This is a genomic window from Dysgonomonas reticulitermitis (assembly GCF_054601275.1).
Genome location: NZ_BAAHWU010000010.1, coordinates 1 through 57,671 on the forward strand (window position 1 = coordinate 1; position 57,671 = coordinate 57,671).

At 40.1% G+C, this 57,671-nt stretch carries 37 protein-coding genes, 1 tRNA gene and 1 pseudogene (1 of these 39 running past the window's edge); 19 read left to right on the forward strand and 20 right to left on the reverse strand.

Going from position 1 to position 57,671, the window contains the following annotated elements:
- Positions 1-255: 255 nt before the first annotated feature.
- Positions 256-329, forward strand: a tRNA-Ile gene (locus tag ACYPZI_RS06295).
- A 25-nt stretch (positions 330-354) separates the two neighbouring features.
- Entirely contained in the window at positions 355-921 is a 567-nt protein-coding gene (locus ACYPZI_RS06300) for a phage integrase SAM-like domain-containing protein (RefSeq protein WP_459599831.1), read from the forward strand.
- Here the strand turns inward: ACYPZI_RS06300 and ACYPZI_RS06305 are convergent.
- Positions 900-1,625 (reverse strand): annotated as a pseudogene (locus ACYPZI_RS06305) (IS1595 family transposase); the annotation flags it as partial. The gene ACYPZI_RS06300 and the pseudogene ACYPZI_RS06305 overlap by 22 nt on opposite strands.
- Before the next feature lie 1,128 nt (positions 1,626-2,753).
- Here ACYPZI_RS06305 and ACYPZI_RS06310 point away from each other — a divergent pair.
- The gene (locus ACYPZI_RS06310; RefSeq protein WP_459599731.1) at positions 2,754-3,521 is read left to right on the forward strand and encodes a cation transporter; all 768 of its coding nucleotides are present in this window, start codon (positions 2,754-2,756) and stop codon (positions 3,519-3,521) included.
- Here ACYPZI_RS06310 and ACYPZI_RS06315 read toward each other — a convergent pair.
- The 4 genes from ACYPZI_RS06315 to ACYPZI_RS06330 all read right to left on the reverse strand — a co-directional run bounded on the left by ACYPZI_RS06315 (position 3,518) and on the right by ACYPZI_RS06330 (position 9,435).
- Positions 3,518-4,201, reverse strand: coding sequence for a DUF2625 domain-containing protein (locus tag ACYPZI_RS06315; protein ID WP_459599733.1), 684 nt, complete (start codon positions 4,199-4,201; stop codon positions 3,518-3,520). The two genes, ACYPZI_RS06310 and ACYPZI_RS06315, sit on opposite strands and share 4 nt — an antisense overlap.
- Positions 4,202-4,371: 170 nt before the next feature.
- Positions 4,372-5,613: a glycoside hydrolase family 5 protein gene (locus ACYPZI_RS06320; RefSeq protein ID WP_459599735.1), complete on the reverse strand. Its 1,242-nt coding sequence runs from the start codon at positions 5,611-5,613 to the stop codon at positions 4,372-4,374.
- A gap of 199 nt (positions 5,614-5,812) precedes the next feature.
- Entirely contained in the window at positions 5,813-8,203 is a 2,391-nt protein-coding gene (gene bglX / locus ACYPZI_RS06325; protein WP_459599737.1) for a beta-glucosidase BglX, read from the reverse strand.
- Entirely contained in the window at positions 8,200-9,435 is a 1,236-nt protein-coding gene (locus ACYPZI_RS06330) for a SusC/RagA family TonB-linked outer membrane protein (RefSeq protein WP_459599739.1), read from the reverse strand. The genes bglX and ACYPZI_RS06330 overlap by 4 nt, the downstream gene beginning before the upstream one ends.
- A gap of 246 nt (positions 9,436-9,681) precedes the next feature.
- Between ACYPZI_RS06330 and ACYPZI_RS06335 the strand changes: the two genes are divergently transcribed.
- From ACYPZI_RS06335 to ACYPZI_RS06375, 9 genes are all read left to right on the forward strand, one after another.
- Positions 9,682-12,495, forward strand: a complete 2,814-nt coding sequence (locus ACYPZI_RS06335; RefSeq protein ID WP_459599741.1) for a triple tyrosine motif-containing protein — start codon at positions 9,682-9,684, stop codon at positions 12,493-12,495.
- Positions 12,496-12,687: 192 nt separating this feature from the next.
- The gene (locus tag ACYPZI_RS06340) at positions 12,688-14,673 is read left to right on the forward strand and encodes a urocanate hydratase (protein WP_459599743.1); all 1,986 of its coding nucleotides are present in this window, start codon (positions 12,688-12,690) and stop codon (positions 14,671-14,673) included.
- Between the two features lie 12 nt (positions 14,674-14,685).
- On the forward strand, positions 14,686-15,528 hold the full coding sequence (locus ACYPZI_RS06345) for a hypothetical protein (RefSeq protein ID WP_459599745.1): 843 nt from the start codon (positions 14,686-14,688) through the stop codon (positions 15,526-15,528).
- An 88-nt stretch (positions 15,529-15,616) separates the two neighbouring features.
- The gene (ftcD, locus tag ACYPZI_RS06350) at positions 15,617-16,519 is read left to right on the forward strand and encodes a glutamate formimidoyltransferase (protein ID WP_459599747.1); all 903 of its coding nucleotides are present in this window, start codon (positions 15,617-15,619) and stop codon (positions 16,517-16,519) included.
- Positions 16,520-16,586: 67 nt separating this feature from the next.
- Positions 16,587-17,861 (forward strand): imidazolonepropionase, encoded by a 1,275-nt coding sequence (gene hutI / locus ACYPZI_RS06355; RefSeq protein WP_459599749.1) that lies wholly within the window; start codon positions 16,587-16,589, stop codon positions 17,859-17,861.
- A 58-nt stretch (positions 17,862-17,919) separates the two neighbouring features.
- Positions 17,920-18,267: a four helix bundle protein gene (locus ACYPZI_RS06360; protein WP_459599751.1), complete on the forward strand. Its 348-nt coding sequence runs from the start codon at positions 17,920-17,922 to the stop codon at positions 18,265-18,267.
- A gap of 25 nt (positions 18,268-18,292) precedes the next feature.
- The gene (locus tag ACYPZI_RS06365; protein WP_459599753.1) at positions 18,293-18,916 is read left to right on the forward strand and encodes a cyclodeaminase/cyclohydrolase family protein; all 624 of its coding nucleotides are present in this window, start codon (positions 18,293-18,295) and stop codon (positions 18,914-18,916) included.
- Positions 18,917-18,920: 4 nt separating this feature from the next.
- Positions 18,921-20,423 carry a histidine ammonia-lyase gene (gene hutH / locus ACYPZI_RS06370; RefSeq protein ID WP_459599755.1) on the forward strand — a complete coding sequence of 501 codons (1,503 nt, stop codon included), beginning with the start codon at positions 18,921-18,923 and terminating at the stop codon, positions 20,421-20,423.
- Between the two features lie 246 nt (positions 20,424-20,669).
- A complete protein-coding gene (locus tag ACYPZI_RS06375) occupies positions 20,670-21,347 on the forward strand; it encodes a TIGR02117 family protein (RefSeq protein WP_459599757.1) in 678 nt (225 codons plus the stop codon).
- An 87-nt stretch (positions 21,348-21,434) separates the two neighbouring features.
- Here the strand turns inward: ACYPZI_RS06375 and ACYPZI_RS06380 are convergent, their stop codons facing one another.
- From ACYPZI_RS06380 to ACYPZI_RS06440, 13 genes are all read right to left on the reverse strand, one after another.
- Positions 21,435-21,968: a hypothetical protein gene (locus ACYPZI_RS06380; protein ID WP_459599759.1), complete on the reverse strand. Its 534-nt coding sequence runs from the start codon at positions 21,966-21,968 to the stop codon at positions 21,435-21,437.
- Positions 21,969-22,059: 91 nt separating this feature from the next.
- Positions 22,060-24,366: a GH92 family glycosyl hydrolase gene (locus tag ACYPZI_RS06385; protein WP_459599761.1), complete on the reverse strand. Its 2,307-nt coding sequence runs from the start codon at positions 24,364-24,366 to the stop codon at positions 22,060-22,062.
- Positions 24,367-24,378: 12 nt separating this feature from the next.
- On the reverse strand, positions 24,379-25,812 hold the full coding sequence (locus ACYPZI_RS06390) for a glycoside hydrolase family 125 protein (RefSeq protein ID WP_459599763.1): 1,434 nt from the start codon (positions 25,810-25,812) through the stop codon (positions 24,379-24,381).
- A 20-nt stretch (positions 25,813-25,832) separates the two neighbouring features.
- Complete coding sequence (locus ACYPZI_RS06395) at positions 25,833-28,076, reverse strand: GH92 family glycosyl hydrolase (protein WP_459599765.1); 2,244 nt, start codon at positions 28,074-28,076, stop codon at positions 25,833-25,835.
- A 127-nt stretch (positions 28,077-28,203) separates the two neighbouring features.
- On the reverse strand, positions 28,204-29,667 hold the full coding sequence (locus ACYPZI_RS06400) for an Ig-like domain-containing protein (protein ID WP_459599767.1): 1,464 nt from the start codon (positions 29,665-29,667) through the stop codon (positions 28,204-28,206).
- A gap of 34 nt (positions 29,668-29,701) precedes the next feature.
- Positions 29,702-31,126: a BT_3987 domain-containing protein gene (locus tag ACYPZI_RS06405; RefSeq protein ID WP_459599769.1), complete on the reverse strand. Its 1,425-nt coding sequence runs from the start codon at positions 31,124-31,126 to the stop codon at positions 29,702-29,704.
- Between the two features lie 26 nt (positions 31,127-31,152).
- Positions 31,153-32,337 (reverse strand): DUF1735 and LamG domain-containing protein, encoded by a 1,185-nt coding sequence (locus tag ACYPZI_RS06410; protein WP_459599771.1) that lies wholly within the window; start codon positions 32,335-32,337, stop codon positions 31,153-31,155.
- Between the two features lie 7 nt (positions 32,338-32,344).
- Positions 32,345-33,379, reverse strand: a complete 1,035-nt coding sequence (locus ACYPZI_RS06415; protein WP_459599773.1) for a glycoside hydrolase family 18 — start codon at positions 33,377-33,379, stop codon at positions 32,345-32,347.
- 6 nt (positions 33,380-33,385) lie between these two features.
- Positions 33,386-34,948 carry a RagB/SusD family nutrient uptake outer membrane protein gene (locus ACYPZI_RS06420; RefSeq protein ID WP_459599774.1) on the reverse strand — a complete coding sequence of 521 codons (1,563 nt, stop codon included), beginning with the start codon at positions 34,946-34,948 and terminating at the stop codon, positions 33,386-33,388.
- Between the two features lie 11 nt (positions 34,949-34,959).
- Positions 34,960-38,286, reverse strand: coding sequence for a SusC/RagA family TonB-linked outer membrane protein (locus ACYPZI_RS06425; RefSeq protein WP_459599776.1), 3,327 nt, complete (start codon positions 38,284-38,286; stop codon positions 34,960-34,962).
- 315 nt (positions 38,287-38,601) lie between these two features.
- A complete protein-coding gene (locus ACYPZI_RS06430) occupies positions 38,602-39,618 on the reverse strand; it encodes a FecR family protein (RefSeq protein WP_459599777.1) in 1,017 nt (338 codons plus the stop codon).
- Between the two features lie 59 nt (positions 39,619-39,677).
- Positions 39,678-40,253, reverse strand: a complete 576-nt coding sequence (locus ACYPZI_RS06435; RefSeq protein ID WP_459599779.1) for an RNA polymerase sigma-70 factor — start codon at positions 40,251-40,253, stop codon at positions 39,678-39,680.
- 223 nt (positions 40,254-40,476) lie between these two features.
- The gene (locus ACYPZI_RS06440) at positions 40,477-40,674 is read right to left on the reverse strand and encodes a tetratricopeptide repeat protein (RefSeq protein ID WP_459599781.1); all 198 of its coding nucleotides are present in this window, start codon (positions 40,672-40,674) and stop codon (positions 40,477-40,479) included.
- Between ACYPZI_RS06440 and ACYPZI_RS06445 the strand changes: the two genes are divergently transcribed.
- The gene (locus ACYPZI_RS06445; RefSeq protein WP_459599783.1) at positions 40,667-40,831 is read left to right on the forward strand and encodes a hypothetical protein; all 165 of its coding nucleotides are present in this window, start codon (positions 40,667-40,669) and stop codon (positions 40,829-40,831) included. The genes ACYPZI_RS06440 and ACYPZI_RS06445 overlap by 8 nt on opposite strands.
- Before the next feature lie 851 nt (positions 40,832-41,682).
- Complete coding sequence (locus ACYPZI_RS06450; RefSeq protein ID WP_459599785.1) at positions 41,683-44,076, forward strand: family 16 glycoside hydrolase; 2,394 nt, start codon at positions 41,683-41,685, stop codon at positions 44,074-44,076.
- A gap of 129 nt (positions 44,077-44,205) precedes the next feature.
- Here the strand turns inward: ACYPZI_RS06450 and ACYPZI_RS06455 are convergent, their stop codons facing one another.
- Positions 44,206-44,940 carry a GntR family transcriptional regulator gene (locus tag ACYPZI_RS06455; RefSeq protein ID WP_459599787.1) on the reverse strand — a complete coding sequence of 245 codons (735 nt, stop codon included), beginning with the start codon at positions 44,938-44,940 and terminating at the stop codon, positions 44,206-44,208.
- 177 nt (positions 44,941-45,117) lie between these two features.
- On the opposite strand from ACYPZI_RS06455, the gene ACYPZI_RS06460 reads away from it, so the two are divergent.
- From ACYPZI_RS06460 to ACYPZI_RS06470, 3 genes are read left to right on the forward strand one after another with little or no spacing between them, the layout of a single operon-like run.
- On the forward strand, positions 45,118-46,839 hold the full coding sequence (locus ACYPZI_RS06460; protein ID WP_459599789.1) for a class I mannose-6-phosphate isomerase: 1,722 nt from the start codon (positions 45,118-45,120) through the stop codon (positions 46,837-46,839).
- Between the two features lie 12 nt (positions 46,840-46,851).
- The gene (locus ACYPZI_RS06465) at positions 46,852-48,009 is read left to right on the forward strand and encodes an MFS transporter (protein ID WP_459599791.1); all 1,158 of its coding nucleotides are present in this window, start codon (positions 46,852-46,854) and stop codon (positions 48,007-48,009) included.
- Between the two features lie 3 nt (positions 48,010-48,012).
- Complete coding sequence (locus ACYPZI_RS06470; protein WP_459599793.1) at positions 48,013-49,113, forward strand: ROK family protein; 1,101 nt, start codon at positions 48,013-48,015, stop codon at positions 49,111-49,113.
- A gap of 127 nt (positions 49,114-49,240) precedes the next feature.
- On the opposite strand, the gene ACYPZI_RS06475 is transcribed toward ACYPZI_RS06470, so the two are convergent.
- Positions 49,241-52,861 carry a glycosyl hydrolase gene (locus ACYPZI_RS06475; RefSeq protein WP_459599795.1) on the reverse strand — a complete coding sequence of 1,207 codons (3,621 nt, stop codon included), beginning with the start codon at positions 52,859-52,861 and terminating at the stop codon, positions 49,241-49,243.
- A gap of 521 nt (positions 52,862-53,382) precedes the next feature.
- Between ACYPZI_RS06475 and ACYPZI_RS06480 the strand changes: the two genes are divergently transcribed.
- The gene (locus tag ACYPZI_RS06480; protein ID WP_459599797.1) at positions 53,383-56,463 is read left to right on the forward strand and encodes a SusC/RagA family TonB-linked outer membrane protein; all 3,081 of its coding nucleotides are present in this window, start codon (positions 53,383-53,385) and stop codon (positions 56,461-56,463) included.
- Positions 56,464-56,571: 108 nt separating this feature from the next.
- A protein-coding gene (locus ACYPZI_RS06485) for a RagB/SusD family nutrient uptake outer membrane protein (RefSeq protein WP_459599799.1) crosses the window boundary here: on the forward strand, positions 56,572-57,671 show its 5' portion. 487 nt of this gene lie beyond the right edge of the window; the window shows 1,100 of its 1,587 coding nt (coding positions 1-1,100); its start codon is at positions 56,572-56,574; the stop codon falls past the right edge of the window.

The window sequence follows — 57,671 nt, forward strand, 5'->3', positions numbered from 1 at the left end:
GTCCGAAAAGGTATGTACCTGTAAGAGTAGTAAGTAGAAGGTAGTAAGTAGTGATTTATTGCTTCTTAATATTCAAAACTTCTCTCTGAACGTGCTACACTCTGAATAATGTTGTTTATTTTAAAAATATAAGCCCTTAGCTTATAGCCTATAGCCCTTAGCTTAAAAGCTAACCGCTAGCAGCTAGGAGCTAACCGCTGAAACACAAGAGAAACCAGGAAGCTGTCAGTCAGTTTCAGGAAGAAACAAGAAGCCAGTCCTATAGCTCAGTTGGTTAGAGCGCTACACTGATAATGTAGAGGTCGGCAGTTCAACTCTGCCTGGGACTACAAGGGGCAAGAAGCGACACTAAAAATCTTACAGAGAAAGAATTACCGGACAAAAGATGGTAAATACCGGATTTGCCTGAGATATACAGCCTATAGACGTCCTACGTTTGTAGGTTTTAATGTTTCAGTACATCCCAGAGACTGGAATGAGAACAAGAAGCAAGTAAAAGCAACGGAACCCCGCCATATCCTTTACAACAGACTCATCAAAGAACAATACCATAAAGCCGAAAGCATCATCTTGGATAACTATCTGATTCCTTTAACAGCACAAGAGTTTATAGAAAGATTTAAGGATAAGCATTACGGCAATGCTGATTTCTATGTCTTTATAGAACATGAATTGGAACTCTTGAAATCTACCAGAGCCAAACAAACTCTCTCCAACTATCGCAATCTGATTAACAAAATGAAAGAATGGAAACCTACTTTAACCTTCAAAGAAATCACCTTGGAATATATCCAACGTTTCCATGACTATGAAATCAAAGCAGGCAATCTGCTTTCTACCATCTATAAGAAACATGCCAATTTTAAATTCCTGCTAGGTCTGGCACAAAACAAAGAGTATTTCTCCTTGGGAATAACCTGAGCGTTGTGCTTGGGGACAAAATGCTTTAAGTCGACATAAGAGGTCGAATCATCCGTGTCCATTTCTGTGACATTGCCCGTGAGCTCTCCAACGACTTTATTGATGGTTTCCTTTTTCAAATTCAAATCATCAATCACTTTCATTTTTAAATAGCCTACCCTACGGGATTTTTGCCCTTCCTTCGGAAATTCCACCAGTTCACTTTCTGCCATAACAAGAACCTTTGTCTTCTTTTGGCTTCCACGCCCACGCTTGAGGGGTTTTTCTTTTTCAGCAGCGGGTGTCCCGGTGGAAAAATAGCCCTCATCCAGCTCTATGCGTCCGGCTAAAATGTACTCATCATCCCTTCTTCCCATCGCCTGACGGAGCTTGTGTACCATGTGCCAGACAGGCTGATACCGATTATGACCCAGCTGGCGTTGAATCTCCTTGGCTGAAAATGTCTTTTTCGTGGAAGTAAGTAAATCAATAGCGATGAACCAATAACGAAATGGCAGTTTGGATTTGTGCATCACTGTACCGCTTTTAAGGGTTATGCGCGTACGACAACCCTTGCACTCATATTGCTCCTTGTCCTGCTTCCAATAATGGTCATCCCCACCACATTTAGGGCAAATAACACCAGATTGGTCTCGATACTCTTTGAATTTTTGCTTACAACTCTCTTCGTCCGGAAATTGAGAGAAAAAATCGATTAAGGTCATAGAACTTAGATTTTTCTTTGTAAAGATAATCATTTTAGGTAAATATACGGGTATCAATTAAAAAGAAATATCCGAACAAATTTCGAACCGTTCAATTTATCCCGCCCTGTCATCAGGCGGGGTGGTTTCGCTTTGTATTTTTCCCAACGTTTATTGCATTGCTTTACCCCCGTTCGCGCAGACGTGTCCGCGCGAGTGAGTGAAACATTGTGCGGCGTTAGCTTTATCTATAATAGACAATTTGACAATTAGCGAATTAGCAAATTTGAAAATTTGAAACAACGTTCAACGGAACGAAGTATAGTTAAAATTTGAAAATGAGTGTGGAAAATGTTACTTTTTAGTTAAATTCTGGTTTGTCATGCTGACGACAGGAAGCATCTCCTGTCTCTCGGGGATCGGGATCCTTCCCTGCGGTCAGGATGACAAAGAGGATACGATGTTTAATTTGAAAATTAGCGAATTTGAGAATTTGAAAATGAATGTGGAAAATGTTACTTTTTAGTTAAAAAGATACGAGTAGACGAGATACGAGGTACAAGTTGTTGACTGACTACTGACTACTGCTAACTGTAGAAGTTTGTTACTTTTTAGTTAAAAAAGTTACGAGTAGACGAGGTACAAGGTACAAGTTGTTGACTGATGACTGATGACTGATGACTGCTAACTGCTGACTGATGACTGTAGTCGAGATCCTTCCCTGCGGTCAGGATGACAAAGAGGGTAGCCGCGCGAGCAAGGGGCTAACGGCTAAAAGCTATCGGCTAACGGCTAAAAAATAACTGTAGAAGTTTGTTACATTTTAGTTAAAAAAGTTACGAGTAGACGAGGTACAAGGTACAAGTTGTTGACTGTTGACTGTTGACTGATGACTGTAGTCGAGATCCTTCCCTGCGGTCAGGATGACAAAGAGGATACGATGTTTAATTTGAAAATGAGCGAATTTGAGAATTTGAAAATGAGTGCGGAAAATGTTACTTTTTAGTTAAAAAGTTACGAGGTACAAGTTGTTGACTGATGACTGCTAACTGTTGACTGATGACTGTAAGAACTGTAGTAGTTTGTTACTTTTTAGTTAAAATATATATTATTTGAAAGATGGTTAAAACAACGTTTAAAATAGAGAGGATGGACTGTCCTGGTGAGGAAAGTCTGATCAGAATGAAATTACAGGATTTGGATACAATAAAATCGCAGAATTACGATCTGAAGAATCGTACTCTAACTATATATCATATAGGAGATTATAAATCCATTGAAGCAGTTTTGGCTAGTCTGGACCTTGGTTCTCATCTTGTCGAAAGTGTAGAAGCGGAAGCTCAAGAAGAAGTTAACGAGGATGGGATACAAAGAAAGGTGCTATGGATTGTGTTGATCATAAATTTCACATTCTTTTTGGTAGAGATGGGCACCGGGCTTTTTTCGAAATCAATGGGGCTTGTTGCCGATAGCCTCGATATGCTAGCCGACTCATTTGTTTATGGAATGAGTCTGTTGGCTGTAGGAGCTGCTGTTTCAAGAAAAAAGAGGGTGGCAATGCTTTGTGGCTATTTCCAGATATTATTGGCATTGTTGGGTTTTATCGAAGTGATAAAACGTTTTATAGGAATCGAAGAACTTCCTGATTTTCAGACGATGATTGTGGTCTCTGTATTAGCTCTTATTGCGAACATCACTTGTCTTATATTGCTGCAAAAGACCAAAAGTGATGACGCCCATATACAGGCCAGTATTATATTTTCGTCCAACGATGTGGTTATCAATGCGGGTGTTATATTGGCCGGGTTCCTTGTATGGAGCTTTAAAACAGGTTTTCCCGACCTTATAATAGGAAGTATTGTTTTCTTTATAGTTTTCAGAGGGGCAATCAGGATATTGAAGCTATCGAGGAGTTAATCTGCTTGACTATTGCTATTTGTGTTTTTCATTCCCATATTAAAGTTATAGATTTCTTCTATTGGAATTACTTTCCGGGAAACTTTATTTATATCTTTCCCTTCTTTTGTCCATAAAAAAGGGTAGAAATTATAAGCATAATCAGGGTGTAGATTTTTCACATCGCTCTCCCAGTTATTCCACCTTAAACCCGGATAAAAATCATTCATATCCGTTTCGAAACAGAACAGTAAGAATTCCGTATATCCCATTTCCAGAGGTATCCAATCGAGAGATTCGGGAGCGAAGTAATATATATTTCCTGCGTCTTGTCCCAGCATTCCACCGTTGATCGCATAAAATCCTCCAATAGCATCGTCTGCTACCAGAAGATATGGCGCGGGTTCTCCGTATTCCGAGAATGTTTTACCCTTGTTCCATGAGGGTAATGACCTTTTCATCCGGTCGCAGCCTGAACCAAGGATGCGTATCCATCCGTTGTCGATTATCAGTCCTCCGGTTTCGTAGACAATAGCCCCCATTAATGAACGGGTTGTAATCTGTATATTGACAAGTGCTTCTTCGGCTTGCCGCTGGGTACGGGGCAGAATTTCAATATTGTTTTTAGCCAGATCGATCCATGTCTTTACCAGTTCCCATCCGGGTTCATTTGTATTTGTCAGTTCTTGCAGTGTCCGCATCAGAATTTAGTATTTCTGCAAAGTTATGAAATTAGTGTCATTCTTTTAATTGAGAAGGATAAACCTTATAAATAAAAGTGGCTGTCTGCTCAATAGACAACCACCTTAACAACCTTTATTTACTAATAGCCTCATTACTTAATGAGGAGAAGAGTGTGCTTATTTATCTTTCAGGGTTTCATTCCCAAAGCAGAGGTATAACCTGCGTTCTTCACACAGTTTTTGAATTTCATATTTTCCAACAGATCGGTCATCGCTTTTTTTACTGTATCCTGATCCGGTCTAACATCCCGTATTTTAGCAAATGAGTTTCTGTCTTGTTTCGTATATTCAATTATCAAATCCCAGTTTTCGGGTTTTGGAATCGTTACCATACAACTATTGGGTACCATCTTTTTATATGGCCAATAGTGCCAGCCAATATTGTTCCGCTCCATCAGGCGAGTCCACGCAGCAATCCACTGACCGGTATTTTCTCCTGTTTCACCCATATACATAGGCAGGTTTACGCTGTCCCTGAAATTTACAAAATCTTGTATGTTCGACTGTAGTGTATCGCACCAATAACGGTGGCAGGTATACATCAGTTTATCATCGAATTTGGAGTCTTTAAAAACACTGAAATTGCTATTCCATTGAGCTCCGCCCAGCAATACAATATGGTTCTTATCTACTGTACGAATGGCTTCCACACACCTTTTATACAGAGGCTCCAATGAATCGTTCAGATGAGCAAAATCTTTCATGAAGTAATGTGCAATAGGTTCATTGAGGAGGTCGTAGCCCAATATGAGAGTATCATTCGCATAATGCCCTGCGATATTTTTCCATATGTCACAGAACAAAGCTTTGCTGTCTTCGCTTTCCATTAACCAGGGATATCCATAACTATCGTCTATATTGTCACCTGTTTGCCCTCCCGGAGCATCGTGCATATCCAGAATAACATAAAGACCTTCTTCGCGGCACCATTCTACAACCTGGTCGATCAGTTCAAATCCATTCTGATCAGAGTCCACACCCATATAGTCCTCGTTCGTGAATAACTTGTAATGGAATGGAATACGAATTGAATTCATTCCCGTTTGTTTTATGTATTTTATATCTTCTTGGGTGATGTAGTTCTTTTTAAATTCATTCCAGAAATTTTTGGTGAAATCAGGACCTGCCATTTCGCAGAAAGCTTCGTTGATCTGCCTGTAAGATGCTGCTTCCGATCCGAAGAAGAACATATATCCTTCCGGATTGATCCAGTTTCCGAGATTGATTCCTTGTATTAAAAGTTTCTCGCCGTTTGGTTTAATAAGATTTGGGCCTTCAATACGGATAAACCGATCTGCTCCTTGTTTTTCTGCTTCTTTGTTGCAGCTAAACAGAATAAATGGTAAAAATAAAATGAATAAATTTTTCATACCGCAAAAGTTATAGTTGCTATTTACAAAACTGTTATCAGCTAAAAGAAAATATAAGAGGGTATGTCAAAAGATAGAACTCCCGTCATTGCGAACGAAGTGAAGCAATCCAGAGTATTGATTTTCATGGATTGCTTCGGGCTATCACCCTACCAATGACGTGTAAAAGACCTTTTGACACAACCCCATCTAACGGTACTCATTCTGTCACAGAAAAAGTACCTTTCAGGTTGGCATTGCTATTACCCCCAACCCAAACATTAAAATCACCTCTTTCAGCCTTTTTAACCAAATCTTTATTATAAAAGGCAAAGTCGTCTGTTGTCAATTTAAATTCGATAGTTTTGATTTCTCCGGCTTTCAGATTCACACGTTGAAAGCCCTTAAGTTCTTTCACCGGACGGATTATCGAGCCTACTTTATCCTGAATATAAAGTTGTACTACTTCTGTACCATCCGTATTACTTGTATTTTTTATCGTCGCTTTTACCGTTAAACTTCCATTCATCGGGATGGATGTAGACGAAAGGTTTAGATCTGAATATTCGAAAGTGCTGTAAGAAAGCCCGTACCCGAATGGAAACAATGGATCTTTACCCGAATCCAGGTAGAATGATGTATTTCCTAATGAGGTTTGTCCTGCTTCCAATTGAATTTGATCTAGTGTCATTACTTTTTCCGGTGCCGGACGCCCTGTGCTGTTATGATTATAATACATAGGGATTTGTCCCACTTCGCGGACAAATGTTACAGGAAGTTTTCCGCTAGGATTTGCCTTGCCAAACAACAAGTCGAAGATAGCCGGACCTCCCATCGTTCCCGGATGAAAATTGTAAAGTACAGCATCGGCATACGGAAGGTCACGTTCTATCGTTAACGGTCTTCCAGCCATAATCACAAGTACAACCGGCTTGCCGGCACTTTTTACTGCTTTCAGAAGATCTGACTGTACGCCAATAAGATTGATATTGGATAGAGAATGTGCTTCTCCTGACAGGATGGCTTCTTCGCCCAGAAATACGACTGCAACATCGGCATTGGCCGCTGCTTGTTTTGCTTTTTCAAAATTAGCAGTACTCTTATCGCGTGAATAACCTAAGGCTGGTTCGTACACATAATTAATATGTTTGTAATCGCCTTTCAACGCTCCTAAAGGAGTAACTGTATAATTTTTGTCTCCGTCAAATACCCATGTTCCCATCTGATCGTGAGGAGCATCGGCCATAGGACCTATTATTGCTATCTTTTTTGTTTCAGACAGAGGTAATGTGTTGTTATCGTTCTTGAGTAGGATAGCCGATTCAATAACCGCTTCTCTGGCTGCTTTCAAGTGATCTGCGGCATATAGTACCGATGGCTTCTTTGTGTCTACATATGGATTTTCGAACAATCCCATACGGAATTTTATACGCAATATATTACGCACAGCATTATCGATTGTCGCCATCAAAACTTTACCTTCTTTAACTAATTCAGGTAAATGTTGCAGATATACTCCGCTAACCATTTCCATATCCACTCCATTATTGGCCGAAAGCTCTGCTACTTGTTTCCCATCTTTTGCATATCCGTGAGCGATCATTTCAGTCATAGAAGCCCAATCCGATACAACAAAACCGTCAAACTTCCACTCGTCACGCAATACGTTTTTCAATAAGTAACCGTTTGCTGAAGCCGGTATCCCGTCGTTGTCGTTAAACGATGTCATCAGCGTTGCTGCTCCTGCATCGATCGCACTGTGAAACGGATGCAAATAAACATTTCTCAATAGAAGCGGAGGAATGTTTGTACTATTATAATCGCGACCACCTTCTGCTGCGCCGTAACCAATGAAATGTTTTACACAAGCCGCAATTGCATTTGAGTCAGCCAGATTTCCATTCCCCTGGAATCCTTTTACCATAGCAGCTCCAAGTATACCGCCCAGATAAGGATCTTCTCCAAGGCTTTCCGCGATACGTCCCCAGCGGGCATCACGCGAAATATCAAGCATAGGTGCAAATGTCCAGTTAACTCCGGTTGAACGGGCTTCCACAGCCGCGATATGTGCACCATCCTCTACAAGTTGGGGATTGAATGATGCTGCTTGTCCCAAAGGAATCGGGAATATGGTCTTGAATCCGTGTATTACATCGCGACCTATGATCATTGGTATTCCCAAACGGCTTTCTTTCAAAGCAGCGGCTTGTAGTTTGTTTACCATTTCGGGGTCAACAATATTTAACAGCGACCCTATTTTTCCTTCTTTGACAGGTTGTATAAAGTTTTTGTCAAGCATCTTATCAGCTTCGCTACGTATCAGGGCGATTTTTTCCTGCTTGGTCATTTCCGAAGGCTTTTTTTGCCCCTGACCTCCGGCAATACCCATCCTGACAAGGAATGTGTCCATATCGTCGTCACTATATTGAGCGATAGCTTTATCGTCTACTGCGAAGAAACTGACTTGATTCATTTGCCCTATTTTTTCTTCGAGGGTCATCTTCGAGAGTAAATCTTCAATTCGTTTCTCTACATTTGTCTGAGCATAGCCTGTAGTAAACAAGCCAGCCAAAACAAATATGCATAATAGTCTTAATTTTTTTCTTCTCATTTTCTTATTTCTTTTGATATATTCTTACGTAGTCGGCTGGAAAGGATAGTCCCGAATACGTCATTGTTATATAAGCTGGTGGAGTTTCCACGGGCGTAGGATACATTTACGCCGACTTTCAGCTTATTCAGGAAATTACGCTCATTGGCCGTGTAGATCTCATAATCGCTGTTGAGTCGAACCGACCACCGGTCGTAATTGGACGCGCCGTAATTACCGCCCAGAATCCCGTCCTGAACAAAACGTCCCAAAGACAGATAATATGCTCCCTTTTCGTTACCACCCTGGATACTCACTTCATGGTTTTGCACCGGCGCGTTGTCGTTAAAAGCGACATCCTGCCAATTGGTGCTAGGGATAACCCCACTACGAGCGTCGGCAATATTCTGAGCCGTATAGGCAAGTCCCAAATTAGAACTCAGATTGTATTCATTCATGAGGGTCATATATTGTTCCGAGTTGAGCATCGGCACTTTTCTCCACGGGGTTTGCCATCCCATGTTCATGTCATACGAAATTTTAGGCTTTCCTTCTTTTCCGCGTTTGGTAGTGACCAGTATAACGCCGTTACCACCCCGTGTACCATACACGGCAGCCGAAGCAGCGTCTTTCAGGATTTCCACCGATTCAATATCAGCAGGGTTCAGATTTTTGATCCCACCATCTACGGCCATACCGTCTACAATGTAAAGAGGGTTGTTGTCGCCGGTAGTTCCTACCCCGCGAATACGGATGTTGACATCGCTGCCCGGCTGCCCGGAGTTAGCTGTTATGGAAACGCCGGACACCTGTCCGTTCAACACATTCTCGATGCGGGAAGGTGTTAATTTTTCAAGATCAGATGCTTTTACGCTACTGATGGCGGCAGTTACCACACTTTTTTTCTGTACACCGTAACCTACAACAATTACTTCGTCAAGAATCTGTTGAGAAGGCTTCATCTTTACGTCTAATATTCCTCCGGTTACTTTAATTTCCTGAGGATCATATCCGACATAAGTAAACACTAAGGTGGCTCCGGACTTTACTTTTATGGTATATTGACCTTCTATATCGGTCAGCATTCCATTTGTAGTCCCTTTTTCTGCCACTGATACACCAATTAGAGCTTCTCCTGTAGCTATATCTGTGACAACGCCTTTAACATCGGCTGTTTGTCCAAATACAGTCAGGGAAGAAAAGAACAACGGAAGAACGAGTAGTAACTTCCATAAGAAAGGATTTCTCTTCATGATTGTTTTTTAAGGTTGATAACTTAGGGTGTTTTAATCTCTTTTTTGCAAATATAGGTTGAAAATCATTCTATTTTAAAATATATTAATACATCAAAAACTCAAAAAATGATTTTTGTGAATACTACATTACTACTACAACATTTAAAACAATCATTGTAAATCAACTATTTATGTAAATTGATATTTTCATTTATTGTTTTTAATAACGAATATTGTATATTTGGCTTTATAAATCATAATATTATGAGAAGAACCATAAGTCTATTATTATTGATTTTTTCTGTATCTGTATATTCTTCAACTGTTTGGCAACGAAAAGTAGTTAACTATGAAAGAAATCAATATAAAGCCGGATTTCAAAATTGGATGATCGCGCAATCCGAGAGAGGATGGATTTATTGTGCCAACTCTAACGGATTATTGGAGTTCGACGGCGTAAACTGGTCTTTATACCCGATAAGAAATAAATTATTACGTTCGGTAAAAGTCATTGATAAGAGAATCTATGTTGGGGGCAGTACAGAGTTTGGTTATTTTGAACCAAATGAACTAGGCTTGCTTTCATATAATTCTCTTTCCGAAAACACAAAAGATTGGGGAGGAGAAGTATGGAATATCCAGTCGGGCGAAGATAAAATATATTTCATTAGCGACAGACATGTACATATATACAATAAAAAAAGTACAGAATTGGTAACTATCAATGTTACTGCCAAGATAGATTGCTCAACGTTGATAGATGATGTTTTATATATAGGCACATCCGATGGTGTATTTTACTTGAAAAGTAGTATCCTTTTCTTTTTATCGACGTCAACATCTTTAAAAAATCAAAAACTCGTGAGTATATTATCTTATGGGAGTAAGATATTGGTGACAACTGCCCGGTTTGGTTTATACCTTGTCGATAATAACGGGATTCAGAAGATGGGTTCTGTTGCCGACGATTTTATTGCTAATAATCAACTTTTTTGCACATCTGTATTGGGGACTAAGATAGTTTTAGGTTCGGTTCAAAGCGGGGTGTTCCTGTTCGACCCGAAAGAACCGTTATATAGAGAAACCTTCAATATTGACAACGGACTGAAAAACAATACGGCGCTATGTACCTTTTTTGACAAAGATCAGAATCTATGGTTAGGGCTCGACAAAGGACTTAGTTATATAGATCTAAAATCGCCTATCCGTCCTCTTTTCTCTATCGTTTCTCCCATTGGTACCGGCTATTGTACCACGGAGTATAATAATGAAATGTATCTTGGTACAAATCAGGCATTATATAAGCTGGATAAGGATGGTTATCATCCGATAAAAGGTTCGGAAGGGCAGATATGGTCTATGAATATTATAGACAATACATTGTTTAGTTCCGGGGATAATGGTATTTTGGTGATCTCTCCGGCGGGATCGTATAAAATTAACATCCCGGGAACTTGGGAAACACATCCATTAAAGGCCGATAAAAACAGGCTAATCGCGGCAACCTATTCGGGACTAATTGTTATAGAAAGGGTTGGTGGACGCTGGGAATTATCTCATGGTATTCCTGATTTTTACGATTCGGCGAGAGGATTCATCGAAGACGACGAAAGTTACACATTCTGGATCGCCTTGAACGGGCGCATACAGAAAGTTAAGTTCGATCATACTCTAACTAAAATAATAGAGAGAAAATCCTATGCTGTGCCAATACGAGAAAATGTTTTTTTCCGGAAAATAGATAATAATCTAGTTGTTTGCGCTGATGATGGTATCTATAAATACAGCAGTATTACAGATGGGTTTGATCACTATACAGAATTAGAATCGATGTTAGACGGAAATAGATATTACGAGTATTTGTTTGCCGACGAATTAAAGAACATCTGGTATGTGTCGGATGGCATGCTTAAGATGTTGCCATATACTACTGAAGGATATAAAGCGCATATCTTTAACTGGGGATTGTCTAACGAATTGATCAGTAGTTATGAAAATGTGACTCTTATGAATAATAGATCGGCGATTGTAGCTGTGGACAATGCTTTTGTGAAGATAGATTTGTCACAAGCTGCTTATGAACCGAACTCTCTAAAGGTGCATATAAAGAAATTGACAAGTAGTAAAAATGATAGCATTATAAGCTACGGAGATGCACGTAAGGCTATAACATTACCTTTCTCCTTAAACTCCATACGTATTTATTTTCTAGCGACTGATTTTACTCATCCATCCGATATTTCATATACTTACCGGCTACGCGGAGTAGACAATGAATGGAGTGCACCATCTCCTAATCCATTAAAGGAATACACTAACTTAACAGAAGGTAGATATGTATTTGAAGTAAAAGCATATATCTTCGGAGAGGATTCTTCTTCGGAAGTAACAACTTTGATATTTGTGATCAATCCGCCTTGGTATAGGTCTATTTTCGCGTATTTAGTATATTTCCTCATAGTTATGTCACTCTTTTTTATCCTGTATAAAAAAACAATAGGTAAGCAGAAAAAGATCATACATCAGAAAGGAGAAGAGCTGATTGCGCAAAGCAAACGCCACGAAGCAGAACGTAAGATAAAAGATCAGGAAATATATGAACTTCAGAATGAGAATCTGAAAACAGAGTTAAAATATAAAACTCAAGAGCTTAACGGATATATTCTCAACGTAATCAGGAAGAATGAAATGCTGGAAGATGTTAGAAAGAATGTGGAGAGTATATCTAAAACCATTGACGAGGATAAAGACCTGAGTGCTATCAGGCAAAAAGTAGTTCGGCTGATCGGTCAGATAAATAGTAATATAGAAAGGGATGATGATTTTGAAGTATTCCAATCTAACTTTGATATTATCCATCAGGATTTCTTTAAATTGTTGGATGAGAAATTTCCCGGATTGACACGAAATGATAAAATCCTCTGCGCCTATTTAAATATGAATATGTCAACGAAAGAGATTGCTCCACTATTAAACATTTCAGTGAGGGGAGTAGAAGTAAACAGATATAGGCTACGAAAGAAAATGAACCTTGACAGGGATATAAACCTTTCGGATTTTTTAAGCGATTTAAAATAAAACATCTGACACTTTGATACCATAACAGGCGAATATCTCTAATATTCGCCTGTTATGATTTAATAAAAACTGCCAGTACCCTTTTATTTGAATTTTTTTGTCGAAACGTGCTGAGAAATATTGTTTATTTTTTTTTTGTGAAAAATATAAATCCTATCTTCGGAAAATCAGTTAGACCTAAAATCAAAGAGCGTGGAACTCAGACTCGACAATGCAATACCAGACTATCCATCTTTTATAGAAGGTATACGCCGTGCGCCTGACCGGATGTTTAACCTCAGTTTGTCTCAGACGGAAATAGCCCTTAAGAATGCCTTACGTTATATTCCGAAAGAGTTACACGGAGTATTAGCTCCCGAATTTCTTGGAGAGTTGAAAACCCATGGGCGCATTTATGGTTACCGTTATCGTCCGCAAGGGGATATTTATCCGAAGCCAATCGATCAATATAAAGGAAATTGTATTGAAGGAAAAGCTTTTCAGGTAATGATAGATAATAATTTATGCTTCGATATAGCTCTCTATCCATATGAATTGGTTACGTATGGGGAAACCGGGCAGGTTTGTCAAAACTGGATGCAGTACCGCTTGATAAAAAAATATCTGGAAATACTCACCCAGGAGCAAACTTTAGTCATAGAATCCGGTCATCCATTGGGATTATTCAGATCAAAGCCCGATGCTCCCCGTGTGATAATAACCAATTCGATGATGATCGGGATGTTTGATAATCAGGCCGATTGGGAAGTTGCGGCACAAATGGGTGTTGCCAATTATGGGCAGATGACAGCCGGAGGCTGGATGTATATCGGACCACAAGGGATTGTTCACGGTACATTCAACACCCTGTTGAACGCAGGACGCATTAAATTAGGCATTCCTCAGGATGAAGACCTTAAAGGATATTTATTTGTCTCTTCCGGGTTGGGAGGAATGAGCGGAGCCCAACCCAAAGCTGCTGATATAGCAGGAGCGGTATCTATTACGGCAGAGGTAGACTATTCGCGTATAGAAACCCGCGAAAAGCAAGGCTGGGTACATCATGTTGTAAATGATGCCGGAGATGCTTTTAAATTGGCATTGGAAGAAAAAAGGAAGAAAAAATCTTGTTCGATAGCTTATCACGGCAATGTTATCGACCTGTTGGAATACGCGGAAACAAACAGGATACATATCGACTTGTTGTCCGATCAGACTTCGTGCCACGCAGCATATGAAGGAGGCTATTGTCCGGCAGGTATTTCTTTCGGAGAACGTACCCGTCTGTTGAAAGAAGACAGGGATACATTCCGAAAGCTGGTAGACAAATCTTTGAGACGCCACTTCGAGGTCATTCGTAAATTGGTAGATAAAGGGACTTATTTTTTCGACTATGGAAATTCTTTTATGAAAGCTATTTACGATGCCGGAGTGAAAGAAATATCCAAAAACGGAGTAGATGAAAAAGATGGATTCATCTGGCCATCTTATGTAGAAGATATTATGGGGCCTGAATTGTTTGATTATGGTTACGGGCCGTTCCGTTGGGTATGCCTGAGCGGTAAACACGAAGATCTGGTAAAGACAGACCGGGCAGCGATGGAATGTATCGATCCTGATCGCAGAGGACAAGATCAAGATAATTATAATTGGATTCGTGATGCCGAAAAGAATCAATTGGTTGTGGGCACTCAGGCGCGTATTCTTTATCAGGACGCCTTAGGACGCATGAACATAGCTTTGCGTTTCAATAAGCTCGTTCGGGATGGGGAAGTGGGGCCTATTATGTTGGGGCGTGACCATCATGATGTTAGCGGTACGGATTCTCCTTTTCGCGAAACGGCAAATATAAAAGACGGCAGCAATGTGATGGCTGATATGGCTGTACAGTGCTTCGCCGGAAATGCTGCCCGGGGTATGAGCCTGATAGCTCTGCATAATGGAGGGGGAGTAGGTATCGGGAAGTCTATAAACGGAGGCTTCGGCATGGTTTGCGATGGAAGTGAGCGTGTCGATGAAATTATCCGTTCATCTATGTTGTGGGATGTGATGGGAGGTGTGGCGCGCCGTTCATGGGCACGGAACAAACATGCCATAGAGACCTGTGAATCTTTCAACCAATCACACGCTGGCGGATACCACATCACGATGCCATATATCGCCGATGATGATTTTATAACAAAACTTTGTAAGGAATAGAGATTAAAAATAATGAAAGGGTTAATCATAATTATATTATCATTTTTCGCTATCAATGCTTTTCCCCAGCAGGTTGATCTGGAGAAAAAAGCACAAGAAATAACAGAAGAAGGCAAGTATTTATACAGGCTGGAGATGGCTGCATGGCATGGTACGGATATTTTTCTTGAAAGTTTTAAAGAAAAAGCTCGTATAGGAGGCTACTTCACTTATATAGAAAAAGATACCCCAAAGTGCCTGTTTTTCTCGAAAGGAGAAAACGCTAAAGTAATCGGAGTAGTGTCGTTCGGAGATATAAAAGTGGTCGAGACTGCAACGATAGATTTTAAGGAAAGGGATTTTAAGCAAGATGAAAAAGAGCTTTATACGATGCGTACGACAGCTCTGCAAGAGATTCAGCAAGACACCTTATTCAAAAAATATACGAATGCTAGTTTCAATCTTATTCCTGTAATTTATAAGGATGAAAGAAAGGTGTATGTACTTACCGGCCCAAAGAAAGAAGGAGTAGTTTTGTTCGGAAACGATTACTTGCTTGCTTTTGATAAGCAGGAGAATTTAATAGAGAAGAAGGAGATACACAGAAACCTGATTCCCATTAAGTTTGAATTGGAAGATCAGGACGAGAGTAAAAAAATAGTGGCGAGTGTGCATTCACATGCTGCCGGGACAGGAGAATTTATCACTCCTACAGATATATGTACATTGATGCTATACGGCAAATTTACCGGTTGGAAACGCCATTTTGTTATTTCCGAAAACTATGTCAGTGTTTGGGATTGTGTAAACGAATCGCTGGTAATAATGACCACCGAAGAATATGAAAGAATGAGAGATGAGGAGAAATATGGGTAGTAGTTAGTAGTCAGTAGCAAGTAGTCAACAATCTTTAAATCTTTAAATCTTTAAATCCTTGAATCTTTAAATCCTGAAATAATATATCATGAGCTTAAATAAAATTGTAGAATGCGTGCCTAATTTCAGTGAAGGACGCGACCTTGAGAAAGTAGAAAAAATAGCCGGTGCATTCCGCGCAAAAGAGGGTGTAAAACTTCTGGATTACAGTACAGATAAAGATCATAACCGGATGGTTGTTACTGTCGTCGGTGAACCCGAAGCTCTGAAGAAGGCGATTGTAGAAGCTATTGGCATAGCTATAGAAGAAATAGACCTGAACCAACATAAAGGACAGCATCCGCGGATGGGTGCTGTAGATGTAGTACCTTTTATCCCTATTCGAAATGTATCGATGGATGAGGCTGTTGCTATGTCGAAAGAAGTCGCAAAAGAAGTAGCCGATAAATATGGCTTACCTGTATTCTTGTATGAGAAAGCGGCTTCCGCCCCTCATCGTGAGAACCTTGCCGCTATCCGCAAAGGCGAGTTTGAAGGATTGAAAGATAAAATGACTTTGCCTGAATGGAAACCTGATTTTGGCCCGGAACAACCGCATCCTACAGCCGGAGCTGTTGTTATTGGGGCTCGCATGCCGTTAGTGGCGTACAATGTAAATCTGAATACGAATAAACTTGAGATAGCAGATGCCATTGCTAAGAAAGTTCGTTTCCTTGGTGGAGGTTTGCGTTTTTGCAAGGCGATGGGTGTAGAATTGACTGACAGGGGTATTGTGCAAGTGTCGATGAATCTGACCGATTTCACCAAAACGGCTATCTACCGCGCCCATGAACTAGTACGTATCGAAGCGAATCGTTATGGAGTGAGCATTGTAGGTGCAGAGATCATTGGACTTATACCAATGGATGCACTGATTGATACGGCAGCTTATTATTTGGGGTTGGAAGATTTTTCAACAAAACAGGTATTAGAAACTCATCTGATGGAATGAGAGCCCCCTAGCCCCCAAGGGGGAACAATTTGAAAATGTGCCGATGTGCCAATATTAAAAACAGAATATGAGAAAAGGCAATATTATTATAAGGAATGCATCACAACTGGTAACTTGTAGCGGTTTCTCTGTAAAGAAGGGGAAGGAAATGTCCGACCTTTCGGTGATTGAGAATGGCACTGTCATCATCACAGATGGTACTATTTCGTATGTGGGAAAAGATTGCCCTTCATTGGCAAATTATCCGCATCATCAGGTGATAGATGCAACGGGAAAAGCAGTTTTACCCGGATTTGTCGATTCACATACTCATTTTATATTTGGAGGTTACAGGGAAGAAGAGTTTTCGTGGCGTATGCGCGGCGATAGCTATATGTCTATTATGGAACGTGGCGGAGGCATACATAATACGATGAATGCTACCCGCAAGGCTTCTTTTGAGGAATTGAAAGAAACCGGTCGCAAACGTCTCGATTCGATGCTGGCTATGGGTGTAACCACAGTGGAAGGCAAGAGCGGTTACGGTATGAATAAAGAGGCCGAGATCAAGCAGCTGCAAGCGATGAAAGCTCTGAACAAAGATCATCCTGTAGACATAGTCAGCACATTTATGGGAGCGCATGCTACACCACAAGAATATAAAGGGAGGGAAGACGATTTCCTCGATTATATGATCCGTGAGGTAATGCCGGAGGTGAAAGAAAAGAATCTGGCCGATTGCTGCGATATTTTTTGTGAACGGAATGTGTTCGACATAGAGCAGTCCCGCAGGTATCTGACAGCAGCCCGTGATCTGGGTTTCAACCTTAAAATCCATGCAGATGAGATTGTAACCTTAGGTGGCGCCGAACTGGCTGTGGAATTAGGTGCTCTTTCTGCCGATCATTTGTTGCAGGCATCAGACAAGGGGATACAAGATCTGGCAGGAAGTAATACGGTTGCCACATTATTGCCCTGTACGGCGTTTTCCTTAAAAGAGCATTATGCACGAGGGCGATATATGATCGATTCGGGGTGTGCTGTCGCTTTAGCTACCGACCTGAATCCCGGAAGTAGTTTTACAAACTCCATTCCATTGTTGTTTGCTTTGGCTTGTATTTATATGCGACTTTCGCCGGAGGAGGCGGTTACCGCAATCACAATTAACGGCGCGGCAGCAGTAGGACGAGCAGATATGATAGGCAGTATCGATGTCGGTAAACAAGGGGATTTGGTTATATTGGAGTATCCATCCTATAAATTTCTGCCTTATCATATTGGGATGAATATTGTGGAAAAGGTGATAAAGAACGGGGTTCTTATTGATTTAAAGATTCAAAGTTTAAAATTTAAAGATTGTTAGAGAATGGGGCGAATAGATCAATTCGAAGATTTGGAAGTTTGGAGATTAGCCAGAGAATTTGCTAAAGAAATTTTATTTATTGACCAATCAAAGGGATTTTTCCAAAGATTTTCGCCTGCGTGATCAAATAAGAGCGTCATCCGGTTCTATTATGGATAATATAGCCGAAGGATTTGAAAGAAATGGGAATAAAGAATTTATCCAATTTTCACATATTGCAAAAGGCTCATGCGGAGAAACCCGTAGTCAACTCTATAGAGTTTTGGATATACATTATATTAACAAAGAAAGTTTTGAGCAGAGTTATCAAAAGGCAACTATAATATCTCAATCGTTATCCAATTTTATTAAATATTTAAGAAAATCAGAACTAGATGGCATAAAATATCGAAAAGAAAATCTTTAAACTTTAAATTATAAATTATAATATCATGTTAGCAAAATTATCACTAAAAGATTTCTTGGCAAAAACGGCAGGCAGTGATCCCGTTCCCGGAGGAGGTAGCGTGGCGGCATTGAATGCGGCTCTAGCATCGGCATTAACCGAAATGGTTGCAAATCTTACGATTGGTAAGAAAAAGTATGAAGAAAAGGAAGATCTTATGCGAAGAATAGCTTCCTCGGCCAGTAATTATATGGCTAGCTTTGTACGCGACATAGATGCTGACTCCGAGGCCTACAATAAAGTCTTTGAAGCATTCAAATTACCGAAAGAAACCGATGAAGAGAAAGCCGAACGCACAAAAGAAATCCAGGCTGCGACTAAGCAAGCTGCCGAAATTCCGATGGAGGTTGCGCGTAAAGCCCTCGATATGATGGATATTATTGCAACGGTAGCAGAGAATGGAAATCAGAATGCGATTACTGATGCTTGCGTGAGTATGATGACTGCCAGAACAGCGGTGTTGGGTGCATTGTTGAACGTAAAAATAAATCTTTCCTCTATCAAAGATATTGAATATGTCGCCCTTATGACGCAGGAGGCAAATTATCTGGAACAAGAGGCTATTGCAAAAGAAAAGGAGTTGCTGGACAGGGTGAGTAAAATATTGTAACCTTATGAAGAATGTCTACTATATTGGTTCGGGAGATTTGACTTTCGAATTAATAGAAAATATAATTAATAAAAACCTGAAACTGGAACTAGCGCCTCAGGCGAAAGAGCGTATCCAAAAATGCAGGGACTATCTTGATTTGAAGGTGGCATCGCAAACTACTCCGCTGTATGGGATTACGACGGGTTTTGGGTCGTTGTGCAATAAGAATATATCACCAGACGAGCTTACTCGTTTACAGGAAAATCTTATAAAATCACATGCTTGCAGTGTGGGTTCAGAAATATCGCCGGTGATTGTTAAGTTGATGATGTTGCTCAAAGCTCATGCCCTTTCGTTGGGATATAGCGGAGTTCAGGTAATAACTGTAGAGCGTATCATCGATTTCTTTAACAATGACATTATACCCATCGTATGCGATCGTGGTTCGTTGGGTGCATCCGGTGATTTAGCCCCTTTGGCAAATCTATTCCTCCCGCTTATAGGTGTAGGCGATGTATATTATCAGGGAAAGAAACGTGAAGCAATGGGCGTTCTCGATGAATTCGGCTGGAAGCCTATCCGCCTGATGAGTAAAGAAGGGCTGGCTCTGCTGAACGGCACTCAGTTTATGAGTGCTAACGGCGTATTTGCCATGTTGAGAGCTTTCAAACTTTCTAAAAAAGCAGATTTGATTGCCGCATTGTCGCTCGAAGCGTTTGATGGCTGTATCGATCCTTTTTATGAAGGACTGCACCAAATGAGGCCTCATCAGGGACAGATCAGAACTGCTGAAACTTTCAGAAAATTACTTCAGGGAAGCGAGCTTATTTCCCGAAAGAAAGATCATGTGCAAGATCCATATTCTTTCCGATGCATTCCGCAAGTGCATGGCGCGACTAAGGATGCTATCAACTATGTCTCATCTGTTTTACTGACAGAGATAAATTCGGTGACAGACAATCCGACGATTTTCCCCGATGAGGATAAAATTGTTTCAGGGGGTAATTTTCACGGACAACCACTTGCTATCACTTACGATTTTCTGGCTATCGCTTTGGCAGAGCTAGGCAATATTTCGGAGCGGCGTGTGGCCCAGTTGATTATGGGCTTGCGGGGGTTGCCTGAATTTCTGGTTGCCAATCCGGGGGTGAATTCCGGGTTCATGATTCCCCAGTATACATCGGCGTCAATGGTCAGTCAGAACAAAATGTACTGCTATGCGGCTTCCAGTGATTCGATTGTTTCTTCCAACGGACAGGAAGACCATGTAAGCATGGGGGCGAATGCAGCTGTCAAGCTTTTCAAGATCATGGATAACTTAAACCATATTCTTGCAATAGAATTGATGAATGCAGCGCAAGGGATCGACTTCCGCCATCCGGTAAAAACATCACCTGTTCTTGAAGAGTTCTTAAAAGAATACCGTAAAGAAGTGCCTTTTGTGAAAGATGATATAGTAATGTATAAAGAAATCCATAAAACTGTTGCTTTTTTGAACAGGGTTTCTTTAGATTTTATGGAATAATATATAGACAAGTGGCTGTCCCGAAAGTAAAAGATCCTTCATCCGTCATTGCGAACTTAAAAGGCGAAGCAATCCAGAAACAGATAGCTGGATTGCTTCGGGTAAACCCTCGCAAAGACGGGAATTCTATCTTTTGAGACAGCCTGTTTAGATCAGAGAAGCTTCGGGTATACATAAAACCTCATAGTTATGTAGCAATACATATCAGCTCTAATCACTACCTTAGCCCCCAATTAAAGGAAACTCATGTTAAAGCGGATATTAAAGATTTTAAAACGAGTATTGATCAGCATCATTGTGTTCACTGCACTTTATTTCGGTATCGGATATTGTTGCTCGCACATCGTTATATCGGCAGAAAAAGATGCCGCCAAAGAAGTTCCTGTTTTTATTAAGACCAATGGTAAACATACTGATATAGTTGTTCCCGTCCGTAATGAAATAATAGACTGGAGTAAGAAAATACCATTCCAAAACAATATTTCCCAAGATACGGTATATAGTTTTCTCGCATTTGGCTGGGGAGACAAAGGCTTTTTTCTTGATATGCCTACATGGGACGATCTCACTTTCGGACTTGCCTTCAAAGCCGCTTTCTGGCTCGGGACGACAGCTATGCATACCACATATTATAAGGAATTGGCAGAAGATAATAATTGCCGGAAGATGATGATCAGTAAGCAACAATATGAATGCCTGGTAGTCTTTATTACCGATAGGTTTAAGAAAGGAGCAGATGGTAATTTCATAAACATCAAAACCGATGCAGCCTATGGCACCGCTGATGCTTTTTACGAGGCCAGAGGACATTACAATCTATTCTATTCGTGCAATACATGGGTAAACGATGCTCTAAAGGCTTGTGGGCAGAAACATTGTCTTTGGACATTTTTTGACGATCCTATATTTTCAATTTATAAATGAATAAACAGAGTCTTATCTCCGGCGTTTTATATAATTCTATCTTAAATACTCTGGCATAGGATAAGCTACATATCTCTAATCCATAGCCTAATATTTCTGTAAACTTTTCCCTTTTTGCATCGCTTTGAGAATATTTTTCCTTACAGTTCGAATAGCGGGGCATAATTCCCCTTCCATCATTTCAAGAGTAATTTTTAGTTCCTGAGTTAATTCAGGGATAGTACGGCAGAGCTCGTAAGCTATTTTCATACATAGAGACTGCACACCCGGTAATTCCTGAGAAGACAGCATCCGCTCTAAACAGAAATCCAAGAAATCAACCCTCGGAGGATCAGCGAAAGGCTGTTTATAAAGCAAATTGAGGAGGATTCTTCGCTTGCCTCCATGCTTACAAGTTATCACTTCGTCAATAAGCTCACCTTGCTTTTCATATAGCCATTTATTAGCTTCTGAAGAAAAATGAGTGAAAATCCAAGCCGCATAATATCCTATTTTTTCATCTTCTCCAATAATCAAATCATATAGTTCTTGTTTACAACGATCGCTATGTTGGGTTAAACGAAGTATTTCGTAAATGTCGTCCATCCCTATACGCCCGGCAAGCTTAGTCTCGAAGTTCATTTGTAGTCTGATTTTGAATCGATAGATATTTTTGTTTATTTGCCTCGCTAAAACTTTTCTTACTTTATTATAACAACCTGGAAATAAATTATTACTCCTTAGAAAAGGAGAATGGAAAGTCGCAATCTTCGATACCTCGATTATGATTCGGAGTTAAAGACATTTCGTAATTTATTATCGCTCCTTTTATTAGTTCCGAATAATTAAGAAAATTCTTGGTGTACTCTTTACCATTGAATTTCAACGACGAAATATATCTATTTGCAGGCGAATTATCCGTAGCCGATAGTTCTATCTTATTCCCGTTTTCAAGAGTGATAGTTGCTTTCTTGAATAAAGGTGAACCAATTATATATTCGTCGCTACCAGGACATACAGGATAGAAGCCTAACGAAGAGAATACGTACCAGGCTGAGGTTTGTCCGTTATCTTCATCGCCGCAATAGCCATCAGGCAATGATGTATAAAGTTTATCCATCACTTCACGTGCCCAATATTGGCTCTTCCATGGCTGGCCAGCCCAATTGTATAAGTATATCATGTGCTGAACCGGCTGATTTCCATGAGCATAATTCCCCATGTTCATAATAACCATTTCGGTTATTTCGTGAATTTCGAATCCATAGTAGCTATCATCAAAGATTGGAGGCACAACAAATACCGAATCCAGCATCTGTGCAAAGTTTTCTTTTCCTCCCATCAAGCTGATTAAGCCCTGTACATCATGGAAAACACTCCAAGTATAATGCCAACTATTTCCCTCCGTAAAGGCGTCTCCCCATTTATAAGGGTTGAAAGGCGCCTGGAAGCTACCATCTTTGTTTCGTCCACGCATTAGTTTGGTTTCAGGGTCGAATAGATTTCGGTAGTTCATGGCTCTGGTACTCCATTTGCTTATTTCTTCTTCTGGGCGGTTAAGCTTTTTTGCGAGTTGAAGAATACACCAGTCGTTGTATGCGTATTCGAGTGTACGGGCTGCGTTTTCTTTAATGCTTACATCATAAGGAATGTATCCGAGTGTATTGTAATACTCGTGTCCCAGTCGACCCGTAGAATTTACTCCCGGATAAACATTCTCTGTTCCGTGTACCAATGCCTTGTATAAAATCTCTAAATCTTGCCCCGATATGCCTTTCATTACAGCATCAGCCACTACCGAAGCTGAATTATTGCCGATCATACAGTCGCGATGCCCCGGACTAGCCCATTCCGGCAAGAATCCGCTTTCCAATGTAACATTAACAAGTCCTTGCTGAATCTCTTCGTTCACCGACGGATAGACAAGGTTCAACAATGGGAATAAGCTTCGGAAAGTATCCCACAAACCAGTATCGGTGTACATATATCCCGGAAGAACTTTTCCGTTGTAAGGACTGTAGTGGACAACCTTTCCGTTTTCGTCAACCTCATAAAATTTGCGGGGGAAAAGAACACTTCTGTACAGGCACGAATAGAATGTACTGTATTGCTCTGTTGTTCCGCCTTCTACCTGAATACGACCTAATATATCGTCCCAGCGCGATTGGGCTTTATCTTTGATTGTATCGAAATCTTCGCTACCCAATTCTTTCAGATTGGTATAAGCCTGATCGAGGCTAATGAAAGATGAGGCTATACGCGCATTTACTTGTTGACCTCTTTTTGTATCGAAACCAACAATCGCTCCGGCATGATCTCCTTTGTATTCTTGGGCTCCTGCTATAATCTTGCTCCCATCTTGCCATACATTCGTACTGGCAAACGGCGTGTCGAATTCAATAACGAACCAGTTACAGAAATTATCGGGTACGCCTCCGCTATTTCGGGTGGTATATCCTACAACCGTATTTTTCTCAGGGATCACTTTTATATACGACCCTTTATCGAAGGCGTCGACTACGACGGCATTTTCGTTGCTTTCCGAAAATGTAAACCGTATAATAGCTGCCCTTTCGGTTGGCGCCAGCTCTGCAATCACGTCATGATCTCCCAGATACACGCTGTAATAATAAGGCTTAGCCACTTCCGATTTGTGCGAGAAAGAGCTGCTGCGAGCATCCTGATCGATTTTGCTACGTCCTTTCACAGGCATGACCGAGAATTGTCCATAATCATTGATCCATGGACTTGGTTGATGTGTTTGCTTAATACCGCGTATCTTGTGGTCAGCATAATTATATGTCCAGCCATCGCCCATTTTACCGGTTTGCGGAGTCCAGAAATTCATACCCCATGGAAGCGCCGTAGCCGGATATGTATTCCCCGTCGACAGAGCAAATGTGGATAACGAGCCGACAAGCGTACTGACATAACCGGACGGACAAGATTTCTCATTTTGTATTTCGATGCCGGTCTTTTTGCAAGCCTCCATAGAAATAAGGACAGCTGTTACTATAAAAGGGAGAAGCAATTTTTTCATAGGATAATCGACTTAATTTATAGAGTTTAATACATTTAGTTTCCCATCGTTGACAAGCTTAATGATAAGTTCCCCAAATAAAGTGTTCTGCCAAGCAAACCATTCGCGGGTAAACTCCTCCGGATTGTCTTTGTGGAACGATTCGTGCATAAATCCGGTATTGGCATCCGTTGCCAAGAGTTGTGCAATACATGCCTTTATCTCTGTATCATCTTGAGATGTGAAAGCTTTCATCATAATACTCATTGGCCATATCATATCGTGACGACCAATATGCGGGCTGCCTATTCCTTCGCCGGCTTTACCTTTAAAGAAGTAAGGATTATCATCACTCCATACAAACCGGCGTGTATTCTGATAGATTGGATCATTTACATCTACATCGCCCAAATATGCCATTGCCAACAGACTTGGAACATTCGGATCATCCATAAGATATTGATTGCCAAAGCCATCAACCTCGTAAGCGTAGATAGTTCCGTATTTCGGGTGGTTATAAGTCGCATATTGTTTAAGAGCAGTTTTTACTTCATCAGCTAAAACTGTGCACTCATTAGCAAGCTTTTCATTTTTATTGACCGTAAGAAGTATCTCAGCAGCTTTGCGTAATGAAGATACAGCCATAAAATTGGAAGGAACAAGGAATTCGTATGATGTAGCATCGTCCGAAGGGCGGAAAGCAGAAGCTATCAGGCCAACGGGTTTTACGGGGTTGCCCCACCCTCGATTGTTCTTTGTATCTAACTGACGGTCCGTTACCCGAAGGAAAAAATATTCGCCCGGACTATCCTTACGCTGCTGTTCCTTCATTGTCTTCAGTATATTTTCGATAGCTTTGATCCATGTATTACCAAAAACTTGTGTGTCATCCGTAATTTTCCAATATTCATATGCCAGACGGATAGGATAACATTGCGAATCAATTTCCCATTTACGTTCATAAACAAGCGGATTAGCAGGCTCGTTAGTAACATCACTGGCCCAACGGCTATTTTCAACAGCTCCATCGTTGAAAGCATTGGCATAAGGATCTATCGTCAAGCAGATAAACTGACGGTTAATAACTCCTGCCAGCATACCTTTCAACTTTGCATCGCGATTGGCATACCGAACATACGGCCATACCTGAGCTCCCGAGTCGCGTAGCCACATGGCATGAATATCTCCCGTATAAACGAAAGTATCATGCATACCGTTCGTCCGGCGATAATGTACAGTTGTTTCCAACGTATTGGGATAGCAGTTTTCGAACATCCATGCCAGCTTCGGATTTTTTAGTAATCCTTTTATACGGGTTATTTCACTCTCTACAATCTGCGAAGTGAATAATCTCTCTTTGGCAGGCTTACGTTGAGATACGTATTCAGATTTGACCTGACCTGTGAGGGGCAGAGTACTTATTCCTGCACAGATCAAAAATGATATAAAAAAATGCTGTAATTTCATCTCTAGCTGTTTTACATTTCTTATTTACTCCAAACCACTTGCTTTATGCCCATCTCCAGCTCAAGTTTACCTCCTTTTTGGATATCTCCGAATGTTATATATGGAAGTTTATATGGTTTGCCATTCAGCTTGATACTTTGTATATATTTGTTTTCTTCCGAATTATTTTGCACTCTAATCATAAACTCTTTTCCATTTCCTACATTCAATGCAGCTTTGTCAATAATTGGCGATCCGAAGTAATAACGTCCTCCGGCAGGTTCTACCTGATACATGCCAAGTGCCGAAAGGATATACCATGCCGACATCTGGCCCACGTCTTCATTTCCGGACAGCCCATCGGGCTTATCATGATACAGTTCCGAAAGCACTTGTCTTACCAAAGATGCCGTTTTCCATGGCTGACCGGTCATGGTATAAAGATAAAGCACATGATGGCTTGGTTCATTACCATGGGCATATTGGCCTATAAGACCGCTGATGTCAGGTGATGCTTCTTCTCCCATATTGCCTTCAACCGTGAACAGGGAATCGAGTTTCTGATGAAAATTTTCGCGTGAGCCAAAAAGCCCCATCAGTCCTTCTATATCGTGAGGCACCAGCCAGGTATATTGCCAGGCATTCCCTTCCGTATAATCGTCTTCCCGGTGTGTAGACTGAAAAGGGTTGAAAGGTGTACGCCATTTTCCTTCGGAGGAAAGTCCTCTCAAAAAATGAGTTTCCGTATCAAAATAGTATTTATAAGCCCTGCTTCTGTCATTAAAATACTGGTAGTCTGTCTTTTTATCATTTTGCAGGGCTACTTGTGCCAGAGCCCAGTCTGCCAAAGCATATTCCAAGCATGTAGCTACAGATTCATTGTATTTGTCAAAGGGGATATAACCATACTTTTTATACAGTCCGAGTCCCCGTTCATCGAGCATTGCCGATGCTTTCATAGCTTCGTAAGCCAGTTCGCGGTCAAATCCACTGAAGCCTTTCAGCATGGCGTCAGCCACAACCGGAATAGCCGGATTTCCGACCATACAGTCAGTTTCACATCCCATCAGATGCCATACCGGTAATTTACCTTGCTGCTGATAAATAGCCAGCATCGAGCTTATCACATCATCAACTTTTTCGGGATGGATGACGGACATTAGCGGATGTGCCGCCCTGTATGTATCCCACAGAGAAAAAGTTGTATAATTTACGAATGGAGCATTTACATATATTTTCTTATCCGTTCCCATATAACTGCCATCCACATCACAAAATTCGGAGGGTGCGATCATTGTATGATAAAGGGCAGTGTAAAATGTACGTAATACTTTTTGATCTCCCGACTCTATCTGTATTTTATTCAATTCGCTATTCCACGCCTGATCTGCCTTCCTAACCGTACCGGAGAAATCCCATCCGGGTAGTTCCGCTTCCATATTTCTCCTGGCACCATCAATGCTAACAGGCGAAAGAGCTACTTTTATATAGATTTCTTCTTTATCTTTGGTGTCGAACAATGCCTGTCCGTACACTCCTGTCGCCCTTAGTTCGCGACCGCCTTTTATATTCTCTTGTTCCTCACCATCCGATAATATAAACTGTTTCATCGGTTTAGAAAAGACTGCCGTAAAAAATATCCGCTGGTCATTAGCCCACCCTTTCGAAAAACGATAACCTGATATGACCGTATCGTTTTCCTGAATCAGATATGTGTCCGTCGGTCCATCCCAGTTGAGGTGGCTTTTCAGATCTATAACAACTTTGGATTCTGTTGATTCGGGAAAAATGTACTTATGGAATCCGACTCTTTTTGTTGCCGTCAATTCGACACCGATGTTGTAACGGTCGAGGTGAACGGCATAGAATCCCGCTCTGGCAATCTCTTTATCTCTGCTAAAGAGCGAATACATACCTGAGCCCGGATCACCGGCAACTCCTTTTCCTAATTTCACATCCCCAACGACAGGCATAACTGCAATATCGAGCAAATCGCCAATACCAGTACCGCTAAGATGCATATGTGTAAATCCCCAGATAGTAGAATCGGAAATATGATATCCGGATGTCCAATCCCAGCCTCCGGTAATATTCGTAGGTCCGAGTTGAACCAATCCGAAAGGTACATTCGTTCCGAGAAATACATGCCCGTGCCCCCCTGTGCCGATATATGGATCTACATACCGGGTCAGGTTTTGTATAGTGTCTGTTTGCGGTTTTTTGTTACACGTCGCCGATAAGCAGGCAAAAGACAGTACACATCCGATTATCTTTTTGATATTCATATATTGTAATTTTATTATTCAATTTCTAACAATCAATTTTACAGATTGATCTGGCATCGGTTTTTATTAAAAAATGCCAACCTAACTAATATTAAGCTGGCATTTAAATTATTCAATTATCAACTTTCTATTTTGAAGCCAATCTAAAGTCCTTTATTACATAATGAGTTACCTTCTGGTATGTATTTCCAGAGGGGTTATAACCATAGCTTGTATTCTTAACCACCACTTTTACATAGCGGTAAGTGTACGATGCATTTAATTTGATAAAAGTATTATATTGACCTGTCGAGATAGTTTTTTCGCTTTCTATCGGATCAAATGTACTACCATTATTACTACCAAACAAAGCTAAATTGTTAATTTTAACCCCTGTATTAATATTTCCCGACCATGTCCCCGAAACGATAAAATAATCAAATGTTTTTTGCTGTGCCATATCAATGACGAAATAAACATCGCTTCCGGCAGCCGGCCCCCCGGGAGCACCGGCTTTAATAAGACCTGCGGCATCACCATTATCTTTGATCAGGTTTGCTATCGGCCCACCCCACAAGTCTGTGCCATCGGCCACCGCACCTGATGGCGAAGATTCCTTTATAGTCCAACCGGTACGATCGAGCACACCGTGAACCGTTATCTTCGACTGCACAGTAGCACTATAGCCATCGGTCGCATTTATATCGATTGTCGCAGTACCTCCACTTTTAGGTGTAACCACCAAATAATTACTGGCATCGGCGGCGACAGTTACGATATTCGGATCGGATGATATGTATTCCAACGTATTTCTTGTTGCAGTAGTTGGAAGTACAGTAATCCGGCTTGCATTTGCGGTTCCTTTTGTTATAGTAATGGGCAAGGTTTCGTCATTGGCCCCATTGAACAAATTGTTCACAGAAAAATTCTGATAATTGGCTCCAACTGCAATAGATGAAACAGGAGTTATTTTTACGGTCAAATTACAAATATCAAAAACGCCGCTTTTATCGGTTGCTTCGGCACGTATCTGCGTTTCCCCTTCCCAGATAGGGGTAACAAGCCCGTTTTCGTTCACAATTGCTACTGCCGGATTAGACGAAGTATATTTAAGCAATTTGATATTCGCTTCAGCAGGTAAAATGGTAATTTGCTGCGACAGATCGAAAGTAGGACCAGTTGCATTCGTACGCGTCACCACGCGGTTTTTATAGTCCTCTTTTATCTCAATGCCGGAAATACGTGTTCCCACAACCAGCACATTACATTTGGCCGTTACATTAGCATTATTTTTAGCTACAACGCTTAATATCGCACTTCCGGGCCCTGTTGCAGTCACAATCCCTTTGCTATCGACTGTAAACACTTTAGTATCCCCCGATCTATACTCATAATTTCCTATATCTTCCGCATCCAGAGGTTTTGCCAACACTTTCACATTTGCAACATCCCCCGTATCGGCAAGAATGATTCCGTCGGCTGTAACATCCAGCGATATTTCTGTCACAAGATTACCTTTGGCTACCTGAAGCATATTGTCCTTATCCTCGGAGCAGGCAATAGCCAACATCGACAGAAGCCCAATAACCAATATTTTATTTAAGTTTTTCATATAATCTGTTTTTTATATGTATTTCATCTGTTTCTTACCAATCTTTCTGATATATTTCTCCGGCGACAACCTCCTCACCATACAGGATATTGGATATAATGGTCAACCTGTTCGAGTAGTCCATCACAGCACCATTAAACTGGCCTCTGATATCATACATCAGGTTTACGCCATAGCCTTCATTTTTTATTCTGTTGATGTTCGTTGTACTTATGCTAGGATATAGCACGTTCCCGTTTGTAGAATGGAAAGCATAAGGATATGGTCCCCATTGGGCCTTGGTAAGGCCACCGATGGAACCAAAACTTGTTGAGAAACTTCCATAATACGGGTAATACGAGTAATCTATCATTTGTCCCGGATAAATTCCTTCCACAGGGTTTGTAAGCCCACTGATACCGATATAGTATACTGTAATGATTTTAGGTCTGGGCAGCAGCTTCCTTACTTCGAACAAAAGCCGGCCATATGAAGTCGTATTCGCTCCCGGCAAACCGTTGTTGCCATAGTCGGCCCATTCTTCATCAAAGTCTACTCCATCGAGGCCATAAGCATCTACAGCTGCTTTTATTTCGACAGCAAATTCCTTGGCGGCAGTGTTAGTCAGGTTCAACAACCCGACTCCACCGTGGTTAGGCAGGATACTGAGACAAACTTTGATACCCTTATCCTGAAGCGGTTTGATATATTTGTCACGGTTGGCTAACAAATGCTGCACATTTTCATTAAGGCTCAGATAGACCTTACCGGTCTCGGCATTGTAATTCATATTGGCAGCAAATATCTGACAAATATCAAAAAATGGCTTTCCACTATTTTTCAGCGTATAAGTCCCTACATTAAGTGGATTGTTAGAGTTTACCTCGACATAACATATACTAACCCCATTCCATCCTTCTTTAGCGGAACTTGGAACCGGCGGCGCTACATTTATGACATAATAGATGACTTGTCCGTTAGCCGAAACACCTGTATTCGACACAGCTTTGAGAACTACAGGCAACAGATAAGAGTTACCTTCCAGCGTATTGTCTTTAGTCAGATGCACAAGTACAGGTTCTGATTCCTGTCTCCACTTCGGAATGTTTACATCGCCCTCATTATCTATTTTTACCAAATTTAGAGGGAATAGTTCGTATTGCGTGAAATTCGATTTATTGAATGATTCTACCAAAGACGGATCGATGCTCAGCTTCACATCTATAGCTTTTTCGCCGGGCTTGGTTAATCCGACAATAATATTTTTCACTTCATCTTGTCTTACATCTATATTCAGAACATTGTTTACACTTCCTGCATGTTTCATATAGGCATAGCTCTCATTTGCCGATTGATACGGAAATTCGTCCACTTTCCCTATTACAATATCATCATTACTACACGATGACAACATAAAGACTATCATCAAAAATAGCGAGTATAGACTAATTTTTGTCTGTACCATATTGTGTATATACATAATCTTAAATTTTAATTAAAATAGTATTACTCTTCCCCTAACTCTACGGCCATCCATTTGATAGGACTGGTCGAACCATTTTCTTTCGGAACCAATGTGAGATTATTCCCATTGTTGGTATAGTCATTGATGACATTCCCTTCTCCTTCGTCAAACTTCCAATAAGCCAACAGCCCTTCACTATCAGAGGCCACCTCATATTTCGAAGCATTTAGCTGTTCCTGAGTCCTTACCACATTCCATATGCGGGCTTCACAAATTGCCCCATTCCAAGGTCTGTTATCACTCCACGATTTACCTATAAAGAAATTGCTGGCAAGATTCATCGACGAAGCGCTTCCTCGTGTATCCTTAGCCTGAACTTTGCCATTCACATAAAGAATCATTTCGTGAGTACCCAAATCGTAAGTAAGAGCAATATGCAACCATTGATCTTTAGGTAATCTGAACGCCGCATTCTTGGCCGGCCAGTTTCCTCCAAATGATGAGCTGGTTGCAACCTGTATCTGATCCTCGTAACTTGAATCACCAAAACGAATCAGGAAATAACCCTCAATACCCATAAGAGTAGAAATACCGGCTTCAGGTCCACCCCATTTATTTGCACGTACCAAAGCTTCCATCGTAACCTTACTCAAGCCATTGAAATTTGTCAATACTGAAGGAGCATATAGCCCTGTGTCTTCGATATTGGCAGCTGTTGTGATCGGCGCCCCTTTCCTTAATAGATAGTAATAGGTTTTAGAACCTTTCAGGACATCGATATTCGAAGCGTTTTCAATTGTGACCGGTAATATAAATGTCTTTGTTCTAGGCAAATTATCCAGGTCTTTGAATGTCAGCAGGACATTGGTAGACCTCACTTCTCCGGCGGGTATGATAGCTTTTGTTTCCGATATTTCAAAGAACTCATCCGGCAAGGCTTCGCACTTTGTGGTACTTGTCGCATTATAATCCTCCACTAACGAAAAATCTATCTTATAGTTGATGTTCACATCACTCCCGATAGGCAAGGCCAATGATGACTGGATGTTCCTCTCGATATGAGTGTCTTTGTTTCTCAAAGCGATATATTCGGACTGGGTATTCTTTGCCGCTTCTATATAAGCGACATTTGTAAAGTTCGATTCCTTTTCATCCACCCGGTTGCACGCGGACAATGTTGTTAATAAAAATATAACAATAGTCAGATATTTTATATATGGTTTCATAAGTCAATTATTTTTGAGGAGAAGGATTCATTATTTCAATTGCTTCCCGTGTATATTTATAATCTGATTCTGAGTTATAATAATCATTATTGATATTATAAATAGCCAATCCGGCTTTAGTAAAATTACCCGGTATCTTGAGCCATTTGGCTGTGCCTACGATACAATTGCTCTTGTCGGAAAATACTCCTGTCTTGGTATCGGTAGGGTCCAAAGATGGCGGTAATGCCGACACAACGATACGATCTGTAGGAACTCCCGCCTGAATAGAAGCATGAGCTAATACATCGATCATATTTATATCCTGAGCGGTCTGAGTCTGTAATATAATATAATCAAATTGTTCCAGACGGCTTCTGTCTATAATATTTTCGGGCAAGCCTGCAAAGAGCAATACACCGGCAGAGACATTATTCAATCTATCGAAAATCATATTTTGCACTCTCGTTATATTTTCCAGATCTGCTACTGTTGGGAATTGTATTGAAAAACCCTTATAGCCGATACACAGCCCATCATAATTATATTTGGAAAGCAACGAGAACTGTTTATCGAGTTCCGGTTCGAGAAGCCCGAAGAAGTCTGGAATAACAATTTCAGGATTCTCCTGCGCCGCCTCCTGCGCCTCATTTATTTTATCATTTATATTGCGGGCTATTGCATCATAATCGATCGTATAAACAACTTTAGTACCCTTGTCATTACGCAAGACACTGATTTCAGCCAGCTCCGTATCATTCAGGCTATCGGGACTCATCAAAGACACAATGTCTACCTTATCCGGCAAAGAGCCCAAATGCATACCTCGACTGACATAGTTTTTGTCGCTATTGTCAAACCAGCCTATGAGTAATTGATGATAACTCTTTTTATAGTTTCTCAGATTCTCGAGATATTGTTGATACAATTCACTATTCTCTTCTTCTATGTTCGATACTTTAATATCCAAATTCTCGGGAGAAGTCCAATCATTACAAGAAGTAACTACTCCAACAAAGAAAAAAAGAAGAATAATATTCTTAAAACAAAATTTCTTTTTCATAGCATCTTAATTTTTTTTATCCCACCATAATTTAGTTCCCTGGTTATCAGGGCCATTGAGCAATCCTATTGCATCGTACACGTTTTCTCTGTTCTCGTTGTACTCTGTACTTGAGAATGTCAAACGTTTGACGTATGTGCCATTCGGAACCGCTCCGCCACTCCTGTTTTCCACCACCGGTGCAAGCTTGGGATAACCGGTACGCCTAAATTCGGCCCACGCTTCGTTACCCAATGGAAATATGGCAATCCACTTTTGAGTAATAATTCTTTCCAGATTTTTCTCGAAAGTATCACTGCTATTCCATTTTATCGTTATTGCAGATTTGGCGCTAAAATCATAATTTGTGTTTCCTAACGGATAAGTATAAGATCCGGGCGTATTGGTTGCATCCGCAATATAATTGGCTACCCCCGACGCTCCATTTTGTTCGAATGACAATTCGATACCTTTGTTATACAAAGCCTCAGCCTGTTCGCCCATATTCCAGCCTCTCAGGGCTCCTTCTGCCTTCAGAAAGGCCACCTCCGAGGCATTCATCCACAACATTGGCGTAGCAACACCTACTACGATTTTAGAACACGGAATCAAGGGATCTTTTGCCGCAACAACAATCCCGCCTCTCATTCCGACATAACTACCTGAACTGAAGCCGGATTCGGTAAAATATTTCTCACGGCGGGGATCTTTATATCCATTCATATAAGATATGATATCTGCCCCCGCACGAGAATCGTTCCATTCATTAATTTGCAGATTCCAAGGATTTTTAGTCACCTTAATAAAGGCATTTTCCGCATTCGATACAATAACACCTACCGAATGTGAAACAGCTTCCTCGGCAGTCTGCTTGGCCAATTGAGGCTCAACATAAGACATTCTCATTGCAATACGCAACTTCAGTGAGTTGGCGAATTTGATCCAATTCACAATCACGCCTCCATATACATTGTCAAATTTGGCATAAGACGCCGCATCGACATTTCTATTATCAGTAAGCGTCTCTATTACCTCATCCAATTCTTTTATCATTTGCTTGTAAACATCCTCTTGTGAATCGTATGGGGCCTTGAGGGATGTACCATCTTCGCCCGACCCTATCTTGGAGTACGGTATAGGTCCATAAGCATCCGTCACTCTGTGCATAGAAGCTACTTTATACAATTTGGCAAGAGACAATATCACCGGGTCCTTTGTCATCGTGTGCAATGGCAAATACAGTGGATAAACCGCCGAAATAACATCATCGAAGGGTGCTCTATTCCAGTTAAAAGGAGGGTTGTAGGTAGCAAAACTGCCTTCGCCCCAGTGTGCGATAGCTGCTACATATCCTCCATATTCGCCTCCGGAAAGCCCTTCGACAAACTGGTGCAAATTCTCGCCTGTCGGTATTACATAACCTTGCAGACCGACAAGTGATGCCCCGGTATTATAATTACCTCTCTCCATTTCGTCGTCAGTCACTTCATACGGGTTCTTGTTTATATCATCGAAATTACCAGTACAAGCTTGTAGAGAGAAGATGATTACAAATAGAAATATTTTATAAATAGATTTTGTCTGTATCATAATCTTGTGTATTAAAATTTAACTCTCAGGTTTACTCCGATATTCCGTAAACTAGGAACCATGAAATGATCGATTCCCTGGAAATAGTTTCCTGTGGTAGCAACCGCTTCCGGATCGAACGGAGCTTTATTGTATATCATCCATAGATTACGGCCAACGGCTGCAATAGATACTTCCCCGAATTTCATAATACTTTTAGGGAAAGTGTAGCCAAAACTCAATTCCTGTAATCTGATGTTTGTTGCACTATAAACATAATATTGAGGCAAACCGTCACTTGCTCCAACAGCATTATACCATGTTTCGGCCGGGATTATATCCCCTCGATTTATGGCTACACCTCCGTTATCACGGGCTAGGGCCGATTGTTCCGAAACGCCGTAGAAATCGAGAGCCGCCTGTGTCGATGAATATACGATTCCGCCAAACCTGGCCGAGAACATGAATCCCAGATTAAAGTTCTTCCATGACAAATCGTTTCTCCAAGATGTGTTATATTTAGGGAAAACACTGCCCAGGAAAATATCGTCAGAAGGCACGCTTTGTATATTTCCATTATTATCTACATAGATATTTCCATTATTATCACGCTTCAAATCCTGTGTAGAGTAAAGGTCGCCGAGAGTACCACCTGTTTTCAAAATAAAACTGGCGCGTCCAAGCCCTCCGATATTCAATCTATCTTTATTAATAATCTCTCCGGTTTCGGGATGAATTGCATTCTTTACCAGTTCTTCTATTTTATTCCGGTTGAAGCTAAATATGACGTTACTGGACCAACTCAAATCTTTCCATTTGTTATTATATTTTAAAGCTGTTTCCAATCCGGTATTTCTCACCTTACCGGTTTGCATATAGATTGTCGAATAACCGGAAGATACTGATATCTGAGGTTGGAAAGTCTGATTAATTGTATTTGTATAATACCATGAAACATCTAAACTGAAGTTATCCAAAAAGCGTGTGGTCAATCCTAATTCCCATGAAGATGTCTTTTCCGGTTTGAAAACGCGGATCGGATAAATGGAAGATGTCTCCCATACGCCCCTGTTATCGTCCCATGTATGTGTCGGTGTAGATATGAAACGGGGAATAGGTGTTCCGACATCGGCGTATGAAGCTCTCAGCTTCACATATTTTATTTGTTTTGGCATGGATATTATTTGCGACAAGACGGTAGATAGCCCTACTGACGGATAAAAGAACGAAGGAGTTTCGGTGTTAGCCAATGCAGACTCCCAATCATTACGTCCCGTTAAGGTAAGGTAATAAGTTCCTTTATATCCTATTTCGGCACTGGCAAAAACAGCCTGCGACTGAGTTCTCCATCCCAACTGGCTTTCTCTTTTCTTGTCTCTGTCCAACTGAAATACATTGAATACATTGGGAATACCGTCTTCCCTGACCGGCCCTTCCACTTTAAGTGCATCTGCCTTCAAGTCGCTTATGCTGGCTCCCGCATTGACCATTAGTGTAAAATCACCGAATACTTTATTGATATTTACTAAAGCATCTGCATAAATCTGCTGATTGTTCTCTTTTGTTATCGCATATTGCCCATTGGTACCTGCCAGTGTCGAGTTGGTAGAAGCATAAAGTTTTTCGGTATAGTCATTATTCGAATTATCTATACGGACATGCCCGGTCACATTCAGCCAGTCTAAAGCATCGTAACTGAGCCCTGCATTAATCATATAGCGTTTCTTATCATTATTTTTCAGATTGCGATAGGCTATCCAATACGGATTCTGTAACCTGAAATCTCCTTCACCCTGAGGCCAGTACTGGACATTTATCCCCCGGGCCGGATCATAGCGCTCAAATACCTTTACCATATTAAAATCATCGCCTCTCGGAAACAGATAAGCCGAAGCAATCGGATTTGAATAAACACCGTTATTGATCATATTCTGATCTTTCTGAATGATATAATTCATTCCGTAATCTAATTTCAATTTATCGTTCAAAAAAGAAGTTGTGTTTCTGAAAGTAAAGTTGTACCTGTCATATTGGTTGTTAGGAACTATTCCGTTGGAGTTCACTACCGCTGCCGAGAAATAAGTCTGACTTTTAGCGTTCCCTGTTGCCACAGATACCGCATTTGTAAAGACTGTTCCTGTCTCGAAAAAGTCGTTTTTCGGAAAATAGCCATATGAATTTTGAGGAACTAATTTCTCACCCCAACTCCTGATTGTAGAACCGCCCTGAGCAGCTAAGTCTCCGGTCCCGTACCTATTCTGAAAACGGGGAAGAACAAACGGATTCAATATTTCGGTATTACTGGAAAACGTCACGTCTAATTTATCGGCAGAACCTTTTTTCGTAGTTATTACAATCGCCCCATTTGCACCCTGATTACCATATAAGGCTGCTGCTGCCGCTCCGGTCAATACCGATACAGTTTCAATATCTTCAGGATTGATGTCAGCTATGGCTTCAGTCGTACCCGACGATGCAAACTCATCGCCTCTACCTCCACTACCGCTGCCTCCCATTGTGTACATAGGGATGCCATCAATCACATAAAGGGCATTGTTTGATTGCTCTATGGATTTTGCTCCACGCATTACAACCTTACTGGCTCCCCCAACTCCGGATGAACCGGAATTTATATTTACCCCAGCTATTTTTCCTGAAAGTGAGTTGATCAGATTGGCATCTTTTACGGTGGTCAATTCGCGTTGATTGATTTCCTGTACATTGTAGCTCAATGCTTTTTGGGCACGCTTAATACCCAAAGCCGTGACAACAACTTCGTCGATAGTGATTTGGGCGTCCTCAAGTATTATATTGTAGTTGGATTCGCTACTCAATATCACTTCTTTAGTCTTCATACCGACAAAAGAAACTAATACCGATTTGGTATCATTTGGTATCGATAGTGAAAACACACCATCCACATCTGTCATAGCACCAATAGTAGAGCCCTTAACTACAATCGAGGCTCCAATAACAGGCTCCCCGCCGCTATCTTTTACTACGCCGGTTATTTTCCGCTCAGTTTGAAGGACCTGTTGCCTTTCGGAATTGGACGATAACTCTTTCGACAGGATAATCTGATCCCCTTCGAGTTTATATACAATATCGGTCTGCTGAAATAAAGTTTTCAGTACAGATTCTACTGTTTGGTTTTTTACATTAATATTAACTTTCCGGTCTACATCTATCAATTTACTATTATATAGAAAATGATACTTAGAGTTTTCTTCAATAGAGTTTAATACGTCTTCTACTGATACATTCTTAAAATTCAAGGATACGATCGCAACCTGCGAATACATATTACTTGCTCCCACGTGAAATATTATTCCAAATAACAATAAAATTGTGATTCTCATAAAGATTGGAATTTTAGACATAAGGCTAAAATAATGATTATAGCCTTTTAAGATTAGTAAATTCTTCATACTTTTACTACATCAAATAATTAGGTTAGAACTTAATTAGTTTATTACCATTTTCGTCAGGTGAGATTTTCGAAAGGTAATAAGGTTTGATAACTTTGTAGGAGGAGAAGTGCTCATTGCACTTTTCCTTTTTTTAATTGTCTTTCTGCATGGTTATAATTTTTTGGTTAATAAATGGATTTATAATAATTCTTTATAAAGAGATGATCGAGGTACGACAAACTCTAATAGTGAAACTTTACTCTACTATTTCTTTAAACTTATAACAACAATCTTTTTTGAGAAGCTATAATCTCCCGATTGTTCAGGCGCTATTATCTTATATTTTATAGGAGCTGTTTTCTCCAACAAACAGAGTATTTCATTTAATGTTTCGGTTGTAAACGTAGCCGAATATTCATAGTCATACAGGTCTTTGCCTTCCAAATGTATATCAACATTAAAGTGACGCGCCAAACGCTGGACAATTTCGGCCATACTAGTTCTTCTGAACACCATTTTTCCTTCTACCCATCCGGTTTTTACAGCTAGATGGGCATTTTCGACCGCAATCGATTTTTCTCCTTTATTGTATGCTAAATACTGTCCGGGAATAATATCTTTGTTAATGGAATTATCAATATTCTTAACCTCAACATTCCCTCTTACCAAGGTTACGTCTATGTTGTTGTCTTCGTAGTAGGCACTTATATTAAACTCCGTACCGTAGGCACTCACTACTAATTCGTTTGCCGTAACAACATCGAAACGATTAGACTTATCTGACCTAACTTTAAAGTAAGCTTCACCTGTGAGATGCACTGTACGCTTGTTCCCTGTAAATGTCTGAGGATATGTCAACTTCGATCCGGAATTTAACCATACTTCTGTACCATCAGGCAGTGTCGTTTTAGTTACTGTTCCACGTGCAGACGATATTTGTATTTCCTGTATCGATAAATTTTTACCTGAATTAAAATATAAGAATCCTGTAAATAATAATATTGGTAGTAAAAGTATTGCAGCTGCATTACGGGAAAAATATAAAAACTTATTTCTATACTTGTCTTTACGTATTCTTTTCGAAATTCTATCCCAGTTCTTAGCCGTGTCTACATTATTATGCATCTTCAGATTTGAGGAAGTTTTCCAAATGAAAGCGATATCATTCACTTCTTTTTGCAATTCTACAGAAGCATCTATTTGTTCTTCAAACAGACGTTGTTCGTTTTCAGGCAATTGCTTCTCCAAAAAAGCAATTATATGTCGGGTATCAATGGCCATTTATTTCTTTTTATATACTAGACGAACAAGATAGAATATACCCTATGAAATATAAAAAATTACCAGAAAAAAAGTATAAGGAGAGGCAAATAATCTTTTAATTCGACTCTGAGTATTTTAAGGGCTTTGGATATATGTGCTTCAACTGTTTTTAAAGAAATACCTTGCTGCTCAGCAATTTCTTTATATGTCTTTCCTTCAAATCGATTCAACTCAAATACATTTCTTACATTTTCCGGTAGTTTAGCCAATGCTTCTGAAAGCATCTGCTCTAATTCGATATGTGAATACAAATCATCGGATGTATATTTTGATTTTTCCTGTGCTTCTTTTTCTTGCCATACACGTACCAGGTCTTGTTTACGCAGATAATCTATACACGAATTTCTTACGCTGGTAAGAAGAAAATTCCGGCTCGAAGTATTTATTTCTATTGATTTTCTATTCTTCCATATTCTAAAAAATGTATCCTGTACAATGTCTTCACACGTTGCCCAATCATCTATATACCGATGAGAAAAAATGCATAAAGAGGAGAAAAACTCAAAAAACAAGGTACGAAAAGCCTCGTCATCATCTTTAAGCGCTATTCTCCAAAATAATTTATCTATTGCATCCGAACTTACTAATCCCATATATCAAAATTATACAAAATGTTTAATACTTCTACTCTATCGATATAATTTTTAATTCAAAATCTATAATATCAGTAGATTCGTGTAGCGAAATGCTTTGGATAGCACTTGGAGCCTTTTAGTTGTGACAAGTTTTCAAATTTTGTATCTTAGTTCATTGAAATACAGTAAGCCCGCAAACGCGAGCCGGTAAAGGATAAAAAAAGAGTATGCAAACCACAATTTAGCTGCAATTACTATCGAGCCATTTTTGAGCTTCGGATGCCCCTAAACGGGCGGCAATAGTCATACATTGAACAGTATAATTCCAGTGATCTGTGTTGTAATTACTCAAAGAAACATAAGTATCCCCAAGATTATAATATGCGTCTTTATCATCAGGGTCAATTTCGATTGCTTTGTTATAATCCGCAATGGACAAGGCCCTGCAAAACGAACTGTTTCTGGAAGCAGAGCCCGTTTACCATACCATCCAAAGCGGGGACAGCAAAGGCAGGAAGATACGGATGGTAAAGGACAAGCGGAGGTTGAAAAGGCTGATACAAAGGGAGATACTCAAAAGGAGATACAGCAAATGAAATTCAACCTTTAAAAACGGAGAAACAAAAAAGACACGCAAATAATTATACAGACTGTTATAAAAGCCTCTATTGATGGTAACATCCCGTTATCATTAATAAGTGCACTTTTTGTTATCATTTTCCCTGCCGGACATTTTTCCACCGGAGGACTGCATCCTCTGCCGATTATCCGGTATATAATGTATATAAACGACTTAAATACAAATCCTCCGCCAAATCTTCCGGTCGCCATTTCTCTGATAAGCTAATTTTCAAACATTATTAAATTGTCTTTTTTGTTCTACCCCCTAATCATGAATAAAAATATATTTAAAGTCTGTTTTTTATTTTTAATTGTCAACATTCAACTCAAAAAGGTTACAAAAGTAACACTTCTTACAGCCAACAGCCAACAACTCGTATCTTGTATCTCGTAACTTTTCAAAGGCCTCATATAATAGATAACTTTTATGATTAAAGATTCAGAAAAAATCTACAAGATAATTTTAAGAAACCGTTTAAATTTTATAGCATATCTTTTTTATAAGTATTTTTAGTTTCTTAAAAAATGGATGTCGTATTTTGTCGTCCTGAAGAACGAAGTATCCAAACTCTGGCGGGCAAGCCACCACCAACAATTTAATAATTTCATGCGGTTGCCCTTTCTTCAGAGTAAAATGATTTTAAGATGCAAATATCAATTGTATTAGATACATCTAATTTGTGTTTTATAACATAGAAATAATTCATACCTATTCATATTGGTTTAATCTGAATAATATATACATTTGCGTATATGTTCAAACAAATAAATCATCATGTACCGAATTAAGTTTAAAAATCAAATCCTATTATTGTGTTTTTGTCTAATGTTGTCAGGATCATATTCATTTGCCCAAGACAATAAAAAAACTATTATTTCTGTCGATGCCGGAAAAGTGGAGAATAAAATCCCCCCTTTACTATATGGATCATGTATTGAAGATGTCAATCATGAAATATATGGGGGATTGTACGACCAACGAATTTTTGGAGAAAGCTTTGAGGAATCTCAAGCGCTACTCAATTTTTCCACTTATGGAGGAAGTTGGATATTAGAAGACGATTATGCATCCATAAATGCAGGCGGTGGATCGAAAGCTGTTTATGATTTAGCTGAAATCGGGGACGGATACGTTGAAGTCGACTTGAATTTTAAAGATACTAACGGTGAAAATGCCGGTATTTTGATTCACGTTACAAACCCAGGCACAGGGGCGGACAACTTCAACGGATACGAAATTAGCCTCACTCGAGACGGACAAAAGGTGATAATTGCTAAGCACATGCATAATTGGATACATTTAACAGATCTGAAAACAAACATAAATCCTTTTGCGTGGACTAGATTAGGCGTTAGAAGCAAAGGAAACACAATAGAAGTGTATATAAACGGAGTATCAATTGGTAGCTATACAGATAACGACCAAGCTTTACTTGCCGGGAAAGTGGCTCTTCGTACATGGAGGTCGGATGCAAATTTTCGAAACCTGGCGATTAAAACAGCAACTATAGATTCATTTATCTCTCTTATGGGAAAAGGATCCTTAGGGGTTAGCAATAAATGGGACTTAATTCAAACGGGAAATGCAATTGCAAATTTTAAACGAGATAGCAATAATCCATTTAACGCAGCCTATTCTCAAATGATTGAAAAGACTGGAGGAAAGGGAATAGTCGGTGTTTCAAATATGGGGTTGAATAGATGGGGAATCGCACTCGGTCAAAATCAAGCTTTTGCCGGACGCCTATATTTGAGAGGGAATGGAAATGTGAAGATTGCATTGGAAAGTGAAGACGGATTAGTACAATATGCAATGAAAGATTTGGGTAGTATTACTACAAATTGGGAAAAATATGAATTTGAACTCATTTCAAATGCAAAAGACTCAAAAGCCCGCTTTACTGTTTATATGGAAGATAATGGTAAAGTTTGGATCGACCAAGTTGTTTTAATGGGTACTGATGCAGATCAGTTTAATAAACTACCTTTGCGAAAAGACATTGCTCAAGCAATGGTTGATCAAGGGCTCACATTCTTGCGTTATGGAGGGGGAATGATCGAATCTCCGGAATATCGCTTTAAAAACATGATCGGAAACCGAGATAAGCGCCCTATTTATAAAGGCTATTGGTATCCCTATACTACAAATGGATTTGGCATAGAAGAATTTCTTCAGTTTTGTGAAGTTGCTGGGTTCACTCCTTCTTTCGCCATAAATATTGAAGAAGATCCGAATGATATGGCCGATATGATCGAATACTTAAATGGCCCGGTGACATCTGAATGGGGAAAGAAACGGGCAGAAAACGGACATCCGAACCCCTACAATATTGTTTACCTTGAAATAGGAAATGAAGCTATTATCTGGGGTAATAACAAAGAGGGGTATCAACATTACATCGAACGCTTCAATTTGATTTATGATGCAATAAAAGCCAAAGATTCAACTATTCAATTTATTAATTCGGCTTGGTGGCGTCCTGAAATTGAAGCGCGTGAAAATATGAAAATGGTTTTCCATGCTTTGGATGGCAAAGCTACCTATTGGGATTATCACCCTTGGATGGATACTTATGAGCAGGCTCTCAATGCAGAAAAAGAAATAAAAGAAATGCAAAAATTATTCAAAGAATGGAATCCGAACTCAACTATGCAATGTGCTGTTTTTGAAGAGAATGGAACTACACACAATATAGAAAGAGCATTAGCACATGCTACCATGTTAAATATTGTACGTAGAATGGGCCATTTTGTGTTGGCTACTTGTCCTGCAAATGCATTGCAACCATATATGCAAAATGATAATGGTTGGGATCAGGGACAGATATTTTTTACTCCGTCTCAAGTGTGGGGGATGCCTCCTTATTATGCACAACAAATGGCTTCTTTACATCATAAGCCGTTACGTTTGTACAACAGCGTTTCCAGTGCCTTATTAAATGTAACGGCAACAACCGATGAAAAGAAAAACGAAGTAGTTTTGCATATTATAAATAGAAGTAGTGAAAATATATTGGCAACACTTAATTTCTCAAATTATAACAACAATCCTATACTTAAAAAGGCCATTACATTATCAGGCCCTTTAAAGGAAGCAAATTCTCCGGAAGAACCCGAAAAATATATCCCTGTCGACCGTACAACTTCAATTAAAAATGCTCTGAACCCAGATTTCCCAGGCAATTCATATACAATTCTGGTTTACCAGCGAAGGCGATAATTGCGATTCGGAAAACTATATAAAGTTATACTTAGATAAGCATACTGTCGCAAATTGTTATAACAGCACCCGGTAAATGTATCAGGTGCTGTATGTCGGTTGAATAATTTTGTACTAGTAATTAAAATCTTATGTATTCCTTGAGCATTCAATGGTATAGGTAAATGAATCTGCGCGATAATAACCGATATTATATTCAACTTCCACATTATTTATATCATAAACATATCTCTTGCGTATTAGAATAGGATCACCCTCTTCAAGGCCTAATTTTGAGGCTATAAAATTATTAGCAGGAGCAGCATTCACCTCCTCCTTCGAAGTTTTAACAATAATCCCATAATCTTGTTCCAATATTTCATACAATGGACGATTGAAATTTTCCGAACCGTTTAATCCTATTTTAGGATTAAATTGCGATACAAAATATACAAATGGAAAATTCTCTTTTCCCCGAAGGCGCTCTAAATTTAAAACACGGTCTGATGGCGACGAATTAAAGAAGGAGGCAATATGGGGTGATGGAATTTGCCAACTGACATGTAATTCGAAGTTATGAATCGAAATTCCGAGAATCTTCATTTCCTGCGAAAAGCTCATCCAATTAATTGCGCTACTGAACACTTTCTTTCCGGTAACACGAGTACCGACGCCCTTTTTACGAACAAGCAATTCTTCAAACACAAGTTTATTAATCGCTTGTCGCAAAGTATTTCTTGAAATCTTTAATTGTTCGGATAAATCAACTTCGTTAGGTAAATACCTTCCTTCCTGATACTCTTTACGATGAATCAGCTCGCGCAATAGTTCTTCAGCTTGCACATGCAAAGGTATTTTACTTTTGTGATCAATTTCTAGTCGCATATAATTTATTAATCTATTCGTTCTAGCCAAATTTAAGATAAAATATAAAATCTGCAAAGAAAAGTTGTAATATAAAAGAAATAAATATACATTTGCCCTACATATGTACATACAATGATACTATATGATCGAACAATAAGATGTAAGAACATACATTGCAAATAATATAAATAACTTATGAGAAGCAAATACAATAAAAGGCCTGCCGTATCTGTCAAAGGCTTTGCAATAAAAGACTGGGAGAATATCATTAATTTAATAGCTCATAAAAGTGAAAGAGCCAATGTTTTAGTTGTAGACTGCTATGTTGGAATACATTATGACGAATTAAAGAATCGTTTTTCTCAAATTGAAAATGCATTATTCATTGACACGGCATCGCTATTCCGATCGGAACAGGAAATCAAGGCTATGACCCAACGGTTTATGACTGATGATGTTCTTTTCGGTTATATGACCAATCTGGCCATGTCCGATTATTTTGATAACGCCAAACTGGAAACTGCCCGGCAAATGATTCGTAATACAAACGGGCTTACAATTATTTTTGGTCATGGCGCCGGCATTGTGGCAGAAGGAAATGTAACTGTCTATGCTGATATGCCACGCTGGGAGATACAATTGCGGATGCGCAGGAAAGAAGTCAAAGGACTTGGCTTCGACAATCGCGAAGAACCATTGTCGTTACAACACAAAAAAGGCTATTTTAACGATTGGAAAGTATGCGACAACCATAAACGCACATTATATGAACAAATAGACTATTGGTTGGACACTACAAGTGAAAAACCTAAGCTAATGGACAAAGATACATTCTCCAAAGCCATGAAAAAGGCTGCAACAAATCCGTTTCGCGTACTTCCATTATTTGACCCTGCGCCTTGGGGCGGGCAATGGATGAAAGAGGTTTGCGGCCTCGATCGATCAAAGCCCAATTATGGCTGGTGCTTTGATTGTGTGCCGGAGGAGAACAGTTTAATTGTGGATGTTGATGGCATCGATTTAGAAATACCATCTGTCAATGTGGTATATACCGAAAGTACAAAACTGTTAGGAGAGCCCGTTGAAGCCAGGTTTGGCAAGGAGTTTCCTATTCGTTTTGACTTTTTGGATACTGTTGCAGGAGGCAATCTTAGTTTGCAGGTACACCCCACAACTCAATATGTACACGATAATTTCGGAATCCATTATACACAGGATGAAAGCTATTATCTGGTGGATGCCAAAGAGGACGCTTATGTATATCTTGGATTGAAAAACGGTGTTGATAAAGACGCAATGATTGACGACCTGAGAAAAGCGCGAAAAGGAGAAATTGTTTTCGACGCAGATAAATATTCCAATAAAATCCCGGCAAAAAAACACGACCACTTTCTTATTCCCGGAGGGACGTTGCACTGTTCGGGGCAAAATTCAGTAGTGCTGGAAATCAGTTCAACCCCCAACCTGTTCACGTTCAAGCTCTGGGATTGGGGACGTTTGGGCCTCGATGGAAAACCTCGCCCAATAAATGTGGAACGGGGAAAAGATGTCATACAATGGAACCGTGATACGGATTACACGAATGCTTTGCTGGTTAATCAATTCGAAGTTATAGCCAAAGGCGACGGATGGGTGGAAGAGAAAACAGGACTTCATAAAAATGAATTTATCGAAACGCGCAGGCACACATTTACAAAAGCAGTTACACATGTAACAGGAGACACGGTAAATGTGTTAAATCTGATAGATGGAGAAGAGGCGATAGTGGAAAGCCTGAATGGCGAATTTGAACCATTGATTGTTCATTATGCCGAAACATTTATCATTCCTGCTTCTATCCAAAAATATATAATACGTCCTTACGGAGCATCAGAAGGTAAGGAATGTATGACCATTAAAGCCTATGTCAGAATATAATAAACTATAGCCATGAAACAACAATCCAATAACCTTAAAGTATTTATCCCTGTCATATTAAGTTTCTTCGTAATGGGAATAGTTGATGTAGTAGGTGTCGGCGCCAATTTTGCGCGGAAAGACTTCTCTCTTGACGACCTCACCGCCAGCATTATCCCGATGATGGTATTCCTTTGGTTCGCCATATTTTCTATACCAACGGGCATGCTTATGAATCGGATAGGACGTAAAAAAACTGTTCTATTGGCAATTTTCGTAAATATACTGTCACTGATTATTCCCTATTTATTCTACAATTTCTATGTTGTAATCTTTGCTTTTGCTTTGCTGGGAATAGGAAACACTATTCTGCAAGTATCGCTCAATCCGTTGGTTGCAAGTATTGTTAGAGGAGATAAGTTAGCCAGTACATTGACTTTCGGTCAATTTGTAAAAGCAATTTGTTCGTTCGTAGCGCCTATTATTGCAAGTATGGCGGCTAAACAGTTCGGGGACTGGCGATTGATTTTCGTTGTGTTTGCTGTTGTTTCGCTCATTTGTTTTGCTTGGCTTTATTTCACACCGATCAAAGCAGATGAGGACACAGACAAAAAAGCAACCACATTCGGTTCCACATTGTCGCTGCTGAAAGATGTATTTATTTTTCAATTATTCTTAGGGATTCTTCTTATTGTTGGTATTGATGTTTGCATGAATACCAATACGCCTCAGCTTTTGATCCAGCGTTTAGGTATTACCACCGAAGATGCAACTCTTGGATCGAGCCTTTACTTTGCAGCAAGAACTATCGGAGCATTCCTCGGATCATTTATATTGATGAAATATAAACCAGCATCCTTTTTAAGAATAAATATGATTGTAGCCATAGGTGCTTTTGCAATCTTGATGTTCGCTTCGCAACAATGGCCGTTGCTTGGGGCGGTCGCCTTGATAGGCTTCACCTGCGCCAATGTATTCTCGATTATTTTCACTGTGGCGCTACAATATAAGCCTCAGCAAACGAACGAAGTCTCATCGCTGATGATCATGGGTGTAGCTGGTGGTGCAATTGTAACACCAATTACCGGGCTGTTATCGAAGACGATGGGTATGGGCGGAGGTTTCGGGTTGTTGTTATGCTGTGCTGTATATATTTTGTCTCTATCGATAAAATTCTCTAAACAATCATAAACCATGTATAATAAAGACAAACGTATAGTAATGACTTTGGATGCGGGAGGTACGAATCTGGTATTTTCGGCTATGCAAGGAAATGAAGAAATTGTAACTCCGATTTGTTTATCGGCTAATCCCTACAATCTGAACGAATGTTTGCAAACACTAGTCAAAGGATTCACCCAAATCAAAGAGGAATTGAAAGACGAGCCAGTAGCAATCAGTTTTGCATTCCCTGGTCCGGCCGACTATAAAAATGGTATAATAGGCGATTTGCCTAATTTTCCATCATTCCGCGGAGGAGTAGCCTTAGGCCCTTTTCTGAAAGAAAAATTCGGAATACCTGTATTTATTAATAACGATGGAAATCTGTTTGCCTATGGTGAAGCATTGGCTGGCGCATTGCCACAATTAAATGCAAAATTAGCGGCCGCAGGGTCCCCGAAGAGATATAAAAATCTAGTTGGTGTCACTTTAGGTACGGGATTTGGTGCAGGCGTTGTTATCGATAATGAACTTTTGACAGGAGATAATGGTTGCGGAGGCGATGTTTGGGTGTTCCGTAACAAATTTTATTCTGATAAGATCGTTGAAGAAAGCGTCAGTATACGAGCTGTAATCCGCGTATACAATTCCCTTACAAGCATAGACGATAAGACAATCACGCCTAAAGATATCTTCGATATTGCAGAAGGAACTAAATCGGGAAACAATGAAGCAGCCATTAAAAGCTTTGCCGAATTAGGTAAAGTGGCGGGCGATGCTATTGCCCATTTACTGACATTTACGGATGGTATTGTGGTCATTGGCGGGGGAATAACAGGTGCCGCGAAATACATCCTTCCATCATTGATGGGAGAACTCAAATCTGAATTGGGGACATTTGCCGGACAGTCATTTCCCCGTTTACAAATGGATGTGTACAACCTGAATGATGAGAATGATTTTACTAAGTTTCTGACCAATAAAACCGCAAAAGTAAAGATTCCTGATACAGAAACATATGTCGACTATAATTACATTAAGCAGTCGGGTATATTGCTTTCTACCCTGGGTACAAACAAAGCGGTGTCTTTGGGAGCATATGCTTTCGCATTGCAACAATTGGATAAACAATAACGCCTTCGTATTGCCTTACATACAGAGCGGCCTATTTTATTATGGAACATCTAAAGCAAGAGGCCGGAATTTCTCCCGGCCTCTTGCGTGTTGCTGCTCACATCCTGTTACGGAGTTGGTTGTATTGTTATTTTTCAGAAATAATTGTAACAGGCCCTGTAATACCAGCTTCCACTGAGCCTCGGAATATGGTTGGAATCGAAAGATAGTGATTGGCCACCGTGTTATGGACAAGTATTTCCAGTTGATTCTCTCCATCATGTACCAAATCTGTAATATCAAATTGCCACGGAGGGCTCATTCTTAATCCCGCATTTTTCCCGTTCACGTTCAATTCTGCCGTGGAAACTACGCGGCCTAAGTCAAGTATTAATTTATCGCCCGAATGCGATGGAATGCTTACTGTCTTACGATATATGGCGCTGCCTGAGTAGGCGGCTAATCCATCTGCCTTAGACCAGTCTCCAAGCATGGAAAGCCCTTTCCCGCACAGTTGCAAAACGCCGTCGTCTATTGATGAGCCACCCCTGTAACCCCATGTATGTGCAATTTCGATGGCTACTGTTGCCGGACGCTTATCAGGATGCGTAACTATTGCCTCATACCACATCAACCCGTCTGTTCCTTTTTTAGTCAATTCCATCTTGCAAGAAGTACCGTTTACCCATACTCTAGCTTCGCCATAAGAGCGGAATATGAGCCGTTCCAGTCCGGGAGCCGACTTAAAACGAAAATGATTTGATTGCCCGACGCTTTGTCCTATATCATACATCAACAGGGATTGGTCTCCCCTGAACGACATAGCTAAAGGGCGTTCAGCCTGCGATTCGGACGTTATTTGCGGAACAGCGCCTTGTTTACGAAGGACATAGTGAGTTGCGCCATAGGATGTATAATGTAATACCAACGTATTGGCGCCCCTTTTTAGATGAAGAATATTCTTGGAGCCGTCTTGTTTGGCGCCATTGATATAGACTGATTTAGGTAACATGTCCCCAATGTTTGCCTCATACTCTCCGTCTGTTTCTGCATTTACCTGCGTGTATAGATAATAATCATTATATCCGTTCGAAGCTGCGCTACGGGAATAACCACTCCAGATGGATTGGAAATTACCAAGTTTGATGAAATCGTCGTGAACCTTTGCTTTGAGCCCATGCCATCCCTGACGTCCCGGATCGTCTTTTACGCCCCACCGCCACGAATATTCGTAAGGAGACCAGTTATACCTGAATCCGTTTATATCAAAACTACTTGATTGGTATCCGGCCGGTTCTGCAGGCAGGTTATTCATTAACTGCTCGTCCGTTAGTTCGGGAACTGCATTTAGAATCAAAAATTTAGAGCCATACGAAAAATTCTGCATTTTCCACAATTTGTCGTCAAAAGATGGGTTTTTCCATTGCTCATCGCTTGTTGTACCTTGCGAATAACGCGCCCAGTAGACATAAGCCCCTATTAACTCTTTAGTGGCAGGCCAGCGGAAATCGCCATAACGATTATCCAGCACGGGACGAACTTCAAATTCCCATTCATCATCCAAAATCTGGACAACATCTTGTTTCTTTTCAGTATAACCATTTGCTAATACAGCCTTTTCTTTAGGATTGAACATCAATATCTGAATCTCTGTTTTTTCTAATGGCATATGTAAAAAAGTTCCTTGTTCCGTAATTTTTTCCACTTCAAGGAGTTTGGTTTTACCTGTCCACGGATCCCATAATTCAACGGCGCCTTTGGTTCGAAAAAAGCATTCGCTGCCTGCCGGAACACCATATACGGCATACATTTGTTTGTTGTCCAGCGTACGGTGAAGGATATAGGGTTGATCGTCCGGTTCAATGGTTGATACTACACGGAAATCGCGAACCAACAATTTATCGATAATCTCAACAGCCTGTTTGGCTGTCTCCAGTTGAAATACTTTCGATTTTGAATTCGAGCTGACAATTTGCGCTACCAAATCCTTTGTTTCTTTCTGTCCCGCCCCTGCTTTTTCAGTTGCTTCGGGTAGGTTGCCCATCATTAACACAATGCCTCCACTTCGCTTGAAGGCTAAAATTTTTTCCAGCGAGGCCTGTTTTATGGCTCTCATCGATGGAACGATTAATACTTTGAACGATTCTCCGGCAACTTTCAGTTCGCTGTTTTTAATCTCAGCTCGCGTCAATGATTCATAATCCATGAAATCGAAATCTATCGATTGTTTGTAGAGCGTTTCTCCTACATTAAAAGCACAATTCACCGCATCGAGCCCGTAACCGGCAATGACCGGTTCGACAGGATAGAGTATGGCTACATCTGCACAATGTTTACCTTGGCTGAAAAGAAAACTCATCCGTTCGGTACATTCCAGCATTGAACCCATTTGTTCCCAGTATGGCATGCGGAAATGGTTGCACGGAGGCGCCCATTCCCACCATCCTCCCGGCGTGCTGTAATACAATCCATGAAGGCTCAATAAGTTGTGGCCCATGGCAAAGTTGGCGTAAATTGCATCCATTATTTGTTCGGTATTTGTACCCCAGCCACTGCTGTGAAAACCCTCCAACCAAACGCGGGGGCGTTCATACATATGCGCAATGGAGGAAGCTACTTTATTTTTGATTATGTCCTTTTGCAGATAGGGTTGGTCGCAACCGGGGGCAATATTCCAGCGTTGGGTGCGATAATAATCGCCAAATTCAACAACATCGCGCCCTCGTCCGCCATGGTCGCAACCATATACCAAGCCTCTGCTGTTGTGCCAGTCATATATAGGTTTAAAATAGTTTTCTTCGCTCAACGAAACCATTATATCATTGAAATCCAAACGAACTTTAGCCGAAATGTCTCCAATGTTCATAAAGAGCCCGGGTAGCAAAGGGACTATATCATAACCTTTACGTTTTATGAATTCCTGTTGAAAAACATCATTCCACAAGTAGCCGGTCAGGTTAAACTGCAATTCGTCTGAAAAGAAAAAATTCAATCCGCCTTTGTCTTCCGGCGGAAATTTGTCTTCGAATTTTTGGAAGAAGTGCTTCAAATAATATTTCCCTGACTCCGGATTCATTGGATCGTAGGATACCTTTTTATCGAAACGGTAAACGACACCAATAGTCCACTCCCCGTTTGGGCACTCCCATTCGAGGCGATTGTCAGTTATAGATCCGGTCACATCAATACTTTTATTACCTTGATAGGCTATCGCGCAAAGAACCGGATACTTCATCTCCTTATTTACTTTTCCTGTAGCAATAATGCTTTCAAATCTCAGTTCTCCGCCACTCAATTTCGGATTGTCGATCAATGCCGAATCGATATAAGATCCCTGGCCTGCAACTCCAAGAGTATAATCACTCAAGCTAACAAACATTCCCCGCTTGTCAGCCTCTCCTTCGAACCAGCGGAATAAATTCCACCACTCGTCACTAAAAAGTTTTGGTTTCGATGGTAGAGTCAAACCATAAGTTTGCCCTCCTTTGTCATCATGAGCGTAATTAACCTGAAGTCCGCTGATTTTCATTTTGGATAGCATATCTAACTCCCAACTGAGATGTTCGCGTGTTAATGTGTCGCCCATCCACCAAAAGAACGACACCTCGCCATAGCCTTTGAGTGGAGACGCAAACAATGATTTCGCATTTTCGGCTGACTCCAAAGTTGGAATTCCAACTTTAAGCGACTTCTTCTGAGCATATACAGAAGGAAATAATAAGGTTAATAATAATGTGCTTAAAAAAAAGAGAGAGAATCGGTTTTTCATATATAACTAAATTTAATAATTCCATAAAGTATGAAGCAAACAGACTAATATGCTAAAATGTTCATACAAATGTAATACATTATCTTAATTACCAATTCAAATTCAAAATATAAATCTAACAAGATTGCGTTTAGATTTCAAATACCGCTAGATTAGTTAGATTCTAATCTATTGATAGATGTGGTCAGATTTTACTTTTTTCATGGAAACGCCAGAACTGCCTTCCTCTGTCCCCCAAGCCTAAATTCCATTATAAGTTTCTATATCAACATTTAACAAAACCGGCATATCTATGCTTACATCGCAATATTTCATGCCTTTTCTCATCCTAATTCGATATTATTAAGCTTTTTTTTTAGATTTTTTTTTCATAAACTGTTTGATTTAAAAAAAACTATTATATTTGCACAACATGTTCATACATATAATTTATTGTGCAAATATCAAGACTAGTTTCTCATAAATTATAATCTAACCATGTAAAATACTAAAAAGAATCAACTTAACCTCAAAGTTTATTTATGATGAAAAAAACATTAAAAGAACGAATGTATAAGGTGGAGCCTTGTATCCTTAGAGTTGCAAGAAAATTATCGCTCGCAGCCCTTTGCTTCAGTTTTTGTTTGCTAACGATTAGTAATGTAAATGCACAGACAAAAGCACAGACAAGTACAATTACCGGAAATGTTATTGATGATCTTACCGGAGAGCCAATAGCTGGAGCAGTAATCGCAGTCAAGGGTACAACAACAGGTGTAACTACTGATATCAAAGGTTATTATTCTGTAGAAGCTAAACCGAATGATGTATTACAGATTAAGCTAATTGGTTATTCTAGCCAAGAAATATCTGTGGGTACAAAAAACAACATCATCGTAAGATTGAAAGAAACGTTGACAGCCTTAGACGAAATTGTAGTTGTAGGGTATGGGTCTCAGAAAAAGGTCAACCTGACTGGTGCAGTCGGCACAGTTAACCTTCGGGATATAGAGGGAAAACCAACAGTTAACGTTGTTGAATCGCTTCAGGGAACTATTCCAGGCCTGATTATCACACAATCCAGTTCAAAGCCCGGCAATCGTCCGGGGTTGAATATTCGGGGATTGAACACTTTAAATGATAATAACCCTCTGGTTATTATTGATGGTATTCAGGGAGATATACAAAATGTCAACCAATCCGATATCGAACAAATATCCGTGCTGAAAGATGCATCGGCTGCAATCTACGGATCCAGAGCTTCTAACGGGGTTATTCTTATTACAACCAAACAGGGTTCATCTCAAAAAAACGAAGTCCGTTATGAAGCTCAATTCGGCTGGCAAAAGGCTACTGAATTACCTGCAATTGTCGATTCATGGGAATACGCGGAATTGCGGAATGAAGCTTTGATTAATTCGGGCAGGGCTCCAGAATTTACAGCTGATCAGATTGCAAATTATCGTTATGGCGGCGGCACCAACACGAAATGGATAAAAGCCATTTACAAACCGAGCGCGCCTATGCAAAGCCACAGTGTATCTATGAATGGCGGGAATAGTGCTACAACATATCTTCTTTCGGTAGGTTATCTGGATCAAAAGAGTCTTTTCAGGGGAGACAATTTTGGATTAAAAAGATATAATTTCCGATTGAACGTAGCTCACCAACTTTCGGAACGGTTCAAATTTAGCGCTACTACCTATTTTACCCGTAACGAAAACCGTAATACCTCTTACTGGGAAGATTGGATTATCGAACAAGCTACGCGTACCCCATCTATTTATAACTTAAAGGAAGGGAATGAATATATGTACCCTGCCGGAACCAGCGCTAATCCACTTGCCAGGCTTGAAAAAGGTGGTTATAGCCTTTCCGCTCAGGACGATATAAATGGAACTTTGCGAGGAGAGTTTAAAATAATCAATGGATTGACATTGATTGGCATGGCGGGAGCGCGGATCACAGAAAACCGTACTCATGTGAATAGGATTGCCATAGCTGAAAAAACGTCTAATGACCTCGGCAACTTCATGTCCGAATCTTCTGGAAGGGTAAATGACATTACAGTCAATGCACTTCTGAATTATGAAAAAACTTTTGGTAAGCATAGTATCACAGCATTTGGCGGTTATGCATACGAAGGAAACTCTTATAATAGTTTTTATACAGATCGTTCCGCTCCAGAAAAGGATGTACCCTACAATGGCGACGATATTCTTGGCGATGCTGTTCTTGGCGATGCTATTTTCAGGATTCCAAACTCTGGTGATGCTAGTAACTGGGCGCTCTATTCGATCATTGGACGTATTTCCTATAATTTCGGTGATAAATATTTACTTGATTTCAATATTCGCGACGATATTTCTTCAAAGTTTGCAAAAGGAAAAAGATCTGGAATATTTCCTTCATTGTTAGCTGCATGGAGAGTTTCACAAGAGGACTTTTACGGATCACTTGCCAAATATGTACCGTCATTGAAGCTTCGTTCTTCATGGGGCCTTCTCGGGAATAACCGTATTGCCAATGACCAATATCTCTCAATGATTACAGTAAATCAAGGTTATACATTCGGTGGGCTTCCTGCAAGTACAGCCTGGTATTCGGCAGCTAATGAAAATATTGGTTGGGAGACCACCCGCATGTTAAATTTTGGCTTGGATGCCGGTTTATTAAATAACAAATTGAATGTTTCGTTTGATTATTTCAACAATATGACTTACGACATTTTGATGAATTTACCCGTACCCGGGACATATGGCGGCGGAGCTCCGATCCAAAATGCAGGTAAGGTAAAAACTCAAGGTTGGGAATTCAATTTGTCGTACAATTTCGAAACAGGGCCAGTAAGTCATTATATACATGGCAATATTTCAGATAGCTGGAATAAAATTATAAGCTTAAAAGGAACCGAGAGTATATCCGGAAACGACCCTCAATATATTCTAAGAGAAGGTTACCCGATCTGGGCATACTACGCTTATCGTTCAAATGGTTTTTTCCAAAATCAGGATGAAGTCAATAACGGGCCACATACTTCGCAAGGAAGCAAACCTGGTGATATCCGTTATATCGATAAAGACGGAGATGATAGAATATCACCCGATAAAGACAATTTCATTCTGGGTACTCGCGATCCGAGATATACATTTGGGTTCTCATACGGCCTTAACTGGAAAGGTTTGGATGTGTCTATGTTCTGGCAAGGAGTTGGTAAGCGTAATGCATGGATGAGAGGCGAGGCGGTAGAGGCATTTCATAATGGTAATACCGGACCGGTATTCGAATTTCATAAGGATCGTTGGACTCCGGAAAATCCAAATGCAACTTATCCGAGACTTACCGTAGGAAGCGAATCAGCCAATAATGCCCTTCCTTCTGATTTTTGGATCTGGAATGCAGCATACCTTCGCCTTAAAAATGTACAATTGGGCTATACATTGCCTTCGAATCTGACGCGCAAGTTCTTTGTTAAAAATCTACGAATTTATACCAGTGTGCAGAATGTTCTAACTTTTTCCAAAATGAAAGGAACCGGTTGGGATCCTGAATATACTGAAGGAACCGGACGAATTTTCCCTGTATCGCAGGTTTATTCTATGGGATTAGATATTAAGTTCTAATATATAAGTAATGCAAGTTATTTAATGTCATTTTTAAAATCACAACAAAATATTGTTGCTATAGACACTCGAATAATAATTAGCTCTACGAGCTTAAAAATCAGAAAAATGAAAAAATATATAATACATAGTAATTTATTCATATCAATAGCGCTGTGCCTCTGTTCCTGCGTAGATTTGGACACGCCGCCATATAAAGGCCAAACCGACCTGACATACTGGAATAAACCAAATTCGGCAGTGGAAGCTTTAAACTCATGCTATGTTTACATGTCAAATTCCCGTGAAACGTTTTATAATGATGCGATGAGCGATAATGCATATACATCTAAACACGGTTCTGGATTGCCTCAAAGTATAGGCAACGGTTCATATACAACTACTGATATCTACGTTCAGGAATTATGGAGTGGACGGTATGGCGGAATTAGACTTTGTAATAAATTGCTCGCCAATATATCGAAAGTACCAGAGCTTAGCGATCAACAGCGGAATCAATATATCGGAGAAGCGAAGGTGCTTAGGGCATTGAATTATTATGAATTACTTATCCGTTTCGGGGATATTCCTTATTTTACAGATGCGATCTCAATCGAGGAGTCGAATAAAATCCATCGTACATCTACTGAGGAGGTTCTTAATAAAATTATAGCTGAAATCGATGAAGTTATCATTAACGATTTGCTTCCAGCCACTTATACGGCAAAGACGGATATTGGACGGATTACCAAGTGGGGCGCTATGGGTTTGAAAGCCCGGATTTATCTAAGTCAAAACAAATGGGCAGAACTAGAATCTGTAACTTCAAAAATTATAACGGAAAGCGGCCTTGAGTTGTTTCCTTCTTATGAAGGATTATTCGATCCGGATAACGAAAACAATAATGAGGTAATGATTGATGTGCAATACGCTCCCAAAATCCGTGATTACGATGTCGGATTCCAGTTTCTTCCTCCTTCCATGAATTCTTATTGCCAACTTGCACCACTTCAATCGCTTGTTGACGACTATATTATGCTAAATGGAAAAGGGATCAAAGAGGCCGGTTCAGGATGGACTTTGGCTGATCAATTCAAAAATAGAGACCCGCGCCTTGCCGCAACAATCATTTACAATGGCAATAGTTACCCCGGTAAAGCCGCTGTCAATACAACAAGTGGCGTAGATCAGGCATTTGGACCCGATGGCACAACCCCAACCGGTTATTA

Coding starts and splice junctions, on each gene's coding strand:
- hutI (WP_459599749.1), top strand. CDS start 16,587: ATGAGAAAAGGCAATATTATTATAAGGAATGCATCACAACTGGTAACT.
- ACYPZI_RS06420 (WP_459599774.1), bottom strand. CDS start 34,948: ATGATACAGACAAAATCTATTTATAAAATATTTCTATTTGTAATCATC.
- ACYPZI_RS06415 (WP_459599773.1), bottom strand. CDS start 33,379: ATGAAAAAGAAATTTTGTTTTAAGAATATTATTCTTCTTTTTTTCTTT.
- ACYPZI_RS06405 (WP_459599769.1), bottom strand. CDS start 31,126: ATGTATATACACAATATGGTACAGACAAAAATTAGTCTATACTCGCTA.
- ACYPZI_RS06335 (WP_459599741.1), top strand. CDS start 9,682: ATGAGAAGAACCATAAGTCTATTATTATTGATTTTTTCTGTATCTGTA.
- ACYPZI_RS06330 (WP_459599739.1), bottom strand. CDS start 9,435: ATGAAGAGAAATCCTTTCTTATGGAAGTTACTACTCGTTCTTCCGTTG.
- ACYPZI_RS06380 (WP_459599759.1), bottom strand. CDS start 21,968: ATGAACTTCGAGACTAAGCTTGCCGGGCGTATAGGGATGGACGACATT.
- ACYPZI_RS06315 (WP_459599733.1), bottom strand. CDS start 4,201: ATGCGGACACTGCAAGAACTGACAAATACAAATGAACCCGGATGGGAA.
- ACYPZI_RS06455 (WP_459599787.1), bottom strand. CDS start 44,940: ATGCGACTAGAAATTGATCACAAAAGTAAAATACCTTTGCATGTGCAA.
- ftcD (WP_459599747.1), top strand. CDS start 15,617: ATGAGCTTAAATAAAATTGTAGAATGCGTGCCTAATTTCAGTGAAGGA.
- ACYPZI_RS06465 (WP_459599791.1), top strand. CDS start 46,852: ATGAAACAACAATCCAATAACCTTAAAGTATTTATCCCTGTCATATTA.
- ACYPZI_RS06385 (WP_459599761.1), bottom strand. CDS start 24,366: ATGAAAAAATTGCTTCTCCCTTTTATAGTAACAGCTGTCCTTATTTCT.
- ACYPZI_RS06460 (WP_459599789.1), top strand. CDS start 45,118: ATGAGAAGCAAATACAATAAAAGGCCTGCCGTATCTGTCAAAGGCTTT.
- ACYPZI_RS06375 (WP_459599757.1), top strand. CDS start 20,670: ATGTTAAAGCGGATATTAAAGATTTTAAAACGAGTATTGATCAGCATC.
- ACYPZI_RS06400 (WP_459599767.1), bottom strand. CDS start 29,667: ATGAAAAACTTAAATAAAATATTGGTTATTGGGCTTCTGTCGATGTTG.
- ACYPZI_RS06470 (WP_459599793.1), top strand. CDS start 48,013: ATGTATAATAAAGACAAACGTATAGTAATGACTTTGGATGCGGGAGGT.
- ACYPZI_RS06365 (WP_459599753.1), top strand. CDS start 18,293: ATGTTAGCAAAATTATCACTAAAAGATTTCTTGGCAAAAACGGCAGGC.
- ACYPZI_RS06480 (WP_459599797.1), top strand. CDS start 53,383: ATGATGAAAAAAACATTAAAAGAACGAATGTATAAGGTGGAGCCTTGT.
- ACYPZI_RS06450 (WP_459599785.1), top strand. CDS start 41,683: ATGTTGTCAGGATCATATTCATTTGCCCAAGACAATAAAAAAACTATT.
- hutH (WP_459599755.1), top strand. CDS start 18,921: ATGAAGAATGTCTACTATATTGGTTCGGGAGATTTGACTTTCGAATTA.
- bglX (WP_459599737.1), bottom strand. CDS start 8,203: ATGAGAAGAAAAAAATTAAGACTATTATGCATATTTGTTTTGGCTGGC.
- ACYPZI_RS06435 (WP_459599779.1), bottom strand. CDS start 40,253: ATGGGATTAGTAAGTTCGGATGCAATAGATAAATTATTTTGGAGAATA.
- ACYPZI_RS06310 (WP_459599731.1), top strand. CDS start 2,754: ATGGACTGTCCTGGTGAGGAAAGTCTGATCAGAATGAAATTACAGGAT.
- ACYPZI_RS06425 (WP_459599776.1), bottom strand. CDS start 38,286: ATGAGAATCACAATTTTATTGTTATTTGGAATAATATTTCACGTGGGA.
- ACYPZI_RS06410 (WP_459599771.1), bottom strand. CDS start 32,337: ATGAAACCATATATAAAATATCTGACTATTGTTATATTTTTATTAACA.
- ACYPZI_RS06345 (WP_459599745.1), top strand. CDS start 14,686: ATGAAAGGGTTAATCATAATTATATTATCATTTTTCGCTATCAATGCT.
- ACYPZI_RS06445 (WP_459599783.1), top strand. CDS start 40,667: ATGGACAAGGCCCTGCAAAACGAACTGTTTCTGGAAGCAGAGCCCGTT.
- ACYPZI_RS06395 (WP_459599765.1), bottom strand. CDS start 28,076: ATGAATATCAAAAAGATAATCGGATGTGTACTGTCTTTTGCCTGCTTA.
- ACYPZI_RS06430 (WP_459599777.1), bottom strand. CDS start 39,618: ATGGCCATTGATACCCGACATATAATTGCTTTTTTGGAGAAGCAATTG.
- ACYPZI_RS06475 (WP_459599795.1), bottom strand. CDS start 52,861: ATGAAAAACCGATTCTCTCTCTTTTTTTTAAGCACATTATTATTAACC.
- ACYPZI_RS06390 (WP_459599763.1), bottom strand. CDS start 25,812: ATGAAATTACAGCATTTTTTTATATCATTTTTGATCTGTGCAGGAATA.
- ACYPZI_RS06320 (WP_459599735.1), bottom strand. CDS start 5,613: ATGAAAAATTTATTCATTTTATTTTTACCATTTATTCTGTTTAGCTGC.